Origin of the sequence: Mycobacterium intermedium (assembly GCF_002086275.1) — a bacterium.
GTDB lineage: Bacteria > Actinomycetota > Actinomycetes > Mycobacteriales > Mycobacteriaceae > Mycobacterium > Mycobacterium intermedium.
On sequence record NZ_MVHT01000010.1, the window covers coordinates 57,008 to 107,694 of the forward strand.

At 63.3% G+C, this 50,687-nt stretch carries 50 protein-coding genes (1 of these 50 cut by a window edge); 31 read left to right on the plus strand and 19 right to left on the minus strand.

Annotation, left to right across the window (positions count from 1 at the left end):
* The 3 genes in view from BST27_RS06015 to BST27_RS06025 are tightly spaced (at most 6 nt apart) and all read right to left on the minus strand, a layout consistent with a single transcriptional unit that may run on beyond the window.
* Positions 1-446: the 5' end (the start) of an acyl-CoA dehydrogenase family protein gene (locus BST27_RS06015; protein ID WP_069420278.1), read on the minus strand. 757 nt of this gene lie to the left of the window's left edge; the window shows 446 of its 1,203 coding nt (coding positions 1-446); its start codon is at positions 444-446; its stop codon lies off the left edge, out of view.
* Positions 443-1,414, minus strand: coding sequence for an acyl-CoA dehydrogenase family protein (locus BST27_RS06020; RefSeq protein WP_069420235.1), 972 nt, complete (start codon positions 1,412-1,414; stop codon positions 443-445). The genes BST27_RS06015 and BST27_RS06020 overlap by 4 nt, the downstream gene beginning before the upstream one ends.
* A gap of 6 nt (positions 1,415-1,420) precedes the next feature.
* Positions 1,421-2,614, minus strand: coding sequence for an amidohydrolase family protein (locus tag BST27_RS06025; protein WP_069420236.1), 1,194 nt, complete (start codon positions 2,612-2,614; stop codon positions 1,421-1,423).
* Between the two features lie 138 nt (positions 2,615-2,752).
* Here BST27_RS06025 and BST27_RS06030 point away from each other — a divergent pair, with 138 nt between their 5' ends.
* The 5 genes from BST27_RS06030 to BST27_RS06050 all read left to right on the plus strand — a co-directional run bounded on the left by BST27_RS06030 (position 2,753) and on the right by BST27_RS06050 (position 7,182).
* Positions 2,753-3,865, plus strand: a complete 1,113-nt coding sequence (locus BST27_RS06030) for an acyl-CoA dehydrogenase family protein (RefSeq protein ID WP_069420237.1) — start codon at positions 2,753-2,755, stop codon at positions 3,863-3,865.
* Positions 3,866-3,875: 10 nt separating this feature from the next.
* Positions 3,876-4,784 carry a TIGR03619 family F420-dependent LLM class oxidoreductase gene (locus BST27_RS06035; RefSeq protein WP_069420238.1) on the plus strand — a complete coding sequence of 303 codons (909 nt, stop codon included), beginning with the start codon at positions 3,876-3,878 and terminating at the stop codon, positions 4,782-4,784.
* Between the two features lie 11 nt (positions 4,785-4,795).
* Positions 4,796-5,419 carry a cysteine hydrolase family protein gene (locus tag BST27_RS06040; protein WP_069420239.1) on the plus strand — a complete coding sequence of 208 codons (624 nt, stop codon included), beginning with the start codon at positions 4,796-4,798 and terminating at the stop codon, positions 5,417-5,419.
* A 93-nt stretch (positions 5,420-5,512) separates the two neighbouring features.
* Entirely contained in the window at positions 5,513-6,706 is a 1,194-nt protein-coding gene (locus BST27_RS06045) for an amidohydrolase family protein (protein ID WP_069420240.1), read from the plus strand.
* On the plus strand, positions 6,703-7,182 hold the full coding sequence (locus tag BST27_RS06050) for a MaoC family dehydratase (protein WP_069420241.1): 480 nt from the start codon (positions 6,703-6,705) through the stop codon (positions 7,180-7,182). Before BST27_RS06045 ends, BST27_RS06050 begins: the two co-directional genes overlap by 4 nt.
* A gap of 37 nt (positions 7,183-7,219) precedes the next feature.
* Here BST27_RS06050 and BST27_RS06055 read toward each other — a convergent pair whose 3' ends face one another.
* Together BST27_RS06055 and BST27_RS06060 are read right to left on the minus strand one after the other, a co-directional pair.
* On the minus strand, positions 7,220-9,613 hold the full coding sequence (locus BST27_RS06055) for a CaiB/BaiF CoA transferase family protein (RefSeq protein ID WP_069420242.1): 2,394 nt from the start codon (positions 9,611-9,613) through the stop codon (positions 7,220-7,222).
* The gene (locus tag BST27_RS06060) at positions 9,610-11,070 is read right to left on the minus strand and encodes an aldehyde dehydrogenase family protein (protein WP_069420243.1); all 1,461 of its coding nucleotides are present in this window, start codon (positions 11,068-11,070) and stop codon (positions 9,610-9,612) included. Before BST27_RS06060 ends, BST27_RS06055 begins: the two co-directional genes overlap by 4 nt.
* Positions 11,071-11,321: 251 nt before the next feature.
* Between BST27_RS06060 and BST27_RS06065 the strand changes: the two genes are divergently transcribed.
* Genes BST27_RS06065 through BST27_RS06095 form a run of 7 tightly spaced genes read left to right on the plus strand, consistent with a single transcriptional unit; the run spans position 11,322 to position 17,426 of the window.
* A complete protein-coding gene (locus BST27_RS06065) occupies positions 11,322-12,494 on the plus strand; it encodes a cytochrome P450 (protein ID WP_069420280.1) in 1,173 nt (390 codons plus the stop codon).
* Positions 12,494-13,681, plus strand: coding sequence for an acyl-CoA dehydrogenase family protein (locus BST27_RS06070; RefSeq protein ID WP_069420244.1), 1,188 nt, complete (start codon positions 12,494-12,496; stop codon positions 13,679-13,681). Before BST27_RS06065 ends, BST27_RS06070 begins: the two co-directional genes overlap by 1 nt.
* A 14-nt stretch (positions 13,682-13,695) precedes the next feature.
* The gene (locus tag BST27_RS06075; protein WP_069420245.1) at positions 13,696-14,244 is read left to right on the plus strand and encodes a MaoC family dehydratase; all 549 of its coding nucleotides are present in this window, start codon (positions 13,696-13,698) and stop codon (positions 14,242-14,244) included.
* Positions 14,244-14,657 carry a Zn-ribbon domain-containing OB-fold protein gene (locus BST27_RS06080; protein WP_069420246.1) on the plus strand — a complete coding sequence of 138 codons (414 nt, stop codon included), beginning with the start codon at positions 14,244-14,246 and terminating at the stop codon, positions 14,655-14,657. Before BST27_RS06075 ends, BST27_RS06080 begins: the two co-directional genes overlap by 1 nt.
* Positions 14,658-14,684: 27 nt before the next feature.
* Positions 14,685-15,794, plus strand: coding sequence for an acyl-CoA dehydrogenase family protein (locus BST27_RS06085; protein WP_069420247.1), 1,110 nt, complete (start codon positions 14,685-14,687; stop codon positions 15,792-15,794).
* Positions 15,787-16,251 (plus strand): MaoC family dehydratase, encoded by a 465-nt coding sequence (locus tag BST27_RS06090; protein WP_069420248.1) that lies wholly within the window; start codon positions 15,787-15,789, stop codon positions 16,249-16,251. The genes BST27_RS06085 and BST27_RS06090 overlap by 8 nt, the downstream gene beginning before the upstream one ends.
* Positions 16,248-17,426: a lipid-transfer protein gene (locus tag BST27_RS06095; RefSeq protein WP_069420249.1), complete on the plus strand. Its 1,179-nt coding sequence runs from the start codon at positions 16,248-16,250 to the stop codon at positions 17,424-17,426. The genes BST27_RS06090 and BST27_RS06095 overlap by 4 nt, the downstream gene beginning before the upstream one ends.
* A 1-nt stretch (position 17,427) precedes the next feature.
* Here the strand turns inward: BST27_RS06095 and BST27_RS06100 are convergent, their stop codons facing one another.
* Both BST27_RS06100 and BST27_RS06105 read right to left on the minus strand, forming a co-directional pair.
* Positions 17,428-18,663 (minus strand): cytochrome P450, encoded by a 1,236-nt coding sequence (locus BST27_RS06100; RefSeq protein ID WP_069420250.1) that lies wholly within the window; start codon positions 18,661-18,663, stop codon positions 17,428-17,430.
* Positions 18,660-19,892 (minus strand): CaiB/BaiF CoA transferase family protein, encoded by a 1,233-nt coding sequence (locus BST27_RS06105; RefSeq protein WP_069420251.1) that lies wholly within the window; start codon positions 19,890-19,892, stop codon positions 18,660-18,662. The genes BST27_RS06100 and BST27_RS06105 overlap by 4 nt, the downstream gene beginning before the upstream one ends.
* Before the next feature lie 126 nt (positions 19,893-20,018).
* On the opposite strand from BST27_RS06105, the gene BST27_RS06110 reads away from it, so the two are divergent.
* Both BST27_RS06110 and BST27_RS06115 read left to right on the plus strand, forming a co-directional pair.
* Positions 20,019-21,665: a class I adenylate-forming enzyme family protein gene (locus BST27_RS06110; protein WP_069420252.1), complete on the plus strand. Its 1,647-nt coding sequence runs from the start codon at positions 20,019-20,021 to the stop codon at positions 21,663-21,665.
* A 69-nt stretch (positions 21,666-21,734) separates the two neighbouring features.
* Complete coding sequence (locus tag BST27_RS06115; RefSeq protein WP_069420253.1) at positions 21,735-22,574, plus strand: mycofactocin-coupled SDR family oxidoreductase; 840 nt, start codon at positions 21,735-21,737, stop codon at positions 22,572-22,574.
* Here the strand turns inward: BST27_RS06115 and BST27_RS06120 are convergent.
* Both BST27_RS06120 and BST27_RS06125 read right to left on the minus strand, forming a co-directional pair.
* Complete coding sequence (locus tag BST27_RS06120) at positions 22,571-23,263, minus strand: alpha/beta fold hydrolase (RefSeq protein ID WP_069420254.1); 693 nt, start codon at positions 23,261-23,263, stop codon at positions 22,571-22,573. The genes BST27_RS06115 and BST27_RS06120 overlap by 4 nt on opposite strands.
* A 37-nt stretch (positions 23,264-23,300) precedes the next feature.
* Entirely contained in the window at positions 23,301-24,365 is a 1,065-nt protein-coding gene (locus tag BST27_RS06125; protein ID WP_232007329.1) for a spirocyclase AveC family protein, read from the minus strand.
* A 218-nt stretch (positions 24,366-24,583) separates the two neighbouring features.
* Here BST27_RS06125 and BST27_RS06130 point away from each other — a divergent pair, with 218 nt between their 5' ends.
* Together BST27_RS06130 and BST27_RS06135 are read left to right on the plus strand one after the other, a co-directional pair.
* A complete protein-coding gene (locus BST27_RS06130; protein ID WP_069420255.1) occupies positions 24,584-25,330 on the plus strand; it encodes an SDR family oxidoreductase in 747 nt (248 codons plus the stop codon).
* Between the two features lie 15 nt (positions 25,331-25,345).
* Positions 25,346-26,149 (plus strand): SDR family NAD(P)-dependent oxidoreductase, encoded by an 804-nt coding sequence (locus tag BST27_RS06135; RefSeq protein ID WP_069420256.1) that lies wholly within the window; start codon positions 25,346-25,348, stop codon positions 26,147-26,149.
* 9 nt (positions 26,150-26,158) lie between these two features.
* Here BST27_RS06135 and BST27_RS06140 read toward each other — a convergent pair whose 3' ends face one another.
* From BST27_RS06140 to BST27_RS06150, 3 genes are read right to left on the minus strand one after another with little or no spacing between them, the layout of a single operon-like run.
* A complete protein-coding gene (locus BST27_RS06140) occupies positions 26,159-27,082 on the minus strand; it encodes an SDR family NAD(P)-dependent oxidoreductase (protein ID WP_069420257.1) in 924 nt (307 codons plus the stop codon).
* Positions 27,079-28,146: an NAD(P)H-dependent amine dehydrogenase family protein gene (locus BST27_RS06145; protein WP_069420258.1), complete on the minus strand. Its 1,068-nt coding sequence runs from the start codon at positions 28,144-28,146 to the stop codon at positions 27,079-27,081. Before BST27_RS06145 ends, BST27_RS06140 begins: the two co-directional genes overlap by 4 nt.
* Positions 28,143-29,381, minus strand: coding sequence for a cytochrome P450 (locus BST27_RS06150; RefSeq protein ID WP_069420259.1), 1,239 nt, complete (start codon positions 29,379-29,381; stop codon positions 28,143-28,145). Before BST27_RS06150 ends, BST27_RS06145 begins: the two co-directional genes overlap by 4 nt.
* 127 nt (positions 29,382-29,508) lie before the next feature.
* Between BST27_RS06150 and BST27_RS06155 the strand changes: the two genes are divergently transcribed.
* Complete coding sequence (locus BST27_RS06155; protein ID WP_069420260.1) at positions 29,509-30,588, plus strand: NAD(P)H-dependent amine dehydrogenase family protein; 1,080 nt, start codon at positions 29,509-29,511, stop codon at positions 30,586-30,588.
* On the opposite strand, the gene BST27_RS06160 is transcribed toward BST27_RS06155, so the two are convergent.
* On the minus strand, positions 30,559-31,704 hold the full coding sequence (locus BST27_RS06160) for an ABC transporter substrate-binding protein (protein ID WP_069420282.1): 1,146 nt from the start codon (positions 31,702-31,704) through the stop codon (positions 30,559-30,561). The genes BST27_RS06155 and BST27_RS06160 overlap by 30 nt on opposite strands.
* 52 nt (positions 31,705-31,756) lie before the next feature.
* On the opposite strand from BST27_RS06160, the gene BST27_RS06165 reads away from it, so the two are divergent.
* The 4 genes from BST27_RS06165 to BST27_RS06180 all read left to right on the plus strand — a co-directional run bounded on the left by BST27_RS06165 (position 31,757) and on the right by BST27_RS06180 (position 35,510).
* Entirely contained in the window at positions 31,757-32,389 is a 633-nt protein-coding gene (locus BST27_RS06165) for a TetR/AcrR family transcriptional regulator (RefSeq protein ID WP_069420261.1), read from the plus strand.
* Between the two features lie 110 nt (positions 32,390-32,499).
* Complete coding sequence (locus BST27_RS06170; RefSeq protein WP_069420262.1) at positions 32,500-33,294, plus strand: SDR family oxidoreductase; 795 nt, start codon at positions 32,500-32,502, stop codon at positions 33,292-33,294.
* 28 nt (positions 33,295-33,322) lie between these two features.
* Positions 33,323-34,486, plus strand: a complete 1,164-nt coding sequence (locus tag BST27_RS06175; RefSeq protein ID WP_069420263.1) for an NDMA-dependent alcohol dehydrogenase — start codon at positions 33,323-33,325, stop codon at positions 34,484-34,486.
* Between the two features lie 13 nt (positions 34,487-34,499).
* The gene (locus BST27_RS06180) at positions 34,500-35,510 is read left to right on the plus strand and encodes a hypothetical protein (RefSeq protein WP_069420264.1); all 1,011 of its coding nucleotides are present in this window, start codon (positions 34,500-34,502) and stop codon (positions 35,508-35,510) included.
* On the opposite strand, the gene BST27_RS06185 is transcribed toward BST27_RS06180, so the two are convergent.
* The 5 genes from BST27_RS06185 to BST27_RS06205 all read right to left on the minus strand — a co-directional run bounded on the left by BST27_RS06185 (position 35,505) and on the right by BST27_RS06205 (position 40,969).
* Positions 35,505-36,356: an SDR family NAD(P)-dependent oxidoreductase gene (locus tag BST27_RS06185; protein WP_069420265.1), complete on the minus strand. Its 852-nt coding sequence runs from the start codon at positions 36,354-36,356 to the stop codon at positions 35,505-35,507. The genes BST27_RS06180 and BST27_RS06185 overlap by 6 nt on opposite strands.
* Before the next feature lie 10 nt (positions 36,357-36,366).
* Positions 36,367-37,911 (minus strand): flavin-containing monooxygenase, encoded by a 1,545-nt coding sequence (locus tag BST27_RS06190; protein WP_069420266.1) that lies wholly within the window; start codon positions 37,909-37,911, stop codon positions 36,367-36,369.
* A gap of 69 nt (positions 37,912-37,980) precedes the next feature.
* Complete coding sequence (locus BST27_RS06195) at positions 37,981-39,087, minus strand: NAD(P)H-dependent amine dehydrogenase family protein (RefSeq protein ID WP_372515552.1); 1,107 nt, start codon at positions 39,085-39,087, stop codon at positions 37,981-37,983.
* A gap of 2 nt (positions 39,088-39,089) precedes the next feature.
* Positions 39,090-40,169, minus strand: coding sequence for an NAD(P)H-dependent amine dehydrogenase family protein (locus tag BST27_RS06200; protein ID WP_069420267.1), 1,080 nt, complete (start codon positions 40,167-40,169; stop codon positions 39,090-39,092).
* A gap of 11 nt (positions 40,170-40,180) precedes the next feature.
* Positions 40,181-40,969 carry an SDR family NAD(P)-dependent oxidoreductase gene (locus tag BST27_RS06205; RefSeq protein WP_069420268.1) on the minus strand — a complete coding sequence of 263 codons (789 nt, stop codon included), beginning with the start codon at positions 40,967-40,969 and terminating at the stop codon, positions 40,181-40,183.
* Positions 40,970-41,152: 183 nt separating this feature from the next.
* Here BST27_RS06205 and BST27_RS06210 point away from each other — a divergent pair, with 183 nt between their 5' ends.
* From BST27_RS06210 to BST27_RS06250, 10 genes are all read left to right on the plus strand, one after another.
* Positions 41,153-41,755, plus strand: a complete 603-nt coding sequence (locus BST27_RS06210) for a TetR/AcrR family transcriptional regulator (RefSeq protein WP_069420269.1) — start codon at positions 41,153-41,155, stop codon at positions 41,753-41,755.
* A 97-nt stretch (positions 41,756-41,852) separates the two neighbouring features.
* Positions 41,853-42,590 (plus strand): hypothetical protein, encoded by a 738-nt coding sequence (locus BST27_RS06215; protein ID WP_371871541.1) that lies wholly within the window; start codon positions 41,853-41,855, stop codon positions 42,588-42,590.
* Positions 42,591-42,748: 158 nt separating this feature from the next.
* On the plus strand, positions 42,749-43,354 hold the full coding sequence (locus BST27_RS06220) for a TetR/AcrR family transcriptional regulator (protein ID WP_069420270.1): 606 nt from the start codon (positions 42,749-42,751) through the stop codon (positions 43,352-43,354).
* Between the two features lie 167 nt (positions 43,355-43,521).
* Positions 43,522-45,033 (plus strand): nitric oxide reductase activation protein NorD, encoded by a 1,512-nt coding sequence (locus BST27_RS06225; RefSeq protein WP_197518139.1) that lies wholly within the window; start codon positions 43,522-43,524, stop codon positions 45,031-45,033.
* Positions 45,030-45,818, plus strand: coding sequence for a CbbQ/NirQ/NorQ/GpvN family protein (locus BST27_RS06230; protein WP_069420272.1), 789 nt, complete (start codon positions 45,030-45,032; stop codon positions 45,816-45,818). Before BST27_RS06225 ends, BST27_RS06230 begins: the two co-directional genes overlap by 4 nt.
* Positions 45,819-45,835: 17 nt before the next feature.
* The gene (locus BST27_RS34445; protein WP_263992000.1) at positions 45,836-45,967 is read left to right on the plus strand and encodes a hypothetical protein; all 132 of its coding nucleotides are present in this window, start codon (positions 45,836-45,838) and stop codon (positions 45,965-45,967) included.
* 86 nt (positions 45,968-46,053) lie between these two features.
* Positions 46,054-46,659 carry a hypothetical protein gene (locus tag BST27_RS06235; protein ID WP_232007331.1) on the plus strand — a complete coding sequence of 202 codons (606 nt, stop codon included), beginning with the start codon at positions 46,054-46,056 and terminating at the stop codon, positions 46,657-46,659.
* A gap of 13 nt (positions 46,660-46,672) precedes the next feature.
* The gene (locus BST27_RS06240; RefSeq protein WP_069420274.1) at positions 46,673-47,098 is read left to right on the plus strand and encodes a hypothetical protein; all 426 of its coding nucleotides are present in this window, start codon (positions 46,673-46,675) and stop codon (positions 47,096-47,098) included.
* Positions 47,098-48,153 carry an NAD(P)H-dependent amine dehydrogenase family protein gene (locus BST27_RS06245; RefSeq protein ID WP_069420275.1) on the plus strand — a complete coding sequence of 352 codons (1,056 nt, stop codon included), beginning with the start codon at positions 47,098-47,100 and terminating at the stop codon, positions 48,151-48,153. Before BST27_RS06240 ends, BST27_RS06245 begins: the two co-directional genes overlap by 1 nt.
* 15 nt (positions 48,154-48,168) lie before the next feature.
* Entirely contained in the window at positions 48,169-49,404 is a 1,236-nt protein-coding gene (locus BST27_RS06250; RefSeq protein WP_083148403.1) for a cytochrome P450, read from the plus strand.
* Positions 49,405-49,746: 342 nt separating this feature from the next.
* Here the strand turns inward: BST27_RS06250 and BST27_RS06255 are convergent.
* The coding region (locus BST27_RS06255; protein ID WP_083148405.1) for an IS1380 family transposase at positions 49,747-50,687 on the minus strand (941 nt) is incomplete at its 5' end.

Consider the following 50,687-nt stretch of genomic DNA (forward strand, 5'->3'; position numbering starts at 1 on the left):
CGGGTGCGAACCGCGGCGATGTCGCTGCCCGCATTCGGCTCGCTCAACAACTGGCACCACACGTGCTCGCTCCGCCTGATCGGTGGCAGCAATCTGCGTCGTTGCTCTTCCGAGCCAAAGTGCAGCAGCACATGAGCGGCCAGATTGACCTGGTCGACGGGCCGCGGTGCGCGGGCACGCAGAATTTCCTCACTGACCACGCGGTCGTGCAGCGGATGGTGGTCGGCCGACCCGCCGTACTCGACAGGCCAGTCCGCGCCGACAAAGCCCGCGTCGAACAACCCGGCGAACCAGCGGCGAAGTTGGGCTTCCTGGTCCGCATCTTTCGGCGCTCGGTGGCCTTCGCGGGCTTCGATCGGCGGTGCATGCTGCGCAATGTGCGCTCTCACCCGCTCACGGAATGCCACCAACTCCTCCGCGGTTGGCCTACTGCCGAACGTGCTCACCAGCCGCACACCTTGGCCAGCAGCGCACGACTCGATCGCGCCGTGCCCACCAGTTGGCCGTTGGTGAAAGCGCGGCGCAACTCGTGGTGCAGCGGATACTCCCAGGTGAAGCCGATTCCACCGGATAGCTGCATGCATTCATCAATCGCTGCAGTAGCTTTCGCAGTAACGAATGCGTGGGCAACGGTCGTCAGCACGTTCGCCCTATCGTCGTGGGCGGCAAGCGCCCGCGCGGCCTTCATGACAATAGCCCGCGCCTTGACGACAAATACGAAGAGTTCCACCAGTCGGTGTTGTATCGCCTGGAAGCTCGCGACAGGCGCACCGAAAGCGGTGCGATCCTTGAGATATGCCGTCAGTCGCTCCAGCGTCGTGGATACGGCACCAACCGAATCGGCGGCGACGAGGAGCCGAGCCACCGCCATCAGCACCGCGGCCCGCTCAGCCGATCCGATCAGCACACTCGTGGCGTCGGCGAGATCGAGATTCCAGACCGGCCGGGTGACATCCAATAGATCCTCGTCTGGTCGCCGTTCCGCGACGGACGCGCCATCGACAAAGTGGATGCCGTTGTCCCGCAGCGCAACTACCAGGTTGACCGCGTCTCCGCGAACAACACGCACCGAGTCACCTACGGTGAGACCCGCGGTGGCGGCACCACTGATAAGCCTTGGCAGCCAGTGCTGTCTGATCTCGTCGGGTGCGGACGCGAGCGCCGCGGCCGCGACGGCAGTACCAAACCACGCCGATCGGTCCTGCGCCCGACCGAGTTCTTCAGCGACAACGCACGATTCGACCGGACGCCAGCCGGCGCCACCCAGCTGCTCGTCGACGAGCAGGCCCGTCCAGTCCATCGCTGCGAGGTCCTCGATGGATTCCTTCTCGCCCCTGCCTTCGAGAAAGGACCGCGCCGAGGCCCGTAGTAGCTCCAGATCGACATCGGCGTCGGCGGCGTCGTCGTTCGGCATGTGTCGTCAGGCTTGGCGCAGCAGCTGATCTGCGTTGTCGCGCATGATCCGCTTTTTGGCGGCGTCATCGAGCGGGTCGAGTAGTTTGACGAAATCCGCAGGTTCGGCCAGGCCCTCGGCGTGCGGGTAGTCCGAACCCATCAGCAGACATTCGTCGTAGCCGAGTCGGTCCACGATGGCCGGGATGTCGTCCTCGGGGTACGGGACCACGCCGACGTGGCGGCGGAAGATCTGCGACGGACGCTCGGTCAGTTTCCCGCCGATCCACGGACCGTTGCGCCCCATGCCGCGGCTCTTGTCCATGTGAATGACGAACTGGGGCACCCATTCCGCGCCGTGCTCGGCGACAAGAACCTTCAGTCCGGGGAACCGCCCGAATAGGTTGTCGAAGATGAGGGCCGAAAGCGTGTCTTCGATCGGACGCTGCCCGTAGATGTTCATCCACTGCCAGGCCGACATGTGCCACGCGGCGGGGTCAGGGTTGTGCCCCCACGCCGGCGAGATCGCATTGAAATACCAGAACGGCTGGATGTGGAAGACCAGGGTGCAACCGGCTTCCTGCAACCGCGCGTAGATGGGGTCGAAGTATGGGTCGCCCGGTGACCGCCCATATGCGGGGCCGGTGGGTAGCAGCACCAGTCGTGCACCCTGCTCGATGATCGCTTCGGTCTCTTTGATCGACAATTCCAGATCTCGCAGGGACAGCAGGGCGGTGGCGTAGAGCCGCTCCTCGTAGTTGAAGCCCCACGTCTCGTCGAACCAGCGGTTGAACGACCGTAGGTTGGCATACAGAGCCTCGGTGTCGTCGACGTAGTGTTCGGCGGCCAACGCCATACCTGCGGGGAAGATGACCGCACGTTCGACGTTCTGCTGTGCCATCACCTTCAGCCTGGGTTCACGCTCCAGGTATTCCGGCTGCATCGGCTGAGGCTCATAGGTTTCCTCCGGATTGCCCGACCCCATCTGCTTGAGCATCTCTTTGAGCGAGCCCGGCCGGTAGGCCAGGTCAAAGCCCAACCCTGCCTCGCTGTTGAAGGTGGCGATCCGGTGGCCGGCAAGGATGACTTCCTTGCCGTCTGCGCCGACGACGGGCGCGATCGCGCGGTCGTGAAATTCTTTGGGCAGGTACCGGGTGAACGCGTCACGGGTCTCGTAGCAGTGGGTGTCGCAGTCAAATATCCCGTAGTCGAGTTTCGTCACCGCGTCGCTCCTCCATGCGAGAATGGTTATTCTCTCTTTTAGAGAACATACTATCCTGATCCGACTCGACCTATCTCGGGCCTGTGTTGGGCCCGATATGCCCGGGCAGGGCACTGGTGCCGGTATTGGAGGCTGCGCGTGGCGAAGAGTGAGGTCGACGAACTCCGCGATGCTGTGCGCGAATTCCTCGCGGAGACGTCACCCTCCGAGACGGTGCGTGCGCTGATGGCGACCGACACCGGCTTCGACGCCACGTCCTGGCGCAAGTTGGCCGGCGAATTGGGACTGACCGGCATCGCGGTGCCCGAAACCTGGGGCGGAGCGGGCGCGGGCATGACCGAACTTGCAGTGGTTTTCGAAGAAATGGGCGCCGCTCTGTTGTGCGCACCCTTCTTCTCCACCGTTGCGCTGGCCATTCCGGCGCTTCTGGCCAGCGGCGACCAATCCGCCATCGAAAGCTTTGTTCCCGGCTTGGTCGACGGGTCCTGCACCGCGACGCTGATCCTGAATGACCAACTCGGACCGTGGAATCCGGATGACGTCGCCCTGCGCGCAGAGCGCGACGGAACGCGCTACCTCATCCATGGGTCGGCCCGGCAGGTGCTCGATGGGCACACCGCCGACATCATCCTGGCCGCTGCCCACACCGAAGCCGGAATCTCGCTGTTTGCGGTCCGCGCGGACGCGGAGGGACTGCGTCGAACGCCATTGGCCGGCCTTGACCGCACCCGCAAAGTCGCGCGCGTCGAGTTCGACTGCGTCGCCGCACAGCAGATCGGAACGCCCGGTGACGCCGCGGACTACTTGGCCCGCACCTCGGACACGGCGATCGTCGCACTGGCGTCCGAGCAGGTCGGTGCGGGGCAACGCTGCCTCGACATGGCCGTCGACTACGCCAAGAACCGCATCCAGTTCGGCCGGGCGATTGGCAGTTTCCAAGCCATCAAACATCGGTGCGCAGACATGCTGGTGCTGATCGAAGGGGCGCGGTCGGCCGCATCTCACGCGGCCGACGTGGCCGACACCGGCGAATTACCGACCGCGGCGTCGGTGGCGAAAATGGTGTGCTCGGAGGCCTTTCTCCAAATCGCCCTGGACAACATGCGCATCCACGGTGGCATCGGGTTCACCTGGGAACACGACGCTCATCTCTATGTGCGCCGCGCCAAAGCCACCCAACTGATGTTCGGAACCCCGGACTATCACGCACAGCGCTTGGCCGACCTCGTTGCGACTTCGTCTCAGTACTGAAAGGACTTAGGTGACCATCTCGTTCTCCCTCGAATTGCCGACCCACCGTGTGGAGGCGGTAAACGAGTTCGTCTCCGCCGAGGCCATTGCCGAGATCGCACGGGCGGCCGAGACCGGCGGCTTTGCCGCCGTGCACGTCACAGACCATCCCGCGCCAGACGCCAAGTGGCTCGACCATGGGGGCCACCACGCCCTCGATCCCTTCGTCGCACTCGCCTTCGCTGCGGCTGCCACCACCGAGGTCAAGTTGCTGACCAACGTCTACATCGCGGCGTACCGCAACCCGTTTCTCGGTGCCAAGTCGATCCAAAGCCTGGCCGCGCTGTCCAATGGTCGGCTCATCCTAGGGACGGCGGCCGGCTATCTGAAGCCCGAATTCAAAGCGCTCGGAATTGATTTCGACAATCGCGGGGCTCTGCTCGACGAGGCTCTGGACGTGCTGGACAAGGTGTTCACCGGCGCGGACATCGCCTACGAAGGCACGTCGTTCAACGCTCGCGGCGTCCGCCTGCGTCCACTGCCCCCGAACCCACCCCCGGTGTGGATCGGTGGCAACAGCAAACCGGCCATCCGGCGCGCGGTATCGCGCGCGCAGGGGTGGGCACCGTTCAACACCTTCGGTTACGCCACGGCGTCCCGTACCGCAGAGATCTCCACACTCGAAGAATTGGCCACCGCAATTGACTGGGCCAGGAAATATGCGGCGCAGATCGGGCGAACCGCCCCGCTCGATATCTGCTTTTCGGCGGGGAACTTGCTGGCAGACAACAAGTCCAGCGACGAGCGCCACGACACCATCAAGAGACTCGAGGCGGCCGGCGTCACGTGGCTCACCATCGCACCGCCGGGTTCGGACCGCGCCGAGCTGATCGAGCGTTCCGAAGCCTTCGCCAAAGAGTTCGTAACCGGCACCCGATAACGTATATTCTCATGCCCCAACCGACTCTGTCCGACCTACTCGATCCCGCCACCACTGCGTTAGTGACGCAGGAATGTCAGGGCGGTGTCATCGGGCCGCAAGCCGGCCTGCCGATGCTCGCCGAAGAGGCCCGCCGCGAAGCGATTCCGAACATCGCCAAACTCCTCGATGCCGCGCGCGCCGCCGGCGTAACGGTCGTGCACTGCCTGATCCAGCGGCGCCCCGACGGCCGCGGGTCCAACACCAATGCGCGACTGTTCGCAGCAAGCAAGTCGTTTGGCGCCGACTTGACGCCCGGCAGTCCGGGCGCCTCGGTGCTGCCCGAGTTCGGTCCGCTCGAGTCCGACCTCGTTCTGACTCGCACGCACGGAGTGGGACCCATGTGCGGCACCGATCTCGATTCGGTACTGCGCAACCTCAACATCAAAACCATTGTCGGTGTGGGTGTTTCGGTCAATATCGCGATCCCGAACTTCGTCATGGATGCGGTGAACCGCAGCTATCAGTTCGTCCTGCCCCGCGATGCGGTGAGTGGATATCCGCGGGAGTACGCCGATTCCGTCATCGACAACACCTTGGCCCTGCTGGCGACGATCACCACGACCAGTGCGGTCGTTGACACCTGGGCCGGTTGACCTGACGCTACCCAATCTGGATGCCGTGCCGCCGGAGTGATAACGTCGTTCTCAACTGGCGTAAATGATCATATTCGCTGCTCAGGAGGAATCATGTCGGCCCGTTCATTGCCGTACCCGGTTTTCGATATCGACAACCACATGTACGAGACGACGGACGCGCTCACGAAGTATCTGCCGAAGGAGCACCGCGGCAAGGTCGGCTACGTGGAGGTCAACGGGCGGCCCAAACTCATGGTCAAGGACCGGATCAGCCACATGATCCCCAACCCCACGTTCGCACGCGTGGCCAGGCCCGGCAGTGCCGAGGACTACTTCCTGGGGAACAACCCCGAAGGTCTCAATTTCCGCGAGTTCGTCGGCGAGGCAATGGATGTCATTCCTGCCTTCCAGGAGCCCGCCCCGCGGCTGGAGCTGATGGACGAGCTAGGCATCGACCAGTGCGTCATGTACCCCACCCTGGCCAGCCTGATCGAAGAGCGGACCACCGACGACGTCGTGCTCACCCACGCGATCATCCACGCGCTCAACGAGTGGATGCACGAGCACTGGACGTTCGACTACAAGGATCGGATCTTCGCGACACCGGTCATCTGCCTGCCCCTGGTGGACGAGGCCATCAGGGAGTTCCACTGGGGCCTCGAACGCGGCATGAAGACATTCCTGGTCCGACCGGCGCCGGTGCCCAGCCGCTTCGGCGGCTCACGTTCCATGGGCCTGCCGGAGTTCGACCCGTTCTGGGAAGAGGTCGTCAACGCCGGTATACCGGTCACCATGCACGCCTCCGACAGCGGTTACCAAAAGCACCTCATGGAGTGGGAAGGCGGCGATGAATATCTGTCGTTCAAGCCCAGTGCGTTGCGTGAAGTGGTCATGGGCCACCGAGCGATCGAGGACACGCTGGCGGCGCTGATCTGCCATGGCGCGCTGTCGCGCTTCCCCGATCTCAAGATTCTTTGCGTCGAAAACGGCAGCGGGTGGGTACGAAACCTCCTCGAGCAACTCAACATGGCGTACAAGATCATGCCGAAAGAGTTCGACGAGCATCCCGTCGAGGTGTTCAAGCGCAACATCTACATCCACCCGTTCTTGGAGGACGACATCAAGGGAATCATCGACATCATGGGTGAGGATCACGTGATGTTCGGCTCCGACTATCCGCATCCCGAGGGCATCGGCGACCCGCTGAGCTTTGTCGACAGGCTTGACGGCATTTCGGAATCCGCCAAAGCGAAGATCATGGGAGGCAACGCCATCGAGCAATTGCGGCTCAAGGTCTCCGTATGACGCAGGCGGCGACCGCGACTCCGAAGGTTTACGACGGCATTGCCGCCTTCGAGGCGCATGTCGGCGAACACCTCGGTTACAGCGCTTGGCGGCGAGTGACCCAACACGAAATCGACCTCTTCGCGGAGGCGACCGGTGACCACCAGTGGATACATGTCGATCCCGAGAAGGCGGCGGCTGGGCCCTACGGCAAAACCATCGCCCACGGCTATCTGACTTTGTCGTTGGTTCCCATTCTGGTGCAGCAGATTTACCGGGTGACGGGCCTGTCGATGCAAGTCAACTACGGCTCCGACAAACTGCGGTTTCCCGCACCGGTTCCGGTCGACTCCCGGATCCGTGCGGGGGCGGAGTTGCTTCGAGTGGAACGCAACGACAAAGGCGCCCGGGCCACCGTGCGCGTCACGGTCGAAGTCGAGGGATCCGACCGGCCGGCGTGCGTCGTCGAGACCATTGCGGCAATGGTCGAGGCCTGACGCCCACCCCGGCCCGCTGACCCGACCCGCCGAGCGGCTAAGCGTTGAGCAAGCGCTCACCGATGACGCGTTGCTCACGCAACGCCGCGATCTCATCAGCGGATAGCCCAAGTGCATCAAGCACGTCGGCGTTGTGCTGGCCCAGCGTCGGGGACGGTGTCCTGTGGTGTGCCGTCGGCCCGGGCGAAATGCGAAACGGCCAGCCCGGGAACCGATGGTGACCCGTGATCGGGTGCTCCAAATCCTGGTAGAACCCACGCGCCTCAAGTTGCTCGATGTCATACATGCGGTCGGATGCGAGTATTCGAGCGGCGGGCACCTTTCGCTGGACAAGTGCCGCGACCACCTCATCCGGGGCTAAGGTGGCGGTCCACTCGGTGACCACCGCGTCGAATGCGTCGTGGTTGGCCAGCCGGGCATCCGGGGTTGCGAATCGCGGGTCGTCGCTTAGCTCATCGCGTTTCATGGCGCCGACCAGACCCGCCCAATCCGTGTCGTCGCGTATTGACACCGCGACCCACTCGTCGGTGACGCTGGTCGGGTACACACCTTGGGTGTAATCGCGGTGCCGATTGCCTTGGCGCGGCGAAACTTTCCCCGTCAGTGAGTATTCGATCAACGGCTCGGCCGCCACCGCGGCTCCCACCTCCACTTGCGCGACCTCGATCAGCTGTCCTTCGCCGGTACGTTCCCTGTGTTGGAGGGCGGCGAGCAAGGCGATGCAGCCATGCACACCCGCAATGGGGTCGGCGGGTCCCTGCAGATTGCATGGCGGACCGTCTGGATATCCGGTCACGGACGCCATTCCCGACACCTGTTCGATGTTGAGCGCCCAGCCCACGTAATCGCGCCACGGCCCCTCCAGGCCGAATCCCGGCATCCGCACCATGATCACGTCGGGATTGATCTTGATCAGGGAGTCGTAGTCCAACCCGAACTGCTCTACCACCCGAGGCGAGAAGTTCTCGACCACCACGTCGGCTTCGGCTGCCAACCGCAGCGCCAGTTCGCGGCCGACGGCCGAACTGAGATCCAGCGTGATATCGCGCTTGTTGAGATTCGTCGCCTGCCACAACGGCCCACGCTCGTACCAGTCATCGCCTTCGCGCAGCAGCGAACCCGAGTACCGGTGACCGTCGGGACGCTGGATGGACTCGACCTTGATCACATCGGCCCCGAAGGCACCCAGATAGCAGGTCAGATAGGCGCCTGCCCAAAATGTGCTCAGGTCGAACACCTTCAGCCCCGAGAACGGCAGCGCAGCATCGGTGGCGGTACCAGTTGGACTTGGAGTCGCACGCTCCCCCCACGTGGCCGGCCCTTCACTTCCCAGTAACGGAGCACGAACCGGTGGGGGCACGGGCGTATTCGACAGCCGGAACGCCGGGCCTGGCCGGGAGAATCGCCATCCGTCGTCGCCTACTTCGACGAAGAAACCCCGCTCGGCGTACTGCGGGCAATCCATGATCGTCTCGCCATCGCTCACCGGCGCAGCCGGGATCCGCATGGCCTGGCTCAATTCCACCAGGTCCGCCACGTTCATCGAATCGAAGAACGGCTGGGCCTTGGCAAAGAATTCATCCCGCTCCGGCCCACCCAACATGACCGCGATTTGGAGGTCGCCGAATTCCGGCAACCCGACCATCGCGCACACGTCGAGCCAATGCTGGCCCGTAAGACAGTTGATCCCAATCCAGCCGTCTGCGGCACGCACGATGCCCAGCATCGGAGCCGCCTTGGAATTGGTCGGCAGGCCAAGGCTTTTCAAACGAGCAGCCATCAGCATGGGATAGGGCAGCGTGGACAGCAGCGACTCGAACGACGAGACATCGACCTCGACGACTTCGTTGGCCGCACCGGCGGTTCGCAGGGCGGTCAGCGCACCCAGCGCGGCGTAGCCTCCGACAACGTATTCGGGGATCCGGGCGCCGGCCTGTACCGGTTTGCGCCCCGGTTCCCGCAGGTTGACCCAGCCCGATGCCGCCTGCAACGTCAGCGAAGTCGTCGGTTGGTCCCGCAGCGGCCCCTGCTGCCCAAAGTCCGAGATTCGCACGGCCACCAAGCGCGGGTTGATCCGCGATAAGGAGTCGTGGTCCAGGCCGTAGTCCGAACGCTCAGGTACCCCGGCGGGCAGGTTCTCGACCAGCAGGTCCGCCCCGGCGATCAATTCCTGGACCTTCGTCAGATTGGCCGGCTGCGCCAGATCCAGTGCGGCCCCGCGCTTCCCGGCGTTGAGGTATTCGAACAGCCCACTGCGCCGCGGATCCGGCCGACCGGACGGAAACGGCCCCCAGCTGCGCAATGGATCGCCAGCCAACGGCTCAATCTTGTACACGTCGGCGCCGAGGTCGACCAGCAGCTTCGTGCAGTAGGGTCCCGCGATCTCGGTTGCCAGTTCGACGACGCGCAAGCCTGCCAGCGGCCGATTCATGCGGGCACCCCGATAGCCTTGGGCTCCATGTAAGCCCGCAACCCCATGACGCCACCCTCGCGACCGATGCCGCTCTGCTTGAAACCTCCGAACGGCGCGTCCCCTGGAATGGTCCCGTTGATCGATACCTGACCGGTCCTGATCCGACGCGCAATGGCCAACGCGCGATCCACGTCAGCGCCCCACACGGCGCCGCCCAACCCATAGGGCGAGTTGTTGGCGACGGACACGGCCTCGTCGTCATCGCGGTAACGCAACACGGTCAGCACCGGACCGAACACCTCCTCCTGCGCGATATACGCGTCGGCCGGCACGTCGGTCAGTATGGTCGGCTCGAAGTAGAAGCCGCTGCTCAGGTCCTTCGGACGGGCTCCGCCGGTAACCACTGTGGCACCGTCGGCTTCGGCGCGGCTGACGAAACGCTCGACGCGCTCCAAGTGTTCGCGGGTGATCAACGGTCCCATTGTGACCGCGGGATCGACGGGGTCGCCGATCACCACATTGCGTGCCAGTTCGGCGAGTCGACCGACCACATCGTCGTGAATCGACTCGGGCAGGAGCAGCCGACTGTTGAGGATGCACGCCTGACCCGCATGCATGGTGCATCCTTCGAACAACAACCGCTGCAGCAGGTCTTCGTTGAGGTCGACGTCGGGTAGCAAAATGCTTGCCGACTTACCGCCGCATTCGAGCAGGACGCGCTTCATCGTGCCGGCTGCGCCGGCCATGACGTCGCGGCCGACGGCCGAGCTACCGGTAAAGCTGACCATGTCCACCCGCGGGTCGAGGGTCAACAACCTGCTGGCCTCGATGCCCGTCGGAGTGACCACGTTGACGACGCCGGGCGGGATGTCGGTGTCCTCATGAATGATTCGCGCCAACGCGAGGCCGGCCAGCGGGGTCAAGGGCGACGGCTTGAGCACCAGCGTGTTGCCTGCCGCCAGCGCCGCACCCAGCTTCATCACGTTGAGGGTGTGCGGAAAATTCCAGGGTGTCATCGCCGCCACCACACCGAGCGGTTCATAGCGCAATAGCGTGGTACCGGCCGCTCCCCAGGCATCCATCGGAGCTTCGGCGGGTTCCATCGCAAGCTCAGCGGCGTGCCCGACCATGAACGCCGGCCCTTCGACGTGAATCAGCCGCTCATTGGCCGAGCAACCCCATTCCGCCTGCGCCAGGGCATATATTTCCTCTGCCCTGGCCAGCAGGGCGTCGCTGAGTTGCTGCAGGCAACGCGCGCGTTCCGCCGGTGCGGCCGCGGGCCAAGGACCGGTGTCGAAGGCGTGCCGCGCCGCGTCGATCGCCCGCTCAACCTCGGCCACGTCCGCGTCCGGGGCGGTGCCAATCACCTCTTCCGTCGCGGGGTTGATGACGTCGTAGCGTCCACTGTCTCCATCGACCCACTGTCCAGCGATGTAGTGGCCGTATCTGTCGACCAGGGAGCGCGAGCCTGCCACCCGTTGCCTGCCTTCCGTTAGATTGAGAACGAATCGAGAACAGACATATCCAAACTGTGTGTACACCGGCACCAAGACCGCGTCAACGTGCAACGATGGTATTTCAGGCTTAATCGTTCACGATTGACAGGCCTGCCCGACGTCCGGTAGACACCTTGCAAACGGACATTTTCGTCCTATCTGTCCGGCAAGCCTAAATCCGAACGGTAGGCCTCCAAGGAAGGCGCGCGTTGCCCACCACGACAGCCCCTCTGCATTCGCCGGACTTCTACGCCGGCGATCCGTACCCGACCTATCGCGAACTCCGTAACACCACGCCGGTGGTATGGAACGACGTCACCAACTTCTGGGCCTTGTTGAAGTACGAGGACGTCCGGTTCGTTTCGGGCCACCCGCACCTGTTTTCGTCGACCAAAGGCATAAGCATTCCGGACCCGGCTCTGCCCACCCCGGTCCAGGAAGGCAACCTGATCTTCACCGACCCGCCCCGCCACCGGCAGCTCCGCAAACTCATCAACTCCGGCTTCACCCGCCGCCAGGTGACATTGCTCGAACCCAAGGTGCGCGAAATCGTGCGGGGCATCCTCGATGGCATCGACTCGTCACGCGAGTACGAGTTCGCCGACGAGATCGCCGCGCCGTTGCCGACCCGGATGATCGCCGAACTGCTCGGCGCTCCCCCGGAGGATTGGGAGCGGTTCCGCGTCTGGTCTGATGCGGCGGTGGGCACGGCCGATCCCGAGATCGAGATGGACCACCTGGTGGCGCTCGGCGAGCTCTACGAATACTTCACCAAACTCATTGCGGCACGGCGGTCGGGAGAGGTCAGCGGACAGGACGACTTGCTGAGCATCCTGGCGGCGGCCGAGGTCGACGGTGAACGCCTCAGCGATGAGGATCTGCTTAACTTCTCATTCCTCTTGCTGGTGGCGGGTAACGAGACCACCCGCAACCTCATCGCATTGGGCACCTTGGCGCTGATCGATCACCCCGACCAATTCGCTTTGCTTCGATCCGATCCTGCGTTGCTGCCCAGCGCAGTCGAGGAGATGCTGCGGTACACCAGTCCCGTCACCCACATGGCGCGATGTGCGACCGAGGACGTGGAAATACGTGGTCAGCAGATCAAAGCGGGGGATACCGTCGTCATGCTCTACGGCGCAGCCAATCGTGACGAGGAGATCTTCGGGCCCACCAGTGAAGAATTCGATATCACCCGTAACCCCAACCCGCACATCGCTTTCGGAGCCGGCGAACATGCCTGCCTGGGAGCACAACTCGCGCGCCTGGAAGCAAGGGTGATGTTCGAGGTGCTGCTGGGTGCCTATCCGAGCATCGAGCTGACCGGTGACGTGACTCGCCTTCGCGCCACCATGGTGCCCGGGGTGAAGCGCATGCCGATTCGCTTAGGGACGGGCGCTTGATGGATTTTGACTACACACCGGAGCAAGAACGACTGCGACTGGATTACCGGAGGCGCCTGGAAGCGGTGATGACCCCGGAGCGCCGAGCGGCTGTGGCGGGGCAGTTGGAAGGCGGCGCGGCGGTGGCCGAGTGCCGACGAGCGCTCGGCGACGCGGGGTTGCTCGGCGTCGCTTGGCCGGTCGAATACGGTGGCGGCGGATTGACCCCGTTGGAGCAGTACATCTTCGCCGAAGAAGCCCGGCGGGTGAACGCGCCGCTACCGATGATCACCCTGAATACCGTGGGCCCCACGCTGATCCAGTACGGCACCGACGAGCAGAAGAACAAATTCCTTCCCGCGATCCTCAAGGGCACCGTGGATTTCGCCATCGGCTATTCGGAGCCGGGTGCGGGCAGCGACCTGGCTTCGCTGCGCACCACGGCGGTGCGCGACGGCGATGAGTTCGTCATCAATGGATCCAAGATGTTCACCAGCGGCGCCGAGTTCGCCGACTACATCTGGCTGGCCGCGCGAACCGACCCAACTGTCAAGAAGCACAAAGGAATTACGCTGTTCATCGTGCCGACCGATGCGCCGGGGTTTTCCTGGAAGCCACTACGCACGATGCCGGGAGTGTCGACGTACTACACGTTCTACGACGACGTCCGAGTCCCGGAGAGCGCCATTGTGCTGGGCGAAAACCAGGGCTGGAAGCTGGTGACGAACCAGCTGAACTTGGAACGTGCGGCGTTGGGCAACCTCGGCGCGCTGGAGCCGTTGTTCCACAAGACCCTCGACTGGGCAAAGACCACACCGCTCGACGACGGCATGGTGATCGATCAGCCCTGGGTGCAGCAGGCACTGGCCCGGGTAGAGGCCCAGGTTGCCGCATATCGGCTGCTGAACCTACGGGTGAACGCAACTATGAGTTCCGGTCCCCTCGGCATGGGCCAGGCTTCGGCGGCCAAGGTGTTCGGCACCGAATTGACCCAACAAGTGGCCCGAGAGTTGCTTGACATAGTGGGCCAACCCGGTGTCCGCAAGGGCTCGGCGGCTCCCCTCAAGGGTGAACTGGAGAGCGCTTACCGCTTGGCCGTGATCAACACCTTCGGCGGCGGGGCCAACGAATTGCAGCGCGACATCATCGCGATGGCCGGCCTCTTGATGCCGCGCGCACCTCGGGACATGCGTGCCAGCTCATCCTGAAAGGAAGTTCGACCGTGACTGAGATAACCAAAGAGGAACTGCGGCAACGCCTCGACGCTCTCATCGGCCAGCCGATCAGTTCCGGACAGCCCGCCAAGGCGCCGGATCCGGTTAATCCGGCGATGATTCGGCATTGGGCGTATGCGCTCGATGACCTGAACCCGGCGTATCTGGACCCGGAATTCGCCGCGTCATCCCGCTACGGTGCCGTTGTCTCGCCGCCGGTGATGTTGCAGTCCTGGACGATGGCGCCGCCGAAGCTCGCCGGTATCCACGAACGCGGCGGAGTTCCGGTGGAAATCAAGAACAATCCGCTGCAGTTCCTTGCCGACGCCGGTTACACCGGCACCATCGCGACCAACTCGGAGTTCGAGATCGAGCGGTACCCCCGGGTTGGCGACGAGATCACTGCCGAAACCGTATATGAAACGATCTCGGACGAAAAGAAAACAGCGATGGGCAACGGCTTCTTCGTCACCTGGATCACGACCTACCGTGATCAGAACGGTGAAGTCCTCGGCCGGCAACGATTCCGCACCCTACGATTCAAGACGGGAAGCTGATGGCCAGTCGCCTTGCGCCCACGATAAGCCCGGACACCGAGTTCTTCTGGTCGGCTCTGACCGAACACAAGCTACTCATCCAGCGGTGCGCGGACTGCGGCACGCTGCGGGTTCCGCCACGCCCGATGTGCGGGAACTGCCAGTCCTTGAAATGGGATCCCATCGAATCATCGGGCCGCGGAACGGTGTACAGCTTCGTGATGCCAAAGTATCCACCGCTGCCGTTCATCCAGTACCCCTACGTTGTCGCACTCATCGAACTCGACGAGGGGGTACGCATCGTCTCCAACCTCTGCGATATCGACCCGGAGGCGATCGAGGTCGGCATGCCCGTCGAAGTCTTCTACGAAAAGTTCGAAGCCATCCCCAGCGGCAAAGAACTAGTGCTCCATCAATTCCGGCCCGCCCGCTGACCAGCAGCAGCGAAACATCGAGCAAACATGGACTTCTCCTTTACCGAAGAACAAGAGACCGTGGGCAAGGTGGCCCGCCAACTGTTCGAGCACCGCGCCACGCCGGAACACCTCACCAACCTGGAATCACGCGACACTCGGTACGACCCCGACCTCTGGGGTGAACTGGCCTCCTCGGATCTACTCGGAATCGCATTACCGGAATCGGTCGGCGGTAGCGGCGGCAGCTTCCTGGAACTCGGCGTCCTACTCTCCGAGGTCGGTTGGAGCGTCGCGCCGGTGCCCGTCTACCCGACACTGGTCTTGGGTGCGGACACCATTGCGCGACACGGTGATTCGGACTTGCAACAGCAATATCTGCCCGGAGTGGTAAACGGCAGCACGATCTTGACAGGCGCGCTCACCGAACCGGGCAACTCCGATCCATCCAGCCCGCGCACCGTTGCCCGCGCCGATGCCGACAAGTGGCGGATTGACGGCGCCAAGGACCTCGTACCCGCCGCGCAACTTGCGGCGGCAATCGTCGTCTCCGCTCAAACCGACGACGGCCCAGGCCTGTTCGTCGTCGATACGACCAGCGACGGCGTCGACGTCCGCCCCGTGCGCACCACCAACGCGGATCCGCATGCCGATGTCGAATTCACCGGCGCCCAAGGACGTCGCCTCGACACCGACGGCGCAGCCGCCGTCGAAGCCCTCTACACCAGGGCACTCGTCGGGTTGTGCGCCATCCAGGTCGGCGTCACCGAGCGGGCACTCAAGCTCGCCGCGTCCTACACCAGCCAACGCGAACAGTTCGGCCGTCCGATCGGCTCATTCCAGGCCGTTCAACAACGACTGGCCGACGCCTTCATCGATGTGGAGGCGATTCGATGGACCACCTGGCACGCCGCGTGGCTGATCGCCAAGGGCCGATCGGCAACGCGCGAGGCCGGGATCGCGAAGTTCTGGGCCGCTGAGGCCGGCGCACGCGTCGTCGCGTCGGCACAGCAGGTACACGGGGGCATCGGAATCGATGTCACCTATCCGCTGCACCGATATTTCCTGTGGGCCAAACAGAACGAGCTCGCACTGGGATCGGCCTCGCAGCAACTAGCTCGCCTGGGCGCCGCATACCGAAAGGAAGCACATGACTGACCGCGCTGTTGGCACCGTCGACCGCACCCGCACACTCGCATGGAACGCCGTGCAGGTGGGCGACGAAGTCACTCCGTTGGAAGTTCCGGTGACCACCACGCTGATTGTCGCCGGCGCTATCGCGTCGCGGGACTACATGCCGGTCCACCATGACCGCGACTTCGCCAATTCCCAAGGCTCGAAGGACATTTTCCTCAACATCCTGACGACCAACGGCCTGTGCGTGAAATTCCTGAACGACTGGGCGGGCCCCGAGGCGATGATCAAGAAGCTCTCCATTCGCCTTGGCGTTCCCGCCTACCCGAACGATCCATTGCGTTTCACCGGAAGCGTCACGGGCAAGTCGACCGCGAATGGCGAAGGCCTGGTCGAAGTTTCCTTCAGAAGCACCAACAGCCTTGGTGATCACGCGACCGGAACAGCAGTACTGAGTCTGCTCGAAGGCGTGGATGCATGACGACTGCCAACCGGGGTATTGGCGGCAAGACCGCGTTGGTCGGGATCGGCCAAACCGAATTCTCCAAGGAATCGGGCCGAAGCGAGATGCAACTGGCCTGCGAAGCGGTCAAAGCCGCTGTCGACGACGCCGGGCTGCGGCCGAGCGACATCGACGGCATGGTCACTTTCTCCGTCGACGACAACGAAGAGATCGAGGTCGCGCGCAATGTCGGCATCAAGGACCTGACGTTCTTCACCAGGGTGCCGCACGGTGGCGGAGCTGCGGCGGGCACGGTGCTGCAGGCCGCCATGGCGGTCGCGACGGGAGTCGCCGAGGCGGTGGTGTGTTACCGAGCGTTCAACGAGCGCTCCGGGCTTCGGTTCGGCGGAGCGGGACGCCAGCCCGGGGTGACTCCGTTGTGGATGGCGCCCTACGCGCCGTTCGGGTTCATGACGCCCGCCGCCTGGGTTGCGCTGCACGCACAGCGTTACATGACGACATACGGTGTCACCAATGCCGATTTCGGCAAGATAGCCGTCATCGACCGTAAGCACGCCGCCAACAACCCCGATGCCTGGTTCTACGGCAAGCCGATAACCCTTGAGCAACACCAAAACTCGCGCTGGATCATCGAACCGGTGCTCAGACTGCTGGACTGCTGCCAGGAAAGTGATGGTGGCGTTGCGCTCGTTGTCACCAGTGTCGAACGCGCACGCGACCTCGCCAAGTCTCCCGCCGTCATCACTGCGGCAGCACAGGGCGCGGCCTACGACGGCGAGGTGATGACAAGTTATTACCGCGACGACATCACCGGGTTGCCGGAGATGGGTGTCGTCGGCAACAAGCTATGGCGCGACTCCGGCCTCAAACCGCGGGACATTTCCACCGCGTTTCTCTACGACCATTTCACGCCGTTCGTCTTCACCCAACTCGAGGAGTTGGGTTTCTGCGGTCGTGGCGAAGCCAAGGATTTCGTCTCGGTCGACGAGTTGTCGATCGGGGGTCGCATGCCGATCAACACCAACGGCGGGTTGCTCGGCGAGGCGTATATCCACGGCATGAACGGAATCACGGAGGGCGTTCGTCAAATCCGGGGTACGTCGTACAACCAGGTGGACAATGTGGAGCATGTGCTCGTCACGTCGGGCACCGGCGTGCCGACCAGCGGTCTAATTCTGGCCCCCGACCACTGAGTCAATCGCCGAGCCTGCGAACGGGTACGTTGGACCAACCGCACACGTTGGACATCGCCACCCGCTTCAGCCCACTGCGATCGACTTCATACTCCGGAATGAGATCCAACAACGCGCCCAGCGCGATACGGCTCTCCATCCGCGCCAGGGCGGCACCCAGGCAGCTGTGCACCCCGTACCCGAACGCCAGATTGAATCCCATCCGGCGTTCCCGGTCGATGTCCAGCCGGTCGGGGTCATCAAACATCCGTTCATCTCGCGTCGCCGAACCCGTTACCAATAGGACGGCGCTGCCTGCCGGAATAGTGGTGCCGTGCAACGTCACATCGCGGGTTGCGGTGCGCACTTGGTATTGAGACGGGGCCTCGTAACGCAACAACTCTTCGATCGCGGCCGGGATTTTGCTCCGGTCGTCCCGCAGCTTGTGCCACTGATCGGGGAAGTCGGCGAACGCGACCATGGCGTTGCCAACCAACTTGGTCACCGTTTCGGCGCCGGCTCCGCCCAACATCGTGGCGAATCCGGTGATGTCCACATCGGTGAGCTTTTCGATCTGGCCGTCGCGTTCTATCTCTGTCTCGATGAGCCGACTGATCATGTCGTCCTGTGGTTCGGCACGCCGTTGCTGAACCAGCTTGTAGTAATAGATACCGGTCTTCACCGAAGCTTCGTAACCGGCGGCCGTAGTGGCGATTTCACCCGGATGGCGCTCCAAGAGGAGATCGAGCCAGAGCCGAATCTGGTCACGGTCCGCTTTGGGCACCCCGAGCATGGTCGTGATTACCTCATTCGGGAACAGCGCCGAAAAGTCGGCAACCACATCGAAGGATCGGGGATTCAGGGCATCGATGCGTTCGTAGACCTTCTCGCGCACCATGTCTTCCAACGCTGCGATGGCGCGCGGGGTGAACACATTGCTCACCAGTCTGCGCATCTTCTGATGCTCGGGCGGGTCCATGGAGATGATCACCTTGGGCACCGGGATGGCGTCGTCGTGCGCCTTCACCATGTCCAGCGTTGCGCCCTTGGCCGAGGAAAACGTTTCGTAGTCCTTGGTCGCCGGTGCCACATCTTCGTAGCGAGTCAATGCCCAAAAGTCCCATTTCTCGCTGTAATACACCGGCGCTTCATCCCGCAGCCGCCGGTATGTGTCATACGCTCCGTTGAAGAAGTCATCCGAAAAGGGATCGAACTCCAAGGGCTCACTCGATACGGCACCTGGCAACGGCGCACTCAAAGTATTGCTCCGGCTTCCTTGTATTCCATGATGGTGTCCCAGTCCAGACCCGCGTCCATCAACACCTCTTCGGTGTGCTGGCCATGCTCGGGCGCCCCCGGGGGGACGACAGATTGTTCGTCGAACTGGACCGGGTTGGTAGGAAGCGCAAAGGGAGCACCGCTCATTGTGGTGGTCTGTGCGACATAGCCGTTGGCGGCCACCGCGGGGTCCTGACACAGCTCTCCCGGCGTCTGGACGATGCCCCAGGCACCGGACAGGTCCGCCAGCTGCTCCCGCCATTCGGCCAGCGTGCGCTGCGCGAACACCTGGTCCATGAGCGCGATCAACTCCACGCGGTTCTCGAATCGTGCTGCGGGGGTGGCGAATCGACTGTCCTCGATCAGCTCTGGCAGACCGATAGCGCGCATCGCCTCGGGATAAAACTTCTCGAGTTGCAGCATCATGAGTTGCACGTAGCGGCCGTCCTTGGTTCGGTACGTCCCCACGAGTGGATTCGGCGCGTCGGCGTGGCCGAACTTCGGGATCGCGCTACCGCCGTGGATTTGGCTGACCGCGACATCGGGGCTGAGGTTCCAAGCAGCTAGCCCCAGCAGCGATACGTCGACGATCGAACCCTTTCCGGTGGTCGCTTTCTTGTACAACGCCGCCGCGATTCCGCCCGCGATGGTCATGCCGCCAAGCAGATCGCCGAACGCGGGGCGAGACCGCACCAGCTCGTCGGCATCCTCGGTGAGAACGTGGGCGATACCGCCACGAGCCCAGTAGGAGACGCCGTCATAGCCCGGTTTGTTGGCGTCAGGCCCCTTTGGACCATGGCCCGAACCCCGCACATAAACGATGTTGGGGTTGGCGGCGCGGATGTCATCGACGTCGATGCCCAACTTCTTACGGCGACTGGGCAGATAACTGGTCAGAAAGACATCACACGTCGCGGCCAGTTTGCGGACGACCTCTTGACCACCGGGCGTAGACAGGTCAACCCCGATGGATTTCTTGCCTCGGTTCGGTATCTCGATCATGTAGTTGACGGTGCCGCCACCCGCGTCCACGATGCCCATGGTGACCAGGCCCCGCTGTGGATCACCTCCGTCGCGCGGCTCTACCTTGATGACCTCCGCCCCCCATTCCGCCAGCACGGCACCGGCCGAGGGCACGAATGTCCATGCGGCAACCTCCAAAACACGGACTCCGCTGAGTACTTTGTCTCCGGAAATGTTGCCCTCCAGTATTGAGAATGACGGTTCTAACCAGATCGTAGCCGCCGTCCCCTACGGCCGCTAAGACAGCCGCCCGGCTACACCGTCCGAGAACCAGGGCTCTCGCCCATTGTGGAAGGCAACTATCCTGCGGATATGCCCTTCCCGGATATCCGGCCAACCATTCCCGCGTTGGTGAGGTCCTCGGCGGCGCGATTCGGGGACAAGGTTTTTCTCCTCGCTGACGGGCAGGAGTTGACCTATAACTCCCTCGACAAGCGCTCCGCCGCACTGGCGACCGCTCTGCTGTCGCAGGGGATAGGCAAAGGTGATCATGTTGGCATCTTGATGCCCAACAGCATTGACTGGGCGCTGGCCTGGTTCGCCACAACTCGTATCGGTGCGGTCGCCGTCCCACTCAACACCTTCCATAAGGCGTCCGAGTTAGCCTGGACCGCTCGCCATGCCGATCTTCGAGCCATTCTGGCGTGGCCGACTTTTCGCAACCACGACTTCCTGGCCAGGCTCGAGGAGGCATTACCGGGACTGGCCGATCAGCGCGAACCGGGACGTATCGCCGTGTCCCAGGCTCCTTTCCTGCGCACGGTGGCGGTGCCCGGGCCGTCCACCCGGAGATGGACGACGACGCTCACGACCGATGACACCCTGTCGGGCAGCGACGCAGACTTTCTCGTCGACGTCGAGTCCTGTGTGACGCCGGCCGATGAGGTGACGATCATCTACACCTCGGGCAGTACCGGGGATCCGAAAGGCCCGGTCCACACCCACGGCGCGTTAGTCCGCCATACCTACAACCTCACCTTCACCTATGGCGTCAAGCATGGCGAGGTGATGTTCACCGCCATGCCGTTCTTTTGGGTAGGAGGATTGATCACGGGTTTGCACGCGGTGCTGCACCACGGCGCGACCCTCGTCACCCAGCCGGCGTTCGAACCGGCGGAGGCTCTCGAACTCATCGAGCGCTATCGAGCGACCATCACGTTGGGCTGGCCGCAGCAGGGTAAGACGCTTGCCGAACAACCTGAGTTCGCCCAGCGCGACCTGAGTTCGGTACAACGCACCAGCATGCCCGCAATGGTGCCGCCCGAACGTCGTCCGCAGGGTCCGAATGCGCTGGGCATGACCGAACTATGCGGCAATCACATTGGCGTCGACCCGTATTTGCCCCAGCCGGCTGACCGATGTGAGACCGGAGGGGTGTCGGTTGAGGGCCTCAGTCACCTCATCGTCGACCCCGACACCGGACAGCCAGTCCCGAACGGCACCCGCGGCGAGATATGGGTCCGCGGGTACTCCCTGATGCAGCGCCTACACAAGCTTGAGCGCGAAGAGGTTTTCACCCCCGACGGCTATTACCGCACCGGCGATTGCGGCATCGGCTACGACGACGGCTGGATAACCTTCGCGGGTCGGCTGGGTGACCTGATCAAGACCGGCGGTGGCACCAACGTCACGCCCAGCGAGGTCGAACTCGCGTTGCTCGAATGCGAGGGCGTGCTCGAGGCATACGTCGTCGGCGCAGAACACCCCAACGACGGAACGGTCGTCGCCGCTGCGGTGGTGCCGCGTGGCAACGCGACGCTTGACGCCGAAGCGCTGCGATCACAACTGCGAGACAGCTTGTCTGCGTACAAGGTGCCGAAATTCATCTGGGTCACGGCGAAGCAGGATCTTCCTTTCACCGCGACCGGCAAGGTCAAGAAGTCAGAACTCGCGCAGCAGCTCACTGGACTGCTGGCAGAACGCCAAGGCCCGAAATACGGTGCCGGTAAGCGTGTTTGAAGTCGTCCTACCAGTCGCGCAGAATCCCCGTTCTCAGCAGGCGGAAGCAACATTCTCAGCGCTCGGGAGATGGTGTACCGTACGCGTGTGTCAGACCTCACCGACAAAGTCGCGCTCATTACCGGTGCCGCCCGCGGCCAGGGCCGCGCCCACGCCGTCCGATTGAGCTCCGAAGGCGCCGACGTCATCCTCGTTGATATCGCAGGTCCCCTGCCGCCCAGCGTTCCTTATGATTCGGCCACGCCGGAAGACCTCGCGGAAACCGCGAATCTGGTTGCCGCCAACGGCCGCCGCGCCGTGACCGCGATCGTCGACACGCGGGACCATGAAGGCCTATGCGCGGCCGTGGACCGGGGGGTCGCCGAACTGGGCCGGCTGGATGTCATCGTCGCCAATGCAGGAATCTGCTGCCCTGCCCCGTGGGATCAGGTTACGCACCGCGCATTTCAAGACACCATCGACGTCAATTTGGTTGGCACATGGAACACCGTCATGGCGGGTGCAAAGCACATCATCGCGGGCGAACGGGGCGGGTCCATCATTCTCATCGGCTCGGCGGCCGGGGTGAAATGGGAGCCGTTCATGGTGGCCTACACCGCAAGCAAGCACGCAATCACCGGACTCACCCGCTCCTTCGCTGCCGAACTCGGTCGCTACAACATCCGCGTCAACAGCCTGCATCCCGGTTCGGTTGCGACGCCGATGGGAACCGGAGGGATGATCGACGCGATGCAGCGGGCGGCAGAATCCAATCCGAACTTGCAATACGGATTTGGCAAACAGCTTCTTCCCAACGTGGTCACAATGCCCGAAGACATCGCCGATGCAGTCGCGTGGTTGGCATCCGATCAGTCGAAATACGTGACCGCGACCGACATTTCCGTGGACGTGGGAGTGTCGCAGGCTTAGCGAGCTGCGAGCAATACGTCGGTGAGCTCGTCTGGGCGTGCGAAGAATGGCGAATGGCCGCCATCGATTTCGACAACTTCGGCACCCACCCTGGCGGCCTGCCGCCTCGCCCACGACACCCCCACCGCGCGGTCGTCTCGCATCAAGATGTAAGTCGACGGCGTATCCGGCCAGCGGTCGATTGGGCAACGTTCGGTGAATACCGTGAAGGCCTGATGACGCATCTCGTCGAACGCATTCCGCGCCAACAGCTCCGGGCAGTCGTGGTAGAAGCCTTCTCGCACCGACTCCCAGGTCAACCCGAACGGTCCGGCACCACCGGTCTGCGGCGCCGGAAATGTGATGGCATCGGGGTTGGCGGCCAGTTCTTCGAGGAACGTCCTGCCGGGAACGGGCAACAGGCCACCGACAAACACCATCCTGAGCACCGGATACAGCGTCGCGACAACGGGTGCGCACAACCCGGCGATCGAATGCGCGACGACTACGACATCTTTCGAGTGTGCGCCCGCTGATTGGTCGATCGCGGCTATCGCCACGCACGCCCAGTCCAGAGCACCGGCCGCGTCGTCATCCGTAGGCAGGTCGGGCGCCAGGACGGTATGACCGAACGCGCCGAGTGCGGCCCCGACCTCGTTCCAGCAAGTTCCGCGGTGCAGGCCGCCGTGCAACAGCGCGTACAGCGTCATTCGGTCGCCTGGACCGTCATGGGCGGACTCATCACGATCACCGATAGAACGGTCCCGGTTTCCCCGCCTCCTCAAGGTGACCGTACGGGTCGTACACCTTGACGTTGGGGTACGGGTTTTGCTCGAAGGCAGGCTCTGACAATCCGGCGGCGCGCAGGGCGGCCAACACTGCCAACGGGGCAGCGAAAGACACCAAACCCACCGAGACCGAAATCAGCAGCTGGCGAGTCAGCGACGACTTGTTCCGACCCTGGCGAGTCGGCAACCGTTCGGCAATCCTGTTTATCAGCACCAGATTGCCGTCTTCGTCGCGAACACACATCACGGCAACCATGGCAAGTATCACCGAGTCGTACACCGCCATGATGACGGGGAACCAGATGTGGCCGACCCGCAAGACGGGTCCGACGGCCTCCGTGTAGAAGAAGATGCCGAACCTCATCCAAGTGAACTGAACCAGTCCGTTGAGCGGTATGGAGATCAGAAAGCCGCCGATGAAGACAGCGACAAGCGGGTGTCCCGTGAGCCAGCTCAAACGCCGAAAAACCGGAGCGGTCAACCGGTTGTGCAGTTGCAGTATGCCCAGGCCGCTCAGTAAGTAGTAAGCCGCGTAGCCGCCCAGGAAGGACAACGCAGGCTCGAGGTTAGGTGCGATGCTGACGTAGGGCCAGGACAACGGAAAGTGCAGCATGCGTGGGTCGAAGACAGCGAAGGTCGCCCAGTTGGCGAGTGGATCCAACGCGCCCGTGATCAGCCCGGCGAATGCGATTACCACCGCCCAATGCAGCTTGCGTTGGCGCACCGATAACCACACCAAGGTGACGACCAGACCGATGGCCAGCGGTATCGAGCTGAAGGCGACCACGAGTGGCCAGTTGCCGAAGCCGAGAAAGGGCGGGTACGGCTCGGGTCCCGGATTGAAGTTGGTAATCCTGGGATCTCCATGTGTGCCGGATTGCATGGTCGCAATGGTGACGGCGGCGAACACCAGATAGCCGACGATAAAAAGACACCACCCGACCCGTGCGAGCCGCCGTGATCCCGGCGCCCCGTTGGCTACCGCAGGATCGGAATCGATGCCGGGTTCAACGGTATTCGTCACGTGATACTTTCAGCGACCACCTGAGCCCAAGCCGCGAAAAGTCGCGCAGCATGCACGCCCGGCATAAAACACCCGTCCCGCATGTCGACCACATCTCCTCGTCGTCGAGAATTAATGTTCTCACACGCGAGAAATGACAGTCTCTATGCCCACATGTCGGCCGCAGCGCGCTAACGTGCAACGAGGTCGACGACTGTGCGACAGACAGGAACCAGCTTATGACGGATCGGCATTCCAACATCGCGGGGACGAACATGCTCGTTGTCGGGGCATCTTCCGGCATAGGTCGCGCGTTGGCCGTGGCGGCACATGCCAGGGGCGCCAAAGTGGCTCTCGCCGCCCGACGGGTGGACCTGCTGTCCGAACTGGCCGATCAACTCGATGGATCGGCCCACGAACTCGACGTGTCCGACCCCCGTGCGATCGAATCCGTCGTTCGAGACGTCGGTACCGCTTTCGGCAAACTCGACGCTGTTGTTTTCACCAGCGCCGCAGCGCCATTCGCGCTGATTGAGGACACGGACGTGGCAACCTGGTTGCACACATACGCCGTCAACGCCGTCGGCGCCTCGCACGTGCTGCGCGCCGCCCTGCCGCACCTGTCCGAGAACGCGGTCGCGCTCGTCGCGTCAAGCCACGACGTGGGACGACCACGCGCCGGTGTGGCCGCGTATCACGCGAGCAAGGCCGCGCTTGACGAGATCCTGCGGTCCTGGCGAGCCGAGCATCCAGAGTTGGCCATCATCCGCGTCAGTGTCGGGCCCACCGAAGACACCGAGATCCTGCGCGGTGCCGACCGCGACCTGCTCGCAGACCTGTATCGGGCCTGGGTGCACCAAGGCCAGATTCCGGCGAAGATGTCGGCACTCACCGATGTGGCCAACGCCATGCTCTCGTTGATCGCCATTGCGCGTGCCAACCCGACGGTGGTGAGCGACATCGTGCACCTGGCGCCGCGACACTGAACCGAAGGAAGACTGATGGACTTGGGGTTTGAGGGTGCGACCGCCGTCGTCACCGGTGGCAGCAAGGGGATGGGACTGGCGATCGCCGAAAGTCTAGGCGCCGAGGGCGCCTCAGTGGCGATCATGGCGCGCGGACAAGCCGCCCTGGAGTCCGCTGCTGAGCGTATCCGCGAAGCCGGCGCTCCCAAGGTACTGGCCGTCAGCGTCGACATGGCCGATGCCGCATCCATCGAATCGGGTTTCGCAAAGGTACGTGATGCCTGGGACAGCTTGAATGTGTTGGTGCACACTGTTGGCCCGAGCGCCGGCACATTCGAGGATCTTGACGACGACGATTGGCACGCCGCATTCAACCTCGGCACCATGTCGGCGGTGCGGTCGGTTCGGGCCGCACTGCCCCTGCTTCGCGGCGCGGACTGGGCTCGCATCGTCACGCTCTCTGCGCACTCCATCCAACGGCAGAGCCCCCGCCTGGTCGCCTACACCGCCGCGAAGTCCGCACTGTCGAGCGTAACCAAGAACCTCTCTAAAAGCCTTGGCGCCGAGGGTATTCTGGTCAATTGCGTCTGTCCTGGCACGATCGTCACGGCCAGCTTCACCGAAATACTGAAAGACGTGCTGGCCGCCGACGGCCTCGATTCTTCTGATCCGTACGACGTGATGGCGTGGGTGGACAAGACCTACGGCCACCCTTGCGACATTGGCCGCGCCGGGTTGCCCGAGGAGATCGCATCGGTCACGACGTACCTGGCGTCTCGACGCAACGGGTACGTCACAGGTGCCACAGTCAACGTGGACGGTGGTTCAGACTTCATCTGAAGTTGAGTCCTAGCCAGAAGACAATCCGTGTTGCAGTTCGTCGAAGATACTGGCCGGTACCAACAAATCTGCCGGGTCCAGGATCTGATCGAGGTTGGCGACCACATCCTCGGCCGTCAACGAACCACCCGGGCTGAACCATCCGCGCGTGACGCCGATCTGCAACGCTGCGACCCGTCCGTGAAAAGCGCTGAGCACCAAGTGCGTCCGTGCGCATTGTTCGCTGGCGAGATAAGCGACCACGGGCGCTACCTGATCGAGCCGTAGAGTCTTGCGGAATGCCCGCGCCGCTTCCGTGCGGCCCTCCTCCCCCAATACCGCGTCGGCCATGCGGGTATCACCCATCGGCATGATCGCGTTGGCCGTTATGCCCGAATCCGCGCCTTCCAGCGCGGCGACATTCATCAGCCCGAGCATGCCCATCTTTGCCGCCGCATAGCCGGCCAAACCCGGCTGGCCGAAGACGCCCCCCGCCGACGACACGAAGACGAGCCTGCCGTAGCCCGCTCGCTTCATCACCGAGATACCGGGCCGCACAACGTGAAACGCGGCGAGTAGATGATGGCGCAGGAGCGCCTCGAAGCGGTCTGACGGCCACTCTTGGATGGGGTCGTGGTGGATGATGCCCGCGTTGGCGACGATGGCGTCCAGCCGACCGAACTCGTTCAACGCCAGGTCGACGGCCTGCTGGCCGCCGTCCTCGGTGCTTGCGTCGGTAATACAGGCGACGGCCCTTCCCCCGCCGTCCACGATCGACGCCGCCACGCTGGTGGCGACTGCGGGATCAGGGTGGTGGCCGTCGACGTCGACGCCGTTGTCGTGCACGACGACCGCTGCCCCGCGGCGGGCGAACTCGTGGCAGTACGCTTCGCCCAGACCTCGACCTCCCCCGGTGACCAGCACGACGCGGTCATTGAACGAAATCGTGGTCATACCAGCTCGCGACGACTCGCCCAGTGCGCGACGAACGGGGCGATCGTCGACAGGTCGTAAAGCCCCGGTTCGGCGGCCACCACCGCGGGAATGGCATTGATGGCGTGCATCGCGGTGGCCAGGCAGCCCTGTTCGGAGTGATCCTGGTCTTGGGCGCCGAGCACGAGATTGATACTGATGTTGGGTTCACCCTCGAAGGTCACCTGGTAGCCGATCTCAGTGGGCCAATCGGGGGCCAGGTCGTCGGCCATTCTGGTGAGATGCTCTACCGCCAAAGTCGTTTCGCCGCAATCGACCACGACGCCGAAGCGCATGGCCCCCACCGTCCCGGCCGGAATCTCGCCAGCGGCCACCGACAGCGGCCGCGGCGTCACCGCAACTTCGCGATACCCTTCCACCCCGCGGATCTCGAGGCCCAGTGCCTGCGCGATTACCGTGGCGCTACCGATCCACGCCATTGCGGCGTATTCGGTGTTGCTCAACAACGGTGTGGTGTCGTCGGGATCGTGCCCGAAGCCCATTGCGTTGAAGATCAAATCGTGGCTGGCGTACGTGGAATAGTTCAACACCTCACGGATGTTGATCCGTCCCACCCGCTGACTCAGCCGGGACAGGACCGGGACCAGGGATTCACCGACGAAACCCGGATACAGGCCCAGCCCCAGGAACGACGATCCGCCTGCTGTGCAAGCCTTTTCGATGCCTTCTGCCAGTGATTCGTGCAGCGAGCGCGGGTGTATGAACCGACTGCCGGTCGCCACCACATTCTTGCCGGACGCCAGCAGTTCGCAGACATCGGCGAAGCAGCCGGGCGTGTCGATTTCCACCTTTCCCATGTAGAGCACGACGTCCGCGTCGGTGGCGATGACGGCATCCCGATCCGTGGTGGCCAGAACCCCCGCTTCCGGCAGCCCACACAGGGTACCGGCGTCGACACCCGCCTTTGCCGCGTCGTACACCCGCACGCCCACCAACTCGAGGTCCGGTCGGCTGAGCACGTGCCGCAGGGACATCATTCCGGTGACCCCGGTCGCCCACTGAATGACGCGCACGCCGCGAGTCATGACCAGACCACGTCCAGCCGGGGTGGTGACCGGAACATGGCGCCCGTGATATACGGCGGCGGCGCGTCCGGATCGAGCCTCAGGTCAGGCAGTTCGTCGAACAGCGCATTGAAGATCTTCATACTCTCCAATCTGGCCAAGTGCATACCCAGGCACACGTGTGCGCCGTGGCCAAAGCCGATGTGCGGCTTTCGTTCCCGGAAGATGTTGAAGGACTCGGGATCTTCCCAACGGGTTTCATCGTGGTTGGCGCTGCCGAGACTCAACATCATGGTTGCCCCCTTGGGGATGTGCACTCCGTAGAACTCGATGTCGCTGGTGACTTCGCGCATGAAGTTCAGTAGTGGGGTCTCCCATCTGATGCCTTCTTCGATGGCCTGCGGCAACAGGCTTCGATCAGCACGGACCGTGTCGAGTTGATCTGGATGAGTCAGCAAGGCCATCGCGAGGGTGGCCGTCGACCGTGACGTCGTTTCGGCACCGGCGGGCAACAGGTTGCGCATGAACCCATAGATTTGCTCGTCCGACATCTTGACGCCGTCGATCTCAGCCTGCGAAAGAATGGTCACCATGTCGTCTTTCGGCGACTTGCGCCGGTCGGCGAGCACTCCGATGAAGTACTCCTTCATTTCTGCGGAAGCCTTCATCGCCCGCTGCATGTCACCCCGGAAGCCCAACAGGTCTATCGCCAACCGATGGAATTCACCGATATCGGCCTCGGGTAACCCGAGCAGGGCCGCGATCACCCGCACCGGAATCGGCATGAAGACCGCGTCCACCAGATCGGCACGCTTGTTGTCGCGGAACTTCGCGATCGTGCGCTCTACCAGAGGGCCGACGAGTTCGGTGTCCCAGCGCTTCATCGACGAACGCGCGAAGGCGAACTCGTGCAGCCTGCGGTAGACCGCGTGCTCGGGTTCCTGCATTTCCAGGATCGTCGGTCCCTGCAAGGGCCGCACCACGTCTTCGTAGCACCGGGTGCTGAAAGTGCGGTTGTCGGTGAATACGGCCTTCACGGCGTCGAAGGAGTACGCGGTGTAGGTCTTGTTCCCGCTGCCGGAATCCTCCGGAATACCCATCTCCGGCCAGCCGGGGTGCACCGCACCTTTGGCACGCAGCTCGCGGAGCAGTGGATACGGCGTTGCGTCGCCGTCTGCACCCATGCCGGCGTTGAACTTCTCCTGGGCTTCGCGGATACGCTGATCGATGTCGTCGGTGACCACCGGTTCCGCCATGTTGCGCCTCCTGCCGGGGTATCAACCTACATCCCGTCGGTTGCAAACCTACATGATGTATGTTGGACCGACCAGAACGAGCCGGACCCGAAAGCGCAACTGGAGCAATAGATTGGCCATTCGAGTCGTGCAGTGGGCCACCGGCGCGGTGGGTCGCGCCGCGCTGCAGGAGCTGATCGAGAATCCCGATTTCCAACTGGTCGGCGTGCTCGTGTACGACCCAGCCAAGGCGGGCCGGGACGCGGGTGAATTGTGCGGGTTGCCTCCCACGACGGGTGTGGCCGCCACGACGGACAAGGACGAAATAGTCGCATTGGGAGCCGATGTCGTCGTGCACGCCGCCAGCAAGGCGCACGCGGTCGAGACCAATGCCGAGGACATCTGCCGACTGCTCGCCGCCGGCACGAATGTCATCACGACCACCTCCTATAACCATCTGCCCACCTACGGCCCGGAAACCGAGGCGGCGTTCGTCACGGCCTGCCAGCAGGGCGCATCCCGGTTCCACGCCGCCGGGGAGAACCCCGGCTTCATGTTCGAGAGACTCGTCGCTACCGTGACCGGGTTGAGCAAGACCATCGACCGCATCGATCTATATGAGGCCACCGATGTGTCGGCCGTCCCGAGTCGGCCGATGCTGGTCGACCTCATGGGCATGGGGCGCCCGCCTGAGGACGTGACGGTCGACTCCCCAATCATCAAGAAGCTCGACTTGGCCTACCGGCAGGCACTCAACGCCACCGCCGATGTCCTCGGCGTGACACTGTCGCACATCGACGTGTCGGTGGACGCCACCACACTCCCCCACGACATCGAGGTGACTGCCGGCCCGATCAACGCGGGAACCGTTGTAGGACAGCGCTTCTCTTGGGTCGGGTACTGGTCGGGCCGCCCGCTGCTCGCCATCCACGAGGAATGGGTGCTGACACGCGACCTACCGCAGTGGGGCATGACGCCGCTGGCTCCCGGCGAGAAAGCCCCGCTGATACGTGCGGTCATCAAAGGCGTCCCCAGCTTTGAATTGCAACTCGACGTCGGCTGGGATGGCCAACTGCCCACCGGACAGCACGCTATGCCGGGCCACCTGATGATCGCCATGGGCGCCGTCCGGGCGATTCCCTACGTGCTGAGTCGACCGCCGGGAATCGTGACCGCGCCGGTGTTCGGTGCGATCCAGCTAGCGAGCGGCCACACCGACCGCGCGTGAAATGTGCTCGCTCGGCGCGGCGTGGAACACGTGCGCCGAACCGTCGGGCAGCACCCGGCGGGCTATCAGGTAGTCCGATCCCAGCCAGCCCTGCCGGATGTATCGGCCGAACCGCACAAACGTTCCCGGCGCTCCGCTCGCCGAAGGTATGAGCTTGACCTGCTCTATGCCGTTCTTGACCCCTTCGCCGGTCAACGGACGTGCCGCCGCCAGCGCCCGAGCAATGACGGTCGCCGCGTCGTGCGACAGACCCGGCATCGAATGCCCCGGCCGTCGGCCATATCTGGCCTCGAAGCGGTCCAGGAACGCCTGACCGACCTCATTGCGCTCGTCGTAGCTGTCCAGACCGATCCAGCCCGAAAGGTGACGCATCCATTCGGCGTTGATGTGGGCCATCTCGAAGGCGGTGGTGGTGTACCGGGGCGGGTCCCAGCCCGCGGCCAGCAGCGCGTCGGTGAAACCCCACAATCCGTGCCCGAACCCGACGTGGACCAGCGCATCAGGGTCCGCGGCCCGCAGCGCGGCCACCGCCTCGGCCTTGTCGGCTTCCACCTGTGGAATCGCGATAGTGGTCACGACCCTCAAACCGGCAGCGGCATAGACCTTTTCCGCGAAGGCTAGATACTCCTTGCCGATCAACGATGCTTCGTACGCAATCGCTATCCGCGATCGTCCGTCGCCGATCATCACCGCAGCCAGCATCACCGGCTCCTCGGCCATCGATCCGTTGTTGAGGGCGAAACACCACTCGCCCAGCGCGCCTTCCGATCCCGACAAGGTGATGATCGGGACCTTGGCCGTCGCATCGACATGGGATCGCAGCGGCACCACATTGTCGGAAACCCAGGGCCCGAATATGGCCAGGCACCCCTCGTCCACCAACTCATCGAAGGCCCGCTCCACTGCCTGGTAGGTGCCGTTCGGCAGCCCGACGACGCTGCGCTGAATCAGTTCGACGGGCCGGTCGATCAGTTTGGCGGCGAGCGCTTCGTCGAACACCAGCCGCAACGCGGCGACGGTGTTGTTGTCGGTATCGCCGCTCGTCGGATAGTCGTTGAGCAAACCCACCTTTAGCGGCGTGACCGACCCGTATGCGCGAAGCACGTCGTCTGCCATACCGGCAACATACACCTCAACCTGCAAGATGAATGTTGCTACGATCATCGGCATGGCGCAGCGCGGCGGGTCGGACGACGATCGTCGCGCACGCGGCGAACGCACTCGACGCGACCTCATCGACGCCGGCCGGGAACTGTTCGTGGACCGGGGTTACTTCAACACCAGCATCAGCGACCTGGTGGCGAAATCGGGTGTGGGCACCCGCGGCGCCTTCTACCACCACTTCAAGGACAAGGCCGAATTGTTCCGAGCCGTCTTCGAAGAGGTGGAAAACGACCTCACCCTGCGTTCCATCGCGGCCCCGCCCCCCGGGGCAGACCCGTGGGAACGGCTGACCCGCGGAATGCACGGCTTTCTCGAAGCAGCATTGGAACCCGAAGTGCAGCGCGTGATGCTGGTCGACGGACCGGTTGTGCTCGGCTGGCAGACACTGCGGGCCATCCAGCAGAACAACAGCATCGCCCTGATCAACGAGATTGTCCGGCAGGCGATCGCGGACGGCGTCATCGACGATCAACCCGTTGGAGAGCTCACGCACATGATCGTCGCCGCCCTCGAGGAGGCCTCGCGCCTAGTCGCCCACGCCGCAAATCCCGCTCGGGCGCGCCGGCGAGCGGCCAAGATACTCGATCGCCTGCTGCTGAGCTTTGCGGTAGACGAACGTAAATCCTTGCGGCGGTAAATATCTTGCGACACCCTTGGCCAACCCCGACCGATGTGAAAATGTGTGTTTACAACAAGTGAATAATTTCGCTCTCACTCAGCATCCGAGGAGACCCATGCAGGAACGCCATGTCTAGCGACGACCCACAGCCGTTGCGAGTGGCAGTCGTCGGCGCATCCGCCGGGCTCGGGCGATGCATCGGCACCGGGCTCGCCAAGCGTGGCGCCCACGTGGCGTTGCTCGCACGTCGCTACGAGCGCCTGGTCGAGGCCGCCAAGGAGGCCGGCAACGGCGCGGTGGCCATCGCGTGTGATGTCACAGTGGCAGACACCTGCCGGGAGGCGATAGCGGAGGCGGTCAGGGCGCTGGGCGGTCTGGACGCCCTGGTGTACACCACCGGTGTGGGCGTCCTGGCGCCGCTGCAGGAGGTCACAGCCGAGCAATGGGCGCAGCTGTTCGCGACCAACGTCACCGGCGCGTCACTGATCACTGCGGCCGCGGCACCACATTTGGCTGCGGCGGGCGGCTCTGCCGTCTACCTGTCATCGCTCAGCGCCTCGTACACGTCGCCGTGGCCGATGCTGGGGGCCTACGCGGTCAGCAAGAGCGCCCTGGACAAGCTCGTTGAGGCCTGGCGCACCGAGCACCCGGAAATCAGCTTCACCCGACTCGCAGTGGGTGACAGCCTCGGCGGCACCGGCGACTCGCAGACCGAGTTCGCCAAGAATTGGGATCCCGAGGCGATGGAAAAGGCCATCCGATATTGGATGGAAAACAAGTACATGCTGGGTGGATTGGTCGACGTAGAACATCTCACGGAAGTCGTCCACAACGTCATCCGTTGCGGCAACAGCAGTTTCATCCCGTACCTCACATTGGCCCCGCGCCCATCCAGCGCGGTAAAGGAACTCCGTAAATGGTGAACCTTCCACTCCCACGAAGGAGAAGGCAATGAAAACCAAGGCAGCAGTGCTGCGCGGCGTCGGATCCGATTGGGAAGTCACCGAAATAGACCTCGATCCCCCGCACGCGGGCGAGGTCCTGGTGAAAATGGCCTACGCCGGCATCTGCCACTCCGACGAACACTTCTATAGCGGCGACAGTGTGCCCACCCCGGAGATGGAAGAAATGATGCGGGCCGCCGGTCGGGACGTTCCCGAATGGTTTCCCATGCTTGGTGGCCATGAGGGTGCGGGCATCGTCGAGGAGGTCGGGCCCGAGGTCAAGACCCTGAAACCCGGTGACCACGTCGCGGTCTCGTTCTATCCCGCCTGCGGCACCTGCCGATGGTGTACCACCGGTCAAACGTATCTGTGTGACGTAGGTGCCGACATCTACAGCAAAGCGATGACCACCGACGGCACGCGACGCCGCCACCTCGACGGCGAAGACCTGATGGCGATGATGCAGGTTGGAACGTTCGCCGAATACGTGGTGGCCTCCGAGCGCTCGCTGGTCAAAGTGCACGACTGGATCCCGTTGGAGGCCGCCTCCCTGGTCTCCTGTGGTGTGACAACCGGATTCGGGTCCGGGTCGGTCGCTGCGGGTACCGAGCCTGGCGACACCGTCGTGGTCATCGGTGTCGGCGGAATCGGCATGAACGCGGTGCAGGGCGCAAAGGTAGCCGGGGCCAAGCACATCGTCGCCGTCGATCCCAACGAATTCAAGCGGCAGATGGCGCCCACCTTCGGTGCGACGCACACCACCGCCGACACGGGTGCCGCGCTGGAATTGGTCACCGAAATCACCTGGGGAGTAATGGCCGACCGGGTAGTGCTCACCCCGGGCGTCGTGCCCGCGGACATGGTCATGCTCGCCCTGATGCTGTTGCGCAAAGGCGGCACTTGCGTACTGACCGGAATGCCCAAGATCACCGATCTGATGGTGCCGATGGTCCTGACCGACATGATCTACTCCTGCAAGACATTCAAGGGTGTGCTCTATGGCGAGATGAACCCCCGCGAGGCCATGCCCCGATTGCTTTCGATGTATGAGGCGGGCGTGATCAAGCTCGATGAGTTGATCACGCAGACCTACAAGCTCGACGACATCAACGAGGCGATGCGAGATCTGCGCGCGGGCAAGAACATCCGTGGCGTCATCGCCTTCGAGTGACTGAAGTGCCGCGATGCGCCACATCGACTTCGAGGTAACCAGCGCACCACCGTCACTGGATCACTACCGCCGATCCTGGACGCCGAGTCCTGGTGTGGCCTTGGCCGGAATCTGGCTCGGCGCTGTCGTCAGCGACGAATCGGGTCAGAACTACTGGGGCCTACGGGGCTTGGACGACTTTGTCATCGGTATGACGCACGTGGTGTCGCCGGTGTGCGGGTTTCGTTCGCTGCCAAAGACGATGGAATCCGATGCACCGCACCTGTTCGACGAGTACGCGTCCATCGACTGGTTCGAGCCCTTCGAGTACAGCGAAGACGCCGACACCGCGCAGATGATTTACACCAGCGGCCGCGTTGCGCGTGACGCGGACGGCCTGCATTGGTATGACGCGAGCGGTCGGTGGGAGATCCACGGCTCCACCGTCAGTGATGTGGTAGTCACCCACGTGCCGCGCCAGGAAGGCGACTGCCCCGTCGCCGACGAGGTGTACTACCGGCACGAATTGCTTTACGCGACCGGCACCATCAACGGTGTGCCGGTGTCCGGCTATGCGCATCAAGACTTCGCTTACGGTCCGCCTGGGCTGTCCTACACCGAATTGCCCATCGCCCGTCACCTGCAGGGGATGTGGGTGTCGTGGCTGCATGAATACGACGACGGCCGACTCGGCGGCGGCAGCTTCTGGCAAGGCCGCGATGACTTGGCCTTCGGGCCGGGTTACCAGGTGAAGGACGGCAAGACCACGGTCCACCACGACATCGTCGCCACCGCGGCCTTCAACGACGCCGGGAAGGTAGTCAGCCTCGAGACGGTAATCGGCGGCGACACATACACTTTTGCGTTCGACACCAGCGGCAGCCCGCTGCATGTGTTCGGCAACCTCATCCGCGATCCGAGCGGCCAAGCGCCGGCACGCAGTTGGTGCTGGGTCGAATACGCCGGTGGCATGTTGACCCCCGAGATCCTGGACCTGGTCATGCAGCGGTTTCGTCTGGCCCGCGCGGGACAACGCGTTTCATGATCTACCGAAGGTGCGCCTTTCCCACCAAACTCCCAGTCGGGGGTATTGGCGCGGCAACAGGCGCACCAGCAGATCGACACCCCGGGCGTCGTTTCCCACCAACACGCGACTTCGGTTGGTCTGCACGCCATTCAAGATCGTGTCGGCGGCCTTCGTCGGCGACATCTTCAGCAGCTTGTCGTTGTAGGCTTCGGCACGTTTGAGCTGCTCGGAACTGAGTTCCTTCCCGGCTCGTTTGGCTTCGTCGATGGCGGCGGTGGCGATGTTGGTTCGGATTCCGCCAGGGTGCACGACGACGACCTGCACCGGATGGCCCGCAGCCAGCATCTCCGCACGCACCGATTCGGTGAACCCGCGGACGGCGAACTTGCTTGTGCAGTAGGCACTCATCGATGCTTGCGCCATGAGGCCATTCAGGCTGGAGATGTTGACGAGGTGGCCGTCGCCAGAATTGATCAGGTGCGGCAGGAACGCTTTGGTGCCGTGGATGACGCCCCACACGTTGATGCCCAATATCCGTTCATAGGTTTCGTAGTCACAGTCGATGACCGGCGCCGCACCGCCCGCGACGCCGGCGTTGTTGTAGAGCTGGTGGACGACACCAAAATGATCGACGACCGATGCGGCATAGTCGTTGACCGCCTCGCGATCGGTGACGTCGAGGACTTCCACATGGGTCTCGGCGCGCAGCGCTCGTGTCCGTTCGGCGGTATCCGCCAAACCGTCTTTGTTGACATCGGACATTGCCACCCGAGCGCCCCTGCGAGCCAGGCCGACGGCCAAAGCCCGGCCGATACCCGAGCCAGCCCCGGTGACCACGGCGACCTTGCCCTTGATCGTTCCCATGGCAGCCCCGCTATCCGGTGTGCCCGCTGAGGGCGGGGACCGGTTCGGTATCGGCGGTCGATGACGTTTGGTAGGCGTCGATGTCAAACCGCTTCGTCTGCTGTCGGAACCGGAAAGTGAAGTCGGGCCACAAGGTGGTGTTGTTGCCCTGGGCGTCCAGATACCAGCTGCCGCATCCGCCGGTCATCCACACCGATCCGGCGAGCTTGCGCTGCAACGTGTCGTTGTACACATCGACCACGTCCGGGAGTACCTCGATGCGGGTGATGGCGCGGCGGGTCATGGTGTCGATGGCGTCGATGACGTAGTTCAGTTGCGACTCAATCATGTAGACCATCGATGTGTGGCCCAGGCCGGTGTTCGGCCCGATCAGCACAAAGAGATTGGGGAACCCCGCGACCGTCGTGCCCTTGTAGGCGCGCATCCCGCCGTCGGCGAAGGTCTGGCTCAGGCTTCGGCCATCGCTGCCGCAGATGGTGTCGAACATCGGCGAGTCGGTCACTTGGAAGCCGGTTGCCACGATCAGTGCGTCGACTTCACGCGCGGTGCCATCCTTGGTGATGATCGCGTTTCCATCGATTTCCCGAATGCCGTCGGTCACCAGTTCGACGTGATCGTTGTCGAGCGCCGGGTACCAGTCGTTGGCGATGAGCATTCGCTTGCACCCGATGCGGAAGTTGGGTGTCACCTTGCGACGCAACTCAGGGTCTTTGATTTCGAAGCGGATCTTGGCGCGCGCGATCAACTCGAACGGCTTCATCATCTTCGGATACTTGGCCAATCCGACTACCTGGGTCTCGCGTGCCGCGTAGATACCGGCCCGGGCTACTCGCAGCAATCCCGGCACGTTGCGGAACGCCCATCGCTCCGGTCGCGTGAATGGACGGTCGAACCTGGGCAGCAGCCACGGCGCAGTGCGCTGATAGACATCGATGTGCTTCACCTTGTCGACGATGGCCGGGACTATCTGGATTCCCGAGGCCCCTGTGCCGATCACCGCCACGCGCTTACCGGTCAGGTCAGCGTCGTGGTTCCACTGTGCCGAGTGAAACAGCGTCCCGGCGAAGCGGTCGATACCGGGAATGTCGGGCAACTTCGGTTCGGCCAACGCGCCGAAGGCCCCGATCAGCACGTCGGCGGTCATGGATCCACGAGTGGTCGACAGTTCCCACCGATTGTTCTCCTCTGACCACGCTGCACGTTTCACGTGGCAGTTGAACACGTGGCGATCAAGTACGCCCGCGCGCTCGGCGACGCCTCGGATGTAGTCCTGTATCTCCGGCTGACTGGAGAACGATCGCGTCCAATTGGGGTTCATGGCAAACGAATACGAATACAAGTGCGACGGCACGTCGCACGCCGCACCGGGATAGGTGTTGTCGCGCCAGGTACCGCCGACATCGTTGCCGCGTTCGAGCACGATGAAGTCCTGGTGTCCGGCCTCGCTGAGTTTGACCGCCGCCCCCAACCCGGAGAAGCCGCTGCCCACGATGGCTACGCGGGCATGCCGGGGCAACTCGGATCCCGCCGATTTCGTACTGGAGTTCGCCGTCATTTTCGGTGCGTACCCAGCAAACGCCCCCGTTAAAAGGAGTTCGTAGCGAATCCGGAAGACAGCCGCCGGCTAACGCACCACACCGCGCAGTGTCACAAGTCCAAGTTCCTTGTGGGTGAGAAAACCCGGTGGCGCGTCGCAGACGGCTGGGATCGTGTTTACCGGCCCCATTGCGGTCCAGGTGTATCCGGGGTTGCCGTGGTCACCCTGCTCGTCGGCGACACCGCGCAGGATCAGTTCGGTGGGCTGCTCGCCCTCCACCACCAGTCGGTAGTGGTAGTAGCCATCCCAGTCCGGCCGGGGATCAATGGCGTCGTGCTCTACGAAGGAATACGTCTCGTGCAGCGTGATGAACGGCTTGCCGTCTACCCATGCGGTCCACTCATGCTGCTGTGCCGCCACGGTGCCCTTCTTGATCACTCCCTTCAATCCGGGCATGTCCATGTCTTCGGTTCCCTCGTAAGGGATGTCTCGGGTGGCCAACCCCACTTTGACCTCCGTCGTGAACCTCTCCACACTCTTGTCCACGCCGTCCACCACCATGGTCAGCGACTGTGCAAACAAGGGCCAAGCGGCCGCGAACAGGTTCCCCGCTTCGAACTCTGCGGGCTCCTTCCCAAATCCCATCTCGTCGAGGTATTTGAGAGTGTCCTTGTTGAAGTTCACGTATTCGTAGATGTGAATGCGGTCAATGCGGCTGACAATCCGGCACAGCGTCAGCACCAGCAAGTCCGCCGCGAAGCCGGGATGGATGCCGCCGGCGTGAAACGATGTTCTACCCGCCTGACAGGCTTCCTCGATCTTGTCGATGTCCTGGGCGTTCGTTTCGGTTCGGTACCACCAGGCACCACCGGAGGCGACGACATTCTTCCCGCCACGGAGCAGACGACATATTTCCTCGATGTCGGACCACAGCGGCGCGTAGAACACACAATCCGCCTCCAACGCCTCCAGCGCCGACTTGTCGGTCGTTGCGAGCACACCGATCGGTGCCACCCCGACGAGTTCGCCCGCGTCCTTGCCGACCTTTTCCGGGCGACTACACAGCACGCCGACGACCTCGTAGACGGGGTTGCCGGCGAAATGGCGTAAAGCGAGCGTTCCGACATTGCCAATGCCCCATTGGATGACGCGATACTTCTTGCCCACTTTCGGACCATCCGCCAGAGCCGTCACGGCTACTCCTTCCACATGAGACCGCGAAGCGCCTCCGCGGGGGGAACCTGGTCGGCGGCAATCAATCCCGCGGGGGCCCGACAAACCCAGTCGATGACATTCACCACCCGAGCGGCCGTGGAAATGCAGCCGGCGTCGGTGGTGTCGAACGACGGATGAGAGACGTGCGTGTTGATCTCGATCCGAGGTTCTCCCTCAGCGACGATCCGGTGAACCCCGGGTTGGCCATCGGGCGGGAAGGGCCAATCGGGTGCGGCGGCGCTGGTGAGCCTGGTGATGTGCTCAAGAGTGATCACGGGACGCCCGTCGACGACGCCCTCGGCGGCAAACCGTACTGCGGCCATCCCGCCCGGTTCCACCTTGGTCATGATGCAATCGATCGGTTCCGGCGTGTACCAGCGTTCGTCTCGTTGTCGCACCTCGTCGAGTGCGATCCCAAGATGATCTGCCAAATTCCGTATCTGGCCGCCGAACATGGCCACCACGACACCGGGCAGGAACAGCATGGGCGGATCGTCGTCTGGCTTCAGCCCGAAACCCATTGATGTGCCGGTGAATTCATAATCGTCGTAGTTCGCGTAGTCAAATATTTCCTGGACGGTGATCGACGACACGCGAGTCGTGAGGCTACACGCCGTGTAGACCAGTGTGTCGGCGGAAAACCCCGGATCGATGCCATTTATGTACAGGGACGTGTTACCGGCTTCGCATGCCCGTTGCAGGGGGTCCCGCAACCACTCGTCGGCGTGGTGTGGTGTGGTGAGCCAGACCAGTGATGTGCCGACCACATTGGTGCCGGCCGCGAGAAATCTGGCCATCTGGTCGATGACCTCCATCGGCCGCACCTCACCCAGCGCCGTATAAACCACGCAGTCTGCCCCGAGCGCGACCAAAGCATCGATGTCATCCGTGGCGGCGATACCGGTCGGTTGGCCGAGGCCACACAACTCGGCGGCGTCTTTACCGACCTTCTCCGGACTGGACGCGTGGACTCCGACCAACTCGAGATCTGGTCGGCCGATGATTGCCCGCAACGAATGCCGTCCGACATTGCCTGTCGAAAACTGAATGACTCTGCGCATTTTGAGCCGCCTTAGTAGTCCGGTATGGGCAATGGCGAGTTGTTCGAGTCGATTCCACCGTCCACGTGGAAGATTGCGTTGGTGGCGTAGCAGTCAGCGGTGCTCAGGTACACGCAGAGGCGGCCTAGGTCCTCGACATTGCCGAGCCGGTGCAGCGGCGTCGCCTCTTGCATCTTCTCCAACGATCCCGGCATCAAATCGAGGCTCGACTGGAGGCCGTCAGTGGCGAACGAACCGAGCGCGATTGCATTGACCCGGATCTTTGGTGCCAACTCCTGGGCCATCGCCCGGGTCAGCGCTTCCAGGGCACCCTTTGCGGTGCAGTAGGCGGCCAGCGCGCGGATGCCGAAACGACCTGCGCCCGAAGAGATGTTGACGATGTTGCCGCGGCCGGCTTCGATCATGTGCGGGGCAACGAGTTGGCTCATGATGAACGTAGATGAGACGCACCAGTCGAACGCGAGCTTGAAGTCTTCGTCGGTGATATCGAGAAACCTTGCGTACTTGGCCCCGCCGACGTTGTTGATCAAGATGTCGATGCGGCCGAATCGCTCGATGGCTGTCGAAACCACCCGCTCGCCGTCAGGTCGACTCATCGCGTCGGCAACCAACGCCAGCCCCTTGCCGCCGGCGGCTTCAATGCCGGAGATCGTGGCCACGATGTCGGACTCCGTTCGGGCGGTGCCGACCACCGTCGCGCCGGCCTCGGCGAGCACCCGGGCGATGCCCTGGCCCACCCCCTTGCCGGCACCCGTGACGATGGCCACTTGGCCTTCGAGGTTGAACTGCTCCAAAGCCATGCCAGCTCCTTCTGGGTGCAGCCGCGTGAGGCGAGTGTCGTGATCATCTAACGACTGAAATTGACTTAAGTCAACGATTTGTTGCGCTCGCGGGCCGGCGCCTGGTCTGGCCCGAACGGTGCCGTCGCGATACCGTGTCCTGTCACATGGCAACTGCAGGCAGCACGGACAGCAGATCGGATAATGACGGCGAGCAACAAGCTTTCGGCGCGCGAAACCAAACGATTGCAGACGCGAGAGCGACTGTTGGGCGCGGCCGTTGCGGAGTTCAAGCGGTCAGGGATGGCCGAGGCCGACGTCAGCGCGATCGTGGCGGCGGCCGGGGTTGCCCACGGCACCTTTTTCTTTCACTTCCCGACCAAAGAACACGTATTGCTCGAGCTGGAACACCGCGAAGAAGCCCGCATCGCGAACCAGTTCGCCAAGTTTCTCGAGACCGACCGCGAGTTGACGGACGCTCTCCAAGAAGCGGTCCGGCTGATATCCGGCCTGGAACGCCGGTTGGGCGATGTCCTATTCAAAGACTTTTTGGCACTGCATTTTTCGCAGACCCGCCCGCCCGTCGAAGACGGCAGAGACCACCCGATAATTGTTGGCGTAGCCCGCGAGATCGAGCGGGCTCAAGAACGTGGCGAGGTGGATCCCGAGGTAATCCCGATGAACAGCGCGGTGTTCTTTCTGCTCGGCTTGTACGCGCTACTGACCACCACCAACACGTGGCCGACCCGCGACGCCATGCTGGCCGACTACGTGAAGAGAACCCTTCGGAGCCTGGGGGCGCGCTAGCATCCCGCGCGCCCTGCGCTGACTCGCCCAACTGACGCACCTGTTGACCGGAGTCAGTTTCTGGACTAGAAACAGGCGAGGCTGAGGGAGGCAAAACGTGAATCTGCCCACGCTGAACCTGCGCCGCTCCACCGGGGCCGGCCCGAAGAATGACCCCGCTCGCGAAGGACTCACCTTCGACGAGCACATGGAGGAGTCCCAACTCGCGCAACGGCAGGCCGACAGGTGGTTGATCTCGGGTTCCCTGCTGATCGGCACGGCTGCCCTGGGCATCTTCGGCCTACCCCTGTTCCTTCGCGGCGTCTGGTTGCTTCGCCGCGCGCAGCGGACAGGCCTGTCTGTGCGCCCCATGCTGGTCACACTATTGGGTTACCTGGTCATCATTGATGCCGCCATCAACACCGTCGGCTGGGCGCTGGACATGGTCGGAAATCACACCCTGCTTGGCCGAGTGTTGTTGGTGGGCTGGGGAAATATGTTCGACGCCGGCTATTTCTGGCACTTCAACGAACTGTGGATCGGCGGCGCGGCCGGCCCCGGGGAGAAGGGCTGGGAGATCGGGTTGATCTTCACCGTCTTCACCATGCGGATCGCCGCCGGGATCGGCTTCCTGCAGATGAAGCGCTGGGGACACCAGTGGATGATCATCACCTGCTGGATGGGCGTGGTGATCTGGATCGGTTACGTGTTCAACATGACGATGTACGCCGACGTGCGCTTTGCCGGCGTCATACTCCCGGTCGTCGGCTGGTGGCTCTACGACATCTTCTACATCACCCCCTTCCTGGCCATCCCCTATCTGCACACCGTCAACCGTGAGATCTTCTCCGACTGAGGCGCTCGTTGACCCGTGTCAAGGAGATCAAGAAATGGCGCACCGGTTCCTCATACCCGAACCACCGACTGCAGGCTGGCTTTCGAAACCCATTCCAGTCATCAGACCGGTCGGAACACATTGACTTAGGTCAGTGACAGGACTACAAAGAGTTGACAATGACGTCTCCGGTCAGGACCTCCGTGCGCGAAGCGCAGCGGTTGCAGACGCGCCAGCGCGTGCTTGGCGCCGCCCTGGCCGAGTTCCAGCGGTCCGGTATGGCCGCCGCGGAGGTGAGCGCGATCATCAGCGCCGCCGGGGTCGCGCACGGCACGTTCTTCTTCCACTTCCCCACCAAAGAGCACGTACTGCTCGAGCTCGAGACTCGTGAAGAAGCTCGTCTGGCAGCCGAACTCGCGCGCTTTCTCGGCAAACCTCACGATCTGGCCGACGTGCTGACCGAGGCGGCCCGACTGGTCGTCGACCTGGAACAACGCCTCGGCGGGCCACTTTTCCGTGATTTTCTGGGAATTCATTTCTCGCCGACACGCCCCAAGCGCGACGAGGAATGGACCGATCACCCGGTGATCGTGCTGCTGGTCAAGGAGATTCAGCGAGCCCGCGACCTCGGCGAGGTGCACGCTGAGGTCGACCCGTTCTACAGCGCGGTGTTCTTTCTCCTGGGCATCTACGGTGCCCTGAGCACGACACCATCCGGGCCTGCACGCGACACGATGGTGGCCGAGCTCATCGCTACGGCCATACGAAGCCTGGAGCCACGATGACTTCGGCCAAACGATAAGGAGATCGACGCACATGGACATGGTTTGGGAACTATTGCGATACGTCGCTGCCTGGGGCGGAACGGTTTTGATCATCTGGTTCTGGTACTGGATGTTCTCCAACATCGGAACTTTCTGAGCACGTGATTGAAACAGCCGACACGTCGGCGATGTCCATCGAGCGCAGCTGCGCGCTGACGGCAGTGGCGCTCAGTGAACACCGCCGCAGTGGTGCCCGCTTGACGACGGGCGCGCAACGCAGCTTCGGCTTGAACGCCGCCTTGGACATCGTGCATGTCCCCTATCCGGCCTTCGGCCGCGATTGGACCCGACGAACGCTGACATGCGGTGTCGCGCTGCAATGCTCGCCGTCCAAGGAACGCCTCGCCCACTACCGGCTGACCGACCTTTCTCCCCGTGAACACCGCGCCCTGGTGATCGTCGAGGCGGGCGTGGCGATGGGCTGGATCGCCTCGAGGTGGCCGGGACTGATGCCCGAGATCGAAAGAGTGCTACCCGATCTCGAGGTCGGTGACCCGAACCTGGACGCCCCGGCAATGTTTGACCGCGCGATCGATATGGCGCGTACCGGACAGCCGATAGCCGAGTTTCCGCTGCTGGGCACGTTGCCCCACACATACTCGAGTGCCCGTGGACTCGCCAGTGCGATCAAGCGGTTCGGCCGAATGCCGTGGACCACCACACAGAAGCGCCATCCACGCGCCCACTCGGTGCCGGTGGGTGGCGACGGTGGCGTGCGCAATCCAAACTTGCCGCCACCGAGTCGCCCCGAGGACAACGATCTGGAAATCAGTCCCGCACGCCGGCAAGGCATTCCCTATCCCGAGTGGAACGCGTGGACCAAGAGCTTCCTCGTGGATCACGTTGCCGTCCTAGAACTCCCGCCCGCCCCCCGTGCCGGTCAACCGCCTCCGCTCTCGGCGAACCTGCGAAAGTGGTTCGAGGAACACACGCATCGCGCGATGACCAATCGGCTCGAGGACGGATCCGAGCTGGATGTCGACCAATACGTCAGCCATTACATCGACATGATGACCGCGGAGTCGAGCGAATCCCGCGAGCCCAGGATCTTCCGCGAGCTGCGGCCCCACAGCCGTGACGTCACCACCGCGCTGTTGCTCGACGGCAGCTCGTCGCTGGGAGTGCATGGGGGCCGAATCTTCCGGCTGGAACTGGAATGCGCCGACGCCCTGTCTCGCGCGATGACCCTCGCCCGCGAACGGCACGGCATTTTCGTGTTCACCGGCAATACCCGGCACCGGGTGGAAGTGCGCTGCCTGAAAGACTTCCGGGACAGCCGATACGTGGCACCCGGCAGCCTCGGACTCATGACCGGCGGCTACACCCGGCTCGGCGCGCCGATCCGCCACTTGACTTCGCGGCTGCTGGCGCAGCCGTCGGAGCGTCGCCTGCTCATCGTGATCGGCGACGGACTGATGTCCGACGAAGGCTACGAGGGCCGCTACGCGTGGGCCGATGTGGCGCACGCAGTCGAGGAAGCCAACGACGCGGGCGTCTCCGTGTACTACGTGGGCATCGGGCCGACACGGGTCGACCCGCTGCCCGAGGTATTCGGGCCGCGTCGGTCCAGACGAATCAAACGAATTGAGGAGCTGCCGCGCGTGCTCGCCCATGTGCATCGAGAGTTGGTTGCCGCATGACCGCCGACACCTACATTGCCAGCGGCAATGAAGTGGAATTGTTCGAACAGGCTTTCCGCGAACATATTCCGGTGATGCTCACCGGGCCCACCGGCTGCGGGAAGACACGGTTCGTCGAGCACATGGGCGTCCTCTTGCGGCAACCCGTCGTCACCATCAGCTGTCACGACGATCTCACCAGTTCGGACCTGGTCGGTCGGTTCATGGTCACCGGTGGCGACGTGGTGTGGACCGACGGTCCGTTGACCCGGGCGGTCAAAGCCGGTGCCATCTGTTATCTCGACGAGGTCGTTGAGGCTCGGCACGACTCGCTGGCCATTCTGCACTCGCTGACCGACCACCGTCGCGCTCTGTACCTCGACCGTGCGGACGAGGTTGTCCAGGCACCGGATTCGTTCATGTTGGTGTGCTCCTACAACCCGGCATACCGCAGTTCCCTGAAAGAGTTGAAGCCTTCGTTCCGTCAGCGCTTCGCCACCATCCCGATGAAATATCTGGCCCCGGAGCAGGAGGCGGAGGTGATCGTCGCCGAGTCGGGTGTCGAGCCCGCCACCGCCCAGCGGCTCGTCCACTGCGCCAACGCGATCCGCCACGCCGATGAGGTCTTCCACTTCGAGCCGCCGTCGACCAGGGTGCTGGTCACCGCGGCGAAGCTGATAGCGGCCGGAGCCTCCGAAATGAGCGCGGCCGAAGCATGCATCCTCGCGCCGCTCAGCACCGACGGTGCGATCAACGACGGTCTGCGTGAAGTCGCGGCGGCAACCCTGCTCTCGAGAAACGGCTGAAGAACGGAGAAAGTGAAATGGTGGATCAACAAGAGCGAAACCGCAAGAAGGCTCTCATCGCCTTCCAGATCTTCATTTACGGCTACCTGCTGGTGATGTTCAGCATCCAGCTGTACATGTCCTTTGCCCGGGGCTGGTGGGATCTGTGAGTCTCACTGCCACTCCCCGCGACTCCGTCGGCCTCGCCGAACACGACGAGCAATCGCGGCAAGCACAACGCCGGGCCGACAAGTGGATGATCGTCGGCGCCGGATTGATGGGATGCTGGGCGCCCGGTATCTTCGGGTTCCCTATCTTCATGCGGGGAGTCTGGTTGCAGCGCCAGGCATTACGCGCGGGCCTGTCGGTTCGGCCGATGATCATCACCTTGATCGGTTACCTGGTCATGATCGACGGAATGCTCAACACCCTTGGCTGGTCCTTGGATCTCGTCGCCAACCACACCTTGATCAATCGGGTGCTGATGGTCGGTTGGGGCAACATGTTCGATGCCGGCTACTTCTGGCACTACAACGAATTGTGGGTCGGTGGCGCGGCGGGCCCGGGTGAAAAGGCCTATGTGGTCGGGCTGATTATCACCGTGTTTTCGATGCGGGTCGCCGCGGCGATCGGATTCCTGCAGATGAAGCGCTGGGGACACCAGTGGATGATCATTACCTGCTGGATGGGCGTGGTGATCTGGACCGCATACGTGTTCAACATGACGATGTACGCCGACGTGCGCTTCGCCGGTGTCGTTTTCCCGGTGATCGGCTGGTGGCTGTTCGACATCTTCTACATCACCCCGTTCCTGGCCATCCCGTACCTGCACACCGTCAACCGCGAAATCTTCTCTGACTGAGAGGGATAACATCATGACCACTGAAGCAACGAAAGAAGCGACGGCAGAAGACCTGCCCCCGGGTACCACGCCGTACTGGGCGCGCATGCACAAGTGGATCAAGCGCGCGGTGCTGGTCTGCCTGGTCGCGCTGGTCATCGAGGGCGCGTTCACGCTCCCGTTCATGGCCGTCTACTACGGCTACCCGACGTTGTCCCTCACCGAAATCTGTAGCGAGCTACTCAAAGTCCGCTACTCCGATGACACCCTGGAATGCAAGTACCCTTACCCCCCGTTGGGGCCGCCCGAGGGAGCCGAGGGCAAGGACACCGCGCAGGACATCTGGGGCATCCAACCGATTCCGAAATACCACCGGTTGGGATTCCGCGAATTGGTGCGCATCCATGACGAGCGCCTCGCCCGTCAGGCCGCAGAGCAGCAGGTTGGCGCAAAACCATAATGACCAAGCTGCGCGTCGTTCAGTGGACCACTGGCAATGTGGGCAGGAAGTCGGTGCACGCGATCGCAGCGAATTCCCTGTTGGAACTGGTCGGCTGCTACGCATGGTCGCCCGACAAGGTCGGCCGTGATGTCGGTGAGCTGTGCGGTATCGAGCACCTGGGTGTGCGGGCGACCGACGATATCGACGCGCTGTTGGCGTTGAAACCCGATTGTGTCGTCTACAACCCGATGTTCGCCAATGTCGATGAGGTGACCCGCATTCTGGAGGCGGGAATCAACGTCGTCACCACATCGGAGTTCATCACCGGGCAGCAACTGGGTCCTGATCGGGAGCGGATCAGCGATGCGTGTGCGCGGGGCGGTTCGACCATTTTCGGCAGCGGCATCAACCCCGGGTTCATCCAACTGCTCGCCATCGTCACCGCGGGTCTCTCGGACCGGGTCGATCGGATAGCCATCGTCGAGTCCTTCGACACCACCATCTACAACTCTCCGGACACGGAGATTCCGATGGGGTTCGGCTGTCCGATCGACCAGCCAGATCTGCCCGCGATCACCGAGAAGGGATCCGGGATCTTCCGCGAAGCGGTGCAACTGCTCGCCGATGCCCTAGGCGTCGAACTCGACGACATCCGCTGCGCAGCCGAATACGCGCAAACCACAGAAGATCTGGTCCTCCCTGGTGAATGGACCATCAAGAGGGGGTGCGTCGCGGGGATCGACCTGCGCTGGAAGGGGATCTTTGCGGGCCGCGAGGTGATCGAACTGCGCGCCGTGTGGACCAAGGGCCAATCGCTGGATCCCGCCTGGTCGACGAACTTCGGTTACACCGTTACGGTCGAGGGCCGTCCAACCATCAAGAGCACGCTGAATTTCGAGCCACCGCCGGACTTTCACGGCGAAACGATCGAGGACTACATCATGCTCGGGCTCACGATCACCGCGATGCCACCGATCACGGCAATACCCGCCGTCGTCGCGGCGCCGCCCGGCATCGCCACCTACACCGACCTGCCCCTGCTACTTCCGCGGGGCGTGCTGGCACGCAGCTGAAAGGACGGTACGCAAGTGACGGCAATTGCCGGTGCGCCCAACATCTTTGAAGCGGGTCTTCCGAGCCTCGCGTACGACGTCAATGAATCGCCCCATGAGGTCTGCGACCGGATTCGGGCCGCGCAACGACTGGCACCAATCGCCATCGGGCCGCTCGGTCCCGAAGTACTCTCATACGAACTCGCCCGAAGCATCCTTCGCGATACCCGGTTCGTGATCCCACCGGGTCTTCACCTGGCCGCGCAAGGCGTGACGTCAGGCCCGTTGTGGGACAGGGTTGTCGGCAGCATCATCTGCGCCGAAGGTGCCGAACACCATCGCTTGCGCAGCCTCGTCTCACGCGCATTCACACCTCGCGCGATCGCACGTATGCACGACACGATCGACGATGTGCTCAATGAACTCATCGACGGCGTCGCCCCAGCGAGACGTTGTGACGTCGTCACCGATATCGCACGGCACTATCCCATCCCGATCATCTGCGCGTTGATTGGCGCCCCACGCGGAGATTGGACGCAGTTCGACCGGTGGGCCGAAGCGATCTTCAAGATGGTCAACTTTTCGGTGAACCTGATCGAAGAGATGCCCGCCGTTCTGCGCAGCTGGGGCGAACTCGATGCCTACGTCGACGACATGGTGGCCGAACGACGGCACCAGCTGACCGAGGACCTGCTTTCCAACCTCATCCGCGCCGAGGATGACGGCGATCGGCTCAGCGCCGACGAACTGCGCATGACGGTGGCAGGTCTGTTAGTTGCCGGCACGGATACCACCCGCAATCAGCTGGCCGCCTCGTTGCAGGTGCTGCTGGATCACCCAGAGCAGTGGACGATGCTGCGTGAGCGTCCAGAACTTGCGATGTCCGCGGTCGAGGAGAGCATGCGCCACTCCCCTGCCGTGTGCACCACGGTCCGCACCGTGCACGAGGACGTCGAAATCGGCGGATTCACCTTCCCCCGGGAAACCTTCATCCTCGTGAATTCCTTTGCCGCTAACCGTGATCCCGAGGTGTACCAGGACCCCGATCGCTTCGACATAACCCGCAAGGAAGCGCCGGCGGTGTTGACCTTCGGTGGCGGCGTGCACTACTGCCTGGGCGCCAACCTGGCTCGGCTGGAATTGGCCGAAGGGCTCAAAATCTTGGCCCGAAGGATGCCCCACGCCCGCCGGGTCGGAGCGGCGCCGTGGAAACCGATGCTCGGCATGAGCGGGCCCACAAGCCTGATCATCGAATTTGGCGGTGGCCGATGACTGACTCGCCCTCGCGGTTGCATCATGTGGTCTTCGCGGTGGCACGCGAGCGACATGACACCGTGGGACAGCTCTTTACCGAACTGGGCTTCAGCTTCAACGAGGCCAACCTCGACGAACTCGGGATCCGGGTGCTGCTGGACTGGGACCGGGGTATCGAGTTGATCAGTCCTAACCTCGATTTTTCGTCGAGGGTGATTTCGGTCGGACTTGGCGATGGGGTGCGTGGTGTCTGGGGTTTGTGTGGTTTAGGGCGTGTTGGGGTTGTCCCGTGTCGCCGGGTTGGCGGGCTTTCCCAGGGCCGGTGGTCTTTCGTGCTCGGTTGGTCAGCTGGGTTGTCGGTCAACCGAAGGCGGTGCGGATGTGTTGCCATGCGGTGGCGATGGCTGCGGCCCATCGCCAGGTGGCGTCGATGCGTAGTCGGGTTCGGCGGGCGCCGCGGGTGATGCGGGCTGCGACGTGCAGGACTCGGTAGCGGAAGGTAGCGATCTCGGCACGGGTCAGGCCGGGGTGGCCGGTGAATCCGATGAGCTGGCACCAGGTGACCAGATCGGCTGCGGCCAAGACGATTTCCAGCCAGGCGGCGTTGGCGTCGAATGCCTGACACGGCAGGTTGCGCAGGCCGGTGGCTTTGAGTTCGCGGATGCGGTCTTCGACGCGGGCGTGTTGGCGGTGGCGTAGTTCCAGACCTGCCACCTGGCCGGCGACCACACCGGGCGGTGTGTCGGTGATGAACGCGGTGACCCGCATCCCGTCGGCGTCGGTGAACCGCAACTGCGCACCCGGATGGGCCCTTTCCTTGCGCAGGATCAGCCGGGTCCCCGCCGGCCACGATGACAGGTTGACCAGGTTGGTGGCCTCGGCGACCCAGGCGCCCTCGCGGATACCACCGTCGGTGTCGATCGCCGGATACCAGCACTGCCCGATGTTGAGAGTGTCCACAGCGTCCTGCACCCGCCAATCCACGGGGTAGCCGAAGGAGAACCCCACGCCCGCGGCGCGGCAGGCGTCGGCGAAGTCGTGGGTGGCCCCGGCGGTGTCGCAGCGCACCAGCACCGCCGGCTTGTCGGGGTCGTCGCGATGATCGGGGTCCGGCCGCCATCGCGCCGGCAGGCCGGCCAGTGCCTGCGCTAGGACACTGACGTGGTCAGCTGCGGTGTTGGAGCCCGCGCCACCGGGGCGCAGTAGGCCGGCCAGCGCTTCCCCGCCGGCGATCTCGGGGCGGTCCACGAAGGCCAGCAGCGGGTGGTGACCGTAGGTCTTTTTCCAGGTCGCCCCTGCCT

Excerpts from the sequence above, each read along its gene's own strand:
- BST27_RS06225 (WP_197518139.1), top strand. The coding sequence starts at position 43,522 with ATGTCCATCGAGCGCAGCTGCGCGCTGACGGCAGTGGCGCTCAGTGAA.
- BST27_RS06120 (WP_069420254.1), bottom strand. The coding sequence starts at position 23,263 with ATGACGCTGTACGCGCTGTTGCACGGCGGCCTGCACCGCGGAACTTGC.
- BST27_RS06230 (WP_069420272.1), top strand. The coding sequence starts at position 45,030 with ATGACCGCCGACACCTACATTGCCAGCGGCAATGAAGTGGAATTGTTC.
- BST27_RS06040 (WP_069420239.1), top strand. The coding sequence starts at position 4,796 with ATGCCCCAACCGACTCTGTCCGACCTACTCGATCCCGCCACCACTGCG.
- BST27_RS06135 (WP_069420256.1), top strand. The coding sequence starts at position 25,346 with ATGGACTTGGGGTTTGAGGGTGCGACCGCCGTCGTCACCGGTGGCAGC.
- BST27_RS06145 (WP_069420258.1), bottom strand. The coding sequence starts at position 28,146 with ATGACTCGCGGCGTGCGCGTCATTCAGTGGGCGACCGGGGTCACCGGA.
- BST27_RS06115 (WP_069420253.1), top strand. The coding sequence starts at position 21,735 with ATGGTGTACCGTACGCGTGTGTCAGACCTCACCGACAAAGTCGCGCTC.
- BST27_RS06180 (WP_069420264.1), top strand. The coding sequence starts at position 34,500 with ATGCGCCACATCGACTTCGAGGTAACCAGCGCACCACCGTCACTGGAT.
- BST27_RS06235 (WP_232007331.1), top strand. The coding sequence starts at position 46,054 with ATGATCGTCGGCGCCGGATTGATGGGATGCTGGGCGCCCGGTATCTTC.
- BST27_RS06085 (WP_069420247.1), top strand. The coding sequence starts at position 14,685 with ATGGACTTCTCCTTTACCGAAGAACAAGAGACCGTGGGCAAGGTGGCC.
- BST27_RS06160 (WP_069420282.1), bottom strand. The coding sequence starts at position 31,704 with ATGGCAGACGACGTGCTTCGCGCATACGGGTCGGTCACGCCGCTAAAG.
- BST27_RS06150 (WP_069420259.1), bottom strand. The coding sequence starts at position 29,381 with ATGGCGGAACCGGTGGTCACCGACGACATCGATCAGCGTATCCGCGAA.
- BST27_RS06245 (WP_069420275.1), top strand. The coding sequence starts at position 47,098 with ATGACCAAGCTGCGCGTCGTTCAGTGGACCACTGGCAATGTGGGCAGG.
- BST27_RS06095 (WP_069420249.1), top strand. The coding sequence starts at position 16,248 with ATGACGACTGCCAACCGGGGTATTGGCGGCAAGACCGCGTTGGTCGGG.
- BST27_RS06220 (WP_069420270.1), top strand. The coding sequence starts at position 42,749 with ATGACGTCTCCGGTCAGGACCTCCGTGCGCGAAGCGCAGCGGTTGCAG.
- BST27_RS06070 (WP_069420244.1), top strand. The coding sequence starts at position 12,494 with ATGGATTTTGACTACACACCGGAGCAAGAACGACTGCGACTGGATTAC.
- BST27_RS06165 (WP_069420261.1), top strand. The coding sequence starts at position 31,757 with ATGGCGCAGCGCGGCGGGTCGGACGACGATCGTCGCGCACGCGGCGAA.
- BST27_RS06175 (WP_069420263.1), top strand. The coding sequence starts at position 33,323 with ATGAAAACCAAGGCAGCAGTGCTGCGCGGCGTCGGATCCGATTGGGAA.
- BST27_RS06045 (WP_069420240.1), top strand. The coding sequence starts at position 5,513 with ATGTCGGCCCGTTCATTGCCGTACCCGGTTTTCGATATCGACAACCAC.
- BST27_RS06205 (WP_069420268.1), bottom strand. The coding sequence starts at position 40,969 with ATGGCTTTGGAGCAGTTCAACCTCGAAGGCCAAGTGGCCATCGTCACG.
- BST27_RS06050 (WP_069420241.1), top strand. The coding sequence starts at position 6,703 with ATGACGCAGGCGGCGACCGCGACTCCGAAGGTTTACGACGGCATTGCC.
- BST27_RS06210 (WP_069420269.1), top strand. The coding sequence starts at position 41,153 with ATGACGGCGAGCAACAAGCTTTCGGCGCGCGAAACCAAACGATTGCAG.
- BST27_RS06140 (WP_069420257.1), bottom strand. The coding sequence starts at position 27,082 with ATGACCACGATTTCGTTCAATGACCGCGTCGTGCTGGTCACCGGGGGA.
- BST27_RS06240 (WP_069420274.1), top strand. The coding sequence starts at position 46,673 with ATGACCACTGAAGCAACGAAAGAAGCGACGGCAGAAGACCTGCCCCCG.
- BST27_RS06110 (WP_069420252.1), top strand. The coding sequence starts at position 20,019 with ATGCCCTTCCCGGATATCCGGCCAACCATTCCCGCGTTGGTGAGGTCC.
- BST27_RS06080 (WP_069420246.1), top strand. The coding sequence starts at position 14,244 with ATGGCCAGTCGCCTTGCGCCCACGATAAGCCCGGACACCGAGTTCTTC.
- BST27_RS06130 (WP_069420255.1), top strand. The coding sequence starts at position 24,584 with ATGACGGATCGGCATTCCAACATCGCGGGGACGAACATGCTCGTTGTC.
- BST27_RS06090 (WP_069420248.1), top strand. The coding sequence starts at position 15,787 with ATGACTGACCGCGCTGTTGGCACCGTCGACCGCACCCGCACACTCGCA.
- BST27_RS06185 (WP_069420265.1), bottom strand. The coding sequence starts at position 36,356 with ATGGGAACGATCAAGGGCAAGGTCGCCGTGGTCACCGGGGCTGGCTCG.
- BST27_RS06190 (WP_069420266.1), bottom strand. The coding sequence starts at position 37,911 with ATGACGGCGAACTCCAGTACGAAATCGGCGGGATCCGAGTTGCCCCGG.
- BST27_RS34445 (WP_263992000.1), top strand. The coding sequence starts at position 45,836 with ATGGTGGATCAACAAGAGCGAAACCGCAAGAAGGCTCTCATCGCCTTC.
- BST27_RS06200 (WP_069420267.1), bottom strand. The coding sequence starts at position 40,169 with ATGCGCAGAGTCATTCAGTTTTCGACAGGCAATGTCGGACGGCATTCG.
- BST27_RS06170 (WP_069420262.1), top strand. The coding sequence starts at position 32,500 with ATGTCTAGCGACGACCCACAGCCGTTGCGAGTGGCAGTCGTCGGCGCA.
- BST27_RS06020 (WP_069420235.1), bottom strand. The coding sequence starts at position 1,414 with ATGCCGAACGACGACGCCGCCGACGCCGATGTCGATCTGGAGCTACTA.
- BST27_RS06055 (WP_069420242.1), bottom strand. The coding sequence starts at position 9,613 with ATGAATCGGCCGCTGGCAGGCTTGCGCGTCGTCGAACTGGCAACCGAG.